Raw genomic sequence first — 57,671 nt, forward strand, 5'->3', positions numbered from 1 at the left:
GTGGTGGTCAATTTACTCCGAAACTGGTGGTCAATTTACACTGGAATGGGGTGGTCAATTTGACCGGTTTTTCCACTTTAATCAAAACTAGTAAAAACGCTTTAATGAGTGCCGTCGAGCATAACGAAAAAAACATAGTAGATGTTTGCATAGAGGTTAAGAATGTTTTAGACCTAACAGCAAAACTTCTACCCATTTCCGAAATGGAATTTTTAGACAAATTAACCAATCGATATTATTAAAATGTATCTTTGCCTTATAAAACTTCTCACGTTATTTTAAATAAGCACAAAGCCGAAACCTCAACATTAAAGTTGGGGTTTTTTTATGCCTTATTCCCAAAGTTAGGCAAAGGACAAAAAAGTACCTAAAAAACGGTTTTTTGAAATTTTAGGGAAACATTAGGGGAATGAAGTAAAAAAATAAGGCTTAAAACATTGAATTTCAATGCGTTAAGCCTTAGTGATTGTGCGGATAATAGGACTCGAACCTACACGCCTTGCGGCACCAGATCCTAAGTCTGGCATGTCTACCAATTTCACCATATCCGCGTAATTGTGGGTGCAAAGATAATCATAACTTCCAATTTTCAAAACATTTTTTTAAAAAATATTCATACTATTTTTTGTATTTTTGATTCTTAAAAAAAAATTTGATTCCATGGAAGATATAAAGTTATACGTTTCAGAACACAAAGACCGCTTTATCAACGAGTTAATTGACATTTTAAAAATTCCATCTGTAAGTGCAGACACTGCCTATTCTCAAGATGTTCTTGACACAGCCGAGGCCGTTAAGACAAGTTTAGCGAAAGCAGGATGCGATTTTGTCGAAATTTGTGAAACTGCAGGCTACCCAATTGTATATGGAGAGAAAACAATCGACCCAAAATTACCTACTATTCTGGTTTATGGACATTATGATGTACAACCAGCAGATCCATTAGAATTATGGACTTCTCCCCCTTTTGAACCTGTTATTAAGAAAACCGAAATTCATCCCGAAGGTGCCATTTTTGCACGTGGATCTTGTGATGACAAAGGCCAAATGTACATGCATGTAAAAGCTTTCGAGTATATGATACAAAGCAACACTTTGCCTTGCAACGTCAAGTTCATGATTGAAGGAGAGGAAGAAGTTGGCAGCGTCAACCTTAAAACCTTTGTGGAGAACAATACCGAGAAACTAAAAAACGATGTGATTTTGATTTCGGATACAGGAATGATCTCCAATCAACAACCCTCTATCACTACCGGACTTCGCGGACTAAGTTATGTAGAAGTTGAAGTTACAGGACCTAATCGTGATTTGCATTCAGGACTATATGGTGGAGCAGTTGCCAATCCTATTAATGTTTTATCCAAAATGATTGCCTCATTGCACGACGAGAACAATCATATCACCATTCCTGGTTTTTATGACAATGTCGAAGAATTGTCTCTAGAGGAAAGAGCCGAAATGGCCAAAGCTCCTTTTAATCTTGATAATTACAAGAAAGCCTTAGACCTAAATGACATTTATGGCGAAAAAGGATATGTGACTAATGAACGAAACTCGATTCGTCCTACGCTTGACGTCAATGGAATTTGGGGAGGCTATACAGGAGAAGGCGCGAAAACAGTTATTGCAAGCAAGGCTTTCGCTAAAATCTCAATGCGTTTAGTTCCGAACCAAGATTGGGAAGTCATCACCGAGTTGTTCACCAAACATTTCACCAGCATCGCTCCGGCTGGAGTTACCGTAAAAGTAACCCCTCATCACGGCGGTCAAGGTTATGTGACTCCAATAGACAGCATTGGTTACAAAGCGGCCAATATGGCGTACACCGAAACCTTTGGCGTTCCTGCAATTCCTGTGCGTTCCGGAGGAAGCATTCCTATTGTTGCTTTGTTCGAAAAAGAACTAAAAAGCAAAACAATCTTAATGGGCTTCGGTCTTGACAGTGATGCTATCCACTCGCCAAACGAACATTTCGGTATTTTTAATTACCTAAAAGGAATTGAAACTATCCCGTTATTTTATAAATATTTTGTGGAATTGAGTAAATAAGATTCCTTCAAAAAACAACTGAATCCGTTCCATGTGAGCGGATTTTTTTATGCCTATTTCTAAAACAACTTTCTTTTTAATTAGGAGCTATTTCCTGCTATCCGTTACAATCTTATGTGCCGAACACCGGCTCATAAGGATTTCCACTACTATCAGGGCTAGGGCATTTGGTTTTCATAAGATATTGAATTTTATAACTATTTTAAATCTGCGTAAATCCGCAAAATCTGCGTGTCATTTTTTTACGCAGATTTCAAAATGCAACTATTGAATTGCAACTTTTTTATAGATTATGAAACAATTCATTCTAAAAACCAATACTTTGAATAGAATAAAGATTTGCAAAAAAAAACACATAAATACCTAACAAGTCTTGAAGACCTGTTAGGATAAAAAAACAATCGAAAATTTGGCTGTATTAATTTTTATTCTACATTTGTAGAATAACTTCTATTCTTGTAGAGTAAAGCCATTTTATGAAATCACCATGACCGCTTTTGTAGTAAATACCAATGAAGATCTGGCGATACCATATTCCAACAAAAACAATATTATCTCCGTATGAAACACCTTCTTATTTCTATAATTATTTATGTTAGTCCTTATTGGATGCAAATCAACACCCATCAATCAAAAGATAAACAAGAAAAGAGAAGGACTTTGGGTAGAGCAATATGAAATTGACAGCTCCAAATACAAATCAATAGGAAAGTATAAAAATGGAGATCCCGTAAAAAAGTGGAGATATTACCTAAATGGAAAAATCATCATGAGAGAAAAGTACAAAGATGATTATTGCATCAGAACCAAGTACCATCAAAATGGCAAAGTCGAATCTAAAGGAAAAACAAGATTAGACAACAATGAAAAACATCCGCATTGGTTCTATACTGGAGATTGGAAATTCTTTGACGAAGAAGGAAAACCAATTCAAATTAAAAAATACGACGATGGGAAACTGATTTCCGAAGTAAAACTGAAATAATAAAACTATTCAAAACAATCAGAATAACGAATCAAAAAACATAACGAAATGCAACTATCCAACTCCGAAGAACAATTAATGGAACATCTTTGGCAACTCGAGAAAGCCTTTATGAAAGACTTACTTGATGCCTATCCAAAACCAAAACCAGCCACTACAACGATTGCCACTTTGTTAAAAAGGATGATTGACAAGAAATTCGTTGCTTATACCGAATTTGGAAACTCACGGGAATATTACCCCTTAGTCAAAAAAACAGAATATTTCTCGAAACACGTAAACGGATTGATTAGCAATTTCTTTAACAATTCGGCTTCGCAATTTGCTTCTTTCTTTACCACCGAAACCAACCTCTCGGCTTCGGAATTGGAAGAACTCAAAAAAATAATAGATGGTGAACTTCAAAAAAAGAAAAAATGACCGACTTTCTAATCAAATCGACACTCCCTTTATTCGTACTGCTGGCCGTTTATCATTTGTCATTGGAAAAAGAAAAAATGCACCAGTTCAACAGGTTCTACTTGTTGTTTAGCCTTGTGTTTTCTTTTGCCATTCCATTCATAACCATTGAAGTTGTTGACGAATCTGCAAACGCTTTAATGCAAACAAATACAGTTATAGCCGGTAACGCTACCATGGCAATTGTAGAGGAAACCATCGACTACACCCCGATAATCCTTTGGGGTGCATATGGCTTGATCGCGGCGCTATTGCTATTTCGCTTTGCGAGAAACATTCTGAAAATAAGTTCGAGAATAAAATCGAATACCGTTGTCGATTATAAAAAGGCAAAGTTGGTTTTATTGAAAGAAAAAACGTTACCGCATACTTTCTGGAACACCATTTTCATCAACGAAACCGATTATCACAATCGAAAAATTGAAGAAGAGTTGTTTTCGCACGAACTCACACATGCTTCCCAAAAACACACAATAGACATTCTATTTATAGAAATTATAAAAACCATTTTTTGGTTTAACCCGATATTTATTTTTTACAAAAAAGCCATACAACTCAATCACGAATTTCTTGCAGATGAGAAGGTCGTGACTTCTTACAACAATGTTTCGTTTTACCAAAATTTATTATTATCGAAGGCAAACGAGGACCTAACCTATCACCTAGCCAGCAATCTAAACTATTCTCTAACCAAAAAACGACTCTTTATGATGACAAAAACCACATCACGATCAATTGCAACATTGAAAAAAATGACCCTACTCCCTTTATTTTTGGGACTTGTTTTCTTTTTATGCATTGAAAGCGTAGCGCAAGACAAACTAATACCAAACGAAAATATAATATAGACCAATTTTGATAATTGGTTTTTTTATGTTATATTTGGACCATATTATAATGGTAATTATGGCACATGCAAAAATTTTGGTAATTAAGGAAACCGAAAAAGAAATAAAAAATCTGCTCAAACAATCTATTCCGTTTATTGGTCAACGCTTGAGAGTTCTGCTGATTTTAAAGCAAAACGAAAAAGTAGGGATTTCTAAACGTGAGGTTGCTAAATTAGCGGGGGTTGACCCTAATAGCGTTCAGAGTTGGAGAACATTATATCTTAATGCTGGAATTGAGGGTTTGATGAAACATCAAAAAACAGGTTTTAAGCCGTCGGCTTTTAATGCTATTGAACACAATATGTTGGAAACAAAACTCAACGACCCTCAAAATGGACTTCAAGGTTATGTTGAGCTTAAAGATTGGATTGAAAAAGAATCAGGAAAGACTTTCAATTACAACACGTTGCTTTATTACTGCATCAGAAATTTTAAATCAAGTGTAAAAGTAGCCCGCAAAAGTCATGTCAAAAAAGACGAAGATCAGGGAATCTCTTTTAAAAAGACTTCGGACGAATCTGTCAAGAAATAGCACTAAATACGGTGGGTGATTTTAACTCTGTAAACTTATATTTTCAAGATGAATCGCGTTTTGGTTTGTTCACTCGAAATGGAAAATCAGTTACTGCTATTAGTGTTAAACCGATTTGTACTTTTCAACAAGTTTTTAAATCAACTTGGCTTTCTAGAGCATTTTCGCCCATAATTGGAGATCATTTTCAATTAATACTCCCGCATTACAACGCTGATAATTTTCAAGTTTTTTTTAACAATTTCTCAAAAGAAAATTCGAAAGAACTCAAAATAATGGTGCTGGATAATGGAAGGTTTCATAAGGCTAAAAAATTAATCATTCCTGAAAATATTGTTTTGGTTTTTCTACCACCATATAGCCCAGAACTTAATCCCGCAGAAAAAATGTGGGCAAAATACAAACGAGAGTTTTCTAATAAATTTTATAATTCATTGGAAGATGTAGAAGATTTCATTACTAATGTCGTAAAAGCTACAGGCAAAAAAGAGGTAATGAGTATCTGTGGATATAGCTATGTGCTTTTAGATAAGATTTGGACTATATCATACATGCGTTTGGTATAATTTCAACACCTAAAAGCACTGTTCAACTTGGTGTCTCCAAAGACAAAAGAAGGGATTCGTATTATGCTGGGGTTCGAGTGATTGTTAAAGACAATAAAAAAAATATTAAAGTTGACAAAATCTATGAAGAATTAACATTAGCCGAAAAAACGAGGTACTTATACTATGTCCCTTCTCCACATCTTAAAAAAAAACCCACGGAAAAAGAATTCAAAAGTTGGAAAAACGAGAAGGATTTTGCAATCTGGCTTGACGGAAAAAATATTCCAAACTTAGAATTAAACTGATATACTACAAAAGACATCGCTTACTTTTCGGGAAGTTTTGTTCATAAAAATGCGCAAACAAAAAAACACCCTCAACTATATCAGTTCAGTTTATACACTCATAATTACTTTGACAAAAATTTAAAGAATTCCCACCTAAAATTCTCGGGGAAAACAATTAGAATTACTACAAACGGAATACCAAATAAAAACACAAAAAAAACAATACATAAAGTCAAAACCACAAATCCTGTTTATGACAAAAAACAACAGAACCCAATATAAACGGGAAAGTATACATCACCTTTGTAGTGGAAAAAGACGGTAGCCTTTCTGAATTCAAGATTCTAAGAGACGTTGGATACGGAACTGGAGACGAAGCCATACGGGTTATGAAATTATGCCCGAAATGGATTCCTGGGAAAATCGACGGCAAACCGGTGAGGGTATTGTATAGTTTACCAATTACGATACAACAGGAGAAATAAAAAACAAATCCGCCTCTTTCGAAGCGGATTTGTTGTTTAAACAGAAACGTATTCTAATCTCTTAAACCAACGATTGACAACAAAAAGATAAAACGATGTTCATTAACGATGTCATTCTAACTAAAACTAAAACAACTATTTCTTTTTCTCTATAGCAATTGATGCACCTGCTCTACTAGTTTCTTAACCGAAAATGGCTTTAAGACATACAGGTCTGCCCCTAAAGCAAGACCTTTCTCGATGTCTTTTTCTTTGTTTTTGGCTGTTAAAAAAATCACTTTACAATCCCTTAATCGTTCGTCATTCTTTATTTGTGTTAAAGTTGCATACCCATCAACCAATGGCATCATAACATCTAAAATAATTAAATCCGGAAGCTGGTTTTTTAAAATAACGAATGCCTCTTGACCGTCACGAGCTATGAAAACTTCAAAATTGTTTTTTTTAAAAGTGTATTCTAGTGCCATTACAATATTGGGCTCATCATCTACAATTAAAATTTTTTTCATCTAATCAATTATTTTCTATGGTGTTATAATTGGGAAGCGTAAAAATAAAGACAACCCCATTCTCACTTTTGTTTTCTACCCAAATCTCCCCTTTATGATGTTCTATAATCTGTTTACAAATCGCTAATCCCAAACCGCTCCCTATTGGTTTTTTTACGTTTTGATTTCTAGATTGGTAAAATTTATCAAAAATGGCTTCAAAATCTTCCTCTTTTATTAGATTGCCATTGTTGTGTATTTGCACCTCAATTGCCTCTTTTTTTTCTAGTATTGCAATTTCGATTTCTCCATTAGTTGCTGAACAAAATTTTATTGCATTCGACAATAAATTATGAACTACTTGAACAATTCGCTCTTCGTCATAGAACACTTTTATTTCATTGGAATTTATATCAAATCTTACGGTACTGTTCTTATTTTCAATTAATTGTTTAAGCGAATCTAATGATTTCTCTATAGTTTTTACAATATTATTTTTCGAAAGATAAATTTTCTGTTTACCTGTTTCAAATTTTTCTAAATCTAATATTTTATCAATCAACCGATTTAAACGATCCGATTCGGAAATAATATTCTGTAAAAACTGTTTCTGTAACTCTTTTGGAATATCGTCGTCCTCATAAAGAATTTCGCTTGCCGCTCGAATAGCCGTTATTGGTGTTCTTAATTCATGGGTAACAGTATCGAGAAACTCATCTTTTTGAATGTCTTTATTTACCAATTCTTGGTTTGCGGCTTTCAATTGAGACGATATTTTTTTTAACTCATTAGAAGTTTCGATTAATTTCTTATTAACGATAATGTTTTCTTTAGATTCTTCAAGGATTCTCAATACTTCGGTCAGGGTAATTACATCTTCTTTGATCACACTCGAGATTAATATTTTGGCGGAAGCCGTACCAATGTGGCCTGTCAATAAATTCTCGGCAAATTTTATAAAACGCGCATCGGCAGTAGTCACATTCTTATCAATATTATATTTTAAATTAAAAATAGACAGCCCTCGTTTTGTTCTTTCTACGCCAAGGAAACGTTCCAATACTTTTTGGATGTCCGAAATATAGGCTGTTCCTTTCCATATAAAAGCATCCTCGTGATTACTGACATACTGATCAATATCGATAAACATTTCGGCATAATTACGTTCTCGATAGTTCCCTTTGAAGCTAACCGAAATGGACAAATAACTGATTAAATTAACAAATAAACTCCAAAACACTGCGTGCGGAATTGGATCTAGATAATCTAATCCGAAAAGTTGTAATGGTTTTAGCAAGGCAATTCCCCACGGTCCTTCCTGAATAAAAGAACTACTGGAGTTGAAAATGCCAATAGCGTAAGGCACTAACAAAGTGTACAAGCAAATAAGAAAACCAAGTATAATGCCTGTTACAGCTCCATTTTTGGAACCTCTTCTCCAGAATAAAGCTCCAAAAAACGAAGGTGCCAACTGTGCAATAATAACAAAAGAAACCAATCCGATGGAAACCAAAGAGTAATCTAATATAAAGACTCGATAGATTACATAGGACAATATAATGAGCGAAAAAATTCCGATTTTACGACTGTTTACAATTCGTCTACTATTTTTCTCTGGGGATACATTTTGCAAAGAACCTATAAAACCATACGGAATTAACAGATTATTGCTTAACATCGTAGACAACGAAATGGAAGACACAATAATCATAGAGATTGCCGCCGAAAATCCGCCAAGAAAAACCAGAACAGTCAATACATTATTATTGAAAAATTGTGGGATCAATAAGGGATAGGTGTCGGAATTGAGTCCTTTACCTTCAAAAAGAATATTTCCTCCCCATGCTATGGGAAAAACAAAAATATTAAAAAGCAGTAAATAAAGCGGCAATAACCACATCGCTGTTTTAATATGGCGCTCTTTATTGTTTTCTACAATGGCAGTATGAAATTGTCTGGGTAATAAAAAAATGGCAAACATAGAAAGCACACAAAGAAAAAACCAATTAATTCCATCTGTGACACTTCCGATAGTATTCTTCTTGTCGAAATCTTCGAGTACCGATGCTTTAGTATAAATGTCATCAAAGCCATCATAGACAAAATAGGTAACATAAACACCTATGATTAAAAAAAACACCAACTTTAAAATTGATTCTATGGCAACAGCGGTAACAATCCCTCTTCTTTTTTCGGAGGCATCGACATAGCGCGTGCCGTAATACGAAGCAAATAATGCTAAGGCAATGCAAACATAAGTTGTGGTGTCTAAAAACACATTAAAATCAGAATGCGTTTTTGTAACAATATGAAAAGTTTCTGAAATGGATTTTAACTGTAACGAAATATAGGGCAAAACGCCAGCGACACAAATTAAAGTGACCAACGCTCCAAGAAACCTACTATTCCCGTATCGTAAAGATATAAAATCGGCAATGCTTGATATTTTATTCACTCTAGAAATCCGAATTATTTTCTTTAGAATAATCATCCAAGCAGGAATGATAATCATTGGTCCTAAATAAATTGGCATATACCCCAAACCTGAATTCGCTGCCACTCCGATACTGCCATAATAAGTCCAAGCGGTACAATAAACAGCTAGTGAAAAAGAATAAATATAAGCATTATTCGTCCATTTAGAATGGCTTTTTTTTTCGGCCCAGTAAGCTACATAAAAAAGTATAGACACATAAAGCGCCAAAATAAATAAGAGTCCAATACTATTCATAATACCTTTTTAAGATTATGAAAGTTACAATAATTGAAAACAACCAAGCCGAAAAAATATAGAGGTAAAGTATTGGGAAGCCAAAAAGAGATTTAGAACTATCAAAAAACAGCAAAAATGGAACATTTAATGCAAATAGCATTAGAATTGAAAGTATTACCAATTTTTGTTCGTGTCTTTTTTTCATTTTTAGATACTATTGTTTTTTTAATGAATCCCGATAGCTATCCTATCGTGTAGACATAAATGATTGGATAAAATTTTATTTCTGTTCGATGATTTTCAATTGTGGCTTAGTAATCATGGCGATGTCATAAATATAAAAATAGACAATCTTTACAAATAAATGCAAAGATTGTCTACTAAAAATCTAATGTTTGTCCTTACCCCAACCCTCGCCAAAGGAGAGGGAGATAAAATTGGATTGTTTTTATATTTCTAAATGGAATAACAATTTCGGTTATTACTATTTATCATCATAATCCCCCATTAAGGCATAGTACCCAAAAGTACCCAATCCGGCAACGATCAAAGGAGTAAGCACAAAAAGAATGATAATCCCAAAAACTAAATCTTCTTGTTTACCAGAAGCTAATTTTGGTAAACCGAATATAAATATACAAAAATAGGCGGCAGCAATTGCTAAGGCTATCCAAACAAATCCGAAAACTCTTTTTATCTGATTCATAGCTGTGTGTTTAAACGTGAGTATTTTTTTTATCTTTATTTTTAATATACATCATTCCAATTACAAAAGATGCCCCTGCAATGATGATTGGATACCAAAGTCCTTCGAGGAAAAAATTGAGATCGCCGGCCTCTTTGGCATTTATCACTAAGTAAGTAGAAATAGCCGGAAGCAATCCTCCAAAAATTCCATTTCCTACGTGGTACGGCAATGACATCGAAGTGTATCTGATTTTTACAGGAAACATTTCTACCAAGAAAGCAGCAATAGGACCATACACCATAGTCACGAATAGCACTTGAATAAATATTAATAAGACCAATGACCATTTATCACTGTCGTTAATATTTACCGTTGTTTTGGTTTCTACCTTGGGCTTCCCATCCACAATCATTGCCTTTCCGTTTTCTAAAGATACCGTTTTGATTTCAAGAAAAGTCGTTCCGTCTGTGTATGCTTTATTGGTGGTATAAATAGAATCCATTGCAAGCTTCTTGTTTTCTTTGAGCTCAGCCACAATTGTGGTTTTATCAACAATTTCTATTTTGTTTTTTACGTCGGTTGTATCATACATCTTTTGATAAATAGGTCTATAGGATAAAATTGCTATCAACATTCCTCCCATCATAATGTATTTTCGACCTACCTTATCACTCAACCAACCAAAAACAATAAAGAATGGAGTACCCAGTAACAATGCTATTCCTAATAGTGTGTCTACCTGAGAGGATTCTATAGACATAACCGTTTTCATGAAACTCATTGCATAAAATTGTCCGGTGTACCAAATAACACCTTGCCCCATTGTAGCACCAAACAAGGCCAACAAAACAAATTTCAAATTGTACCTGTTCCCGAAACTTTCTGCCAAAGGATTCTTACTCGTTTTACCTTCTTCTTTTGCTTTAGCAAAAACAGGAGATTCATCCATATTTTTACGAATCATATACGAAACACCAACCATAATAATAGAGACCCAAAATGGCACTCTCCACCCCCAGAGATCAAATTCTTCAGGCGTAAGCAAATTTCTGGTTCCCAAAATCACCATTAATGAAATAAATAGTCCAACTGTTGCAGTGGTTTGAATCCAAGAAGTCCAATAACCTCGCTCTCCTACAGGAGCGTGTTCGGCCACATAGGTTGCCGCTCCTCCATATTCGCCACCAAGAGCAAGTCCTTGAAGCATTCTTAATATCAATACTAATACCGGGGCCATAAATCCAATGGTTTCATAACTGGGTATGCAACCTATTAAAAAAGTAGCTCCCCCCATTAGCAATAGGGTAACCATAAACGTATATTTTCTTCCGATAATATCACCCAATCTTCCGAAAAATAAGGCTCCAAACGGTCGAACTACAAAACCTACCGCAAAGGTGGCCAATGTTGCTAAAAATGCTGCTGTAGGATTATCGGCAGGGAAGAATTTTGTTGAAATCACAACGGCTAAACTTCCAAAAATATAGAAATCGTACCATTCAATCATAGTTCCCATAGAAGAAGCGGAAATAACTTTCCAAATTCTTTTTGTTGATTTTTCTTTCATATGTATTTTATTTTTTGTTTTTTTTATAGGTCATATGTAATTCGCACATCATCATTGGTGTTTACGACCAATTTTCGGTCATGCTCATTTCATAAAGTTTTTATTATTAATTGATTAAAAAGAGTAAGCACAAGATAATAGCGCCCTTAAATTGGCAACATCAGTTTTATTTAAACCTGCCTTTCCGCTTGCATTCACATTCAAATCTCCCCATGTAGCTGCAGTATATTCTAATTCGGGAGTAACTTTAAATTTATTGTGTTTAAACTCTACCCGTCCAGAAGCGCGCCAAACATTATCTACAACTCTAGAGCCAGAAACTCCTCGCATATAATATTTTACGGTTTCTCCTGTTACCAGGCCATTTCTTCCGTTCCCTTCATTATTGGTATATCCAACGAACAATCCTGGAGCTATTTTTTTACCGTTACTAGCTAAATCTATCCAAAAAGAGGACGTTTTAGTCGCTTCGTATTTCTCGGGTTGCAAAGGATTTGTATATCCTACAAAACCACCTAACATAACCAGATTAGTCATATTACCTCCTGTAATTCCGTAAGCTTTGATCGAGAATTTATCGTTTGAATATTTTAAAAATCCAACAATTGATGTGCTGTTTACTTTTTCAGAAGTTTTCGCTTTTGTGGTGGATGTTGGAGCATATTCTGTAAGAGGCTGAAGTGATTTGTACTCTACTCCTAAACCTGCGAGCCAATTTGTATTTTTGAATTGAAATTGCCCGTGAAAAGTTGGCAATGGCGAATTAATGGAAGCTGAATTCTGTGTTCCTCCAACTGCTGTTGCCGTTGTAAATTCACGTTCTTTGTAAATCGTTACCGCAAACGACAATTCTTTTGTGAAGTTTTGTTTTACTTTAATTTGTGATGCCCAACCAAAAGGATTAAACATAATTCCAGTATTGAAATTTGCCACAGCTGGAAAAATTTCTGGAATAAACGTTGGGTACCACGTTTGCCCCACTAACAAGGACGTTTTTGACCATTCCATATTTACATGGGCTTGTCTCAATCTTACTAATCCTATTGAAGCTTCTGTATTACCAAAGAAATCCCCTTCAAGAGTTCCAGTCATTTTTGCTCCCCAAACGTCTGGTCCCTTTACTTTTACACCTACTCTAGAAACGACAGACAGAATATTTGAAGATCCTGCATCGTTTAAATCCTCACCATTTACATCTAAAACTTTGTCTAATGGATAAAGATTCAAATTATCCTCACGTACTTGGGCCGATTTTCTGGTATCAAAAATATAATCGGTTCTGATAAAACCATAAAAATTAAAATCCCATTCTTTTGCTGGAAGCGTAGGAACAACGGGAATGGTTTCGGGTTTTGGCGCTTGCGCAAATCCTTCCAGGGAAATTATTCCCAGTAAAAGGAACAAATATTTTTTTCTCATAATTTTAATTAGCGGGTTGGTTAGTTTCAAGACCGCCAAATTGAAATTATTTATCAGTAAAAAAAAATTTAATATATATTTATGTAAACTAATATAGTTATTCTTTGAAACGCTCCCATTTTATAAGCATAAATTTATCTCCAAGCTCCGTTATTATCATTCCTGCACCAGACAATAATTCCTTATTTGACAAATAGTCAACTAATTCTATATGATTAAAAATCTTGTATGTAGGATGATAATCTGCTTGGGAAGGTTTTTTTACATTAAAAGCCCTTATCCAATTACTAACTGTTACATGGGAAACTCCTAAAATACGTTCAATTTCTCGATAACTTAAGCCTTCAAGATACAATTGTAAAGCCTTGGTAACGTAGTAATTATCTATTTTTTTACCTATTTTATTGACCGTAAAAAAGTAGTTGCATTTTTTGCACAAATACCTTTGCTTATTATTGATCACACCACTCTTAATAATAGTACTGCTTTGGCACTTGGGACAGGCTAAAATTTCCATATATATAAATTTTGCATAAATATAGTAAATTAGCAACAATACAAATAGCGACATTGCGCAAAAACTGTTAAAAAAGCAGCTACCTATCCGTTTTACTGTTAAAAAACGAATTAAATCTACTTTTGCATCTGTGATTAAAATTCACGCCTATGATTCGTTAAAACAAATTGGAATAAATACAATTGTACCGAAAACAACAAATCCGCCTCTTTCGAAGCGGATTCTGTCGAAAAAAAAAATCTAAAAAAAACTAAAAAAATACTACCTGAAGACTTTATCGGGGTTATACCCAATATAAGGCATTGCTTGTTCATTAAAAACAACTCCATACTCTTCTAACTCTTTCAAAATTGGAAGGTACACTTCTTTGCGTATTGGAAGCTGTACTCCAGGAGTTGTGATTTTACCATTCAAAATTAGTAAAGTAGCCATTGCAACTGGCAATCCCACAGTTTTTGCCATAGCGGTATAGGTTTGGTCATCCCCAATACATACCATTTTTGAGTCTATTTGTCTTTCTTCATTATTGAGTTTGTATCCAAATTTGTGATACATCACAATCATATCTTTATCATCAGGCTGTAAAGCCCAGCTTTCGCCAAGTATTTTTTCTAGTATTTGTGCCGGAGTTGCGTCTTTCAACCCTACTTTTTTGTTACGATTGAACAAATCCAATTCCAAAAGTTTGTCCCACATGATATCATCTTGGTCAATTTTTAGAATCAGACGCATTTTAATTTCTACAGAATCGGTTGGATGATACGGCAGGAATGAATTCACAAATTGTCTGTAACTCATATTTTCAGAGTTTTCCATGACATAGCTATCATCCGTCATGCCCAATTGCACAAACATATTCCATGCTTTTGAGAAACCCACTCTTCGAATGGTTCCTCTATATAAGGTAAGCACATCGTCAAGACCATAAACACTTCTGTATTTTAGAGAATCTCTGTTAGAATACGCTTCAAATTTACCGTAATCTTCTACCTCCAAAAATTCGGTTCTACGAAACAAGTTCACATATGGAATGTATTTATAGGCGCCTTCTTGTATGAACTTCGCAGCACCACCTTGTCCGGCAAGAACCACATTCCTTGGTGCCCAAGTAAATTTATAATTCCACAAATTATTGTCTGATTCTGGAGCAACAAGACCTCCACAAAAAGATTCAAACAAAAGCATTTTTCCTCCTTTTTCCCGAATTTCATCGATCACTTTCATGGCACTCATGTGATCAATTCCAGGATCAAGTCCTATTTCATTCATGAAAATAAGATTGTTTTCTTTGCAAGCTTCGTCCAATTCTTGCATTGCATCACTTATATAAGATGCCGTTACGAGATGCTTTTTATAAACAACACAATCCCTTGCAACCTCTATATGAAGATGAGCAGGCAACATTGAAATAACAATATCTGCTTTTTCGATTGCATTTTTTCTTTGATTTTCATCAAATATATCTAAAGCAATAGGAGTGGCATTAGGATGATTGTTGGTCTTTTTCTCAGCTAGAGCCAAAGACAAATCACCTATAATAAGATGTAGACCTTCTGATACTGATTTATTCAAAAGATATTGTATCAAAGAAGAAGCAGATCTTCCTGCTCCAATAATTAGAATTGTTCTCATAACTTTATAAATATAACACAAACATACAATATTGTTGTATTTATAACAAACGGTTTGTGATAATAAATTAGGTAATCGTAAAATACATTTTAATATGTAGCAAAATTAACCCTAATAATTACATTCTGATTCTCCAGTATGTTATAAAATACGCAACCATTCAGCACTCTAATCTAGAACCTAAGTTACTAAGATTCTAATTTAAAGAAAAAATAGTTTTATTCCCTTTTTGCAAACGCTAGTATAGTAATTCTTGATTTTCGAGATAATCATTTTTATCTTTTTCAAAGTTGCCTACTTAAATATCAACAACTTAGCCGCTTATAGTCTTAGCATCTAACTGAATAGCTACTAAAATACTTTAAGATTAAAAATAAAGAAATACTTTTGCCTAAAATTGATACTATAGACACAATGGAGAAAAAAATAATTTCAACTGGGGCCCTATTGGGTATGATTGCAATAATTCTTGGAGCTTTTGGTGCACATGCTCTAAAAAATGTACTCTCCTCAGGACAACTTTCCACTTTTGAGACAGGAGTGCGGTATCAAATGTATCATGCATTGTTTTTATTATTTATTGGAACAACGCATTTGATCAATCAGAAATCAAAAAAAATCATTTATAATTTGACCGTTATTGGAACTATTTTCTTTTCGGGCTCCATTTATTTATTGGCAACGAACAATATTACACCAATAGATTTCAAAATATTTGGCTTTGTAACCCCTATTGGAGGTCTATTTCTTATTTTAGCTTGGATTAAGTTATTCATTGACATTTTAATGCCAATGAAAAAGAAAATTAAAATATAAAATAGGATTCTAAAAAAAATTATACTTTTGCAGTAAATAAACAACACTCACAAAAATTAATTTTTTATGGACAACTATGCCTTATTTGCGAAATCGATTTCGTTAAATGAACTGGGAATTGAGAATGCCAAAATTCAGTATCAATTAACACCGAACGAGTTACATGATATTACGATCCAATCTGGGCAGGGAGTAGAAAATTCAACTGGGGCATTAGCTATAAATACAGGCGAGTTTACCGGGCGATCTCCTCAAGATAGATTTATTGTCAAGGATAGTATTACCGAAGACAAAGTATGGTGGGGGAAAGTGAATATTCCATTTGAACCTTCAGCCTTTGATGCACTTTATAAAAAAGTAACGGCTTATTTATCAAACAAAGAAGTTTTTGTTAGAGACTCTTATGTATGTGCCGATCCAAACTACAGATTGAATGTACGTGTGGTTACCGAAACGGCTTGGGCAAACTTGTTTTGTTACAATATGTTTTTGAGACCCGAAAAAGAAGAATTAAACGGTTTCACACCTGAATGGACCGTAATTTGCGCTCCGGGTTTTCACGCAGATCCAGCAATAGACGGTACTCGTCAAAGCAATTTTGCTATTTTAGATTTTACAAAAAAAATCGCCTTAATTGGTGGCACTGGTTATACAGGAGAAATGAAAAAAGGGATTTTCTCTGCTTTGAATTTTGTTTTACCTGTTTTCAAAAACACCTTACCAATGCACTGTAGTGCGAATGTTGGAGAAGACGGAGATACTGCGATTTTCTTTGGTCTATCTGGAACAGGAAAAACGACTTTGTCTGCCGATCCAGAAAGAAAACTAATCGGGGATGATGAACATGGATGGACTAACGAGAATACTGTTTTCAATTTTGAAGGTGGTTGTTATGCCAAAGTAATTAACCTTACTGAGGAGAATGAACCAGACATTTTTAGAGCTATCAAAAAAGGAGCTATTCTAGAAAACGTAGTTTTCAAAACAGGTACTAATGAAGTAGATTTTCAAGATGTTTCAATTACTCAAAACACAAGGGTAAGTTATCCTATTGACCATATTGATAATATTCAACCTGGATCTATTGGTAAAAATCCTAAAAATATATTTTTCTTAACAGCCGATGCGTATGGTATTTTGCCTCCTATTTCAAAATTGACACCAGGTCAGGCAGCATACCACTTTATTTCTGGTTATACCGCTAAAGTTGCAGGAACAGAAGCTGGGGTTACAGAACCTCAACCTAATTTTTCAGCTTGTTTTGGGGCTCCATTTATGCCATTACACCCTACTAAATATGCTGAAATGTTAAGCAAAAAAATGAAGGATGCTAATGTAAAAGTTTGGTTAATCAATACTGGATGGACAGGAGGTCCTTACGGAACTGGAAGCCGAATGAAATTAAAATTCACTCGTGCTATGATTACTGCCGCATTAAACGGAGAATTAGACAATGTAGAATATGTAGATCATAAATCATTTGGTATTGCAATTCCACAATCGTGTCCAAATGTTCCTAGCGAAATCTTAAATCCAAGAAATACTTGGGAAGACCCAAATTTATATGACACAAAAGCAGTAGAACTGGCTCATAAATTCAAAGCTAATTTTGCAAAATTTGAAGAGTTTGCCAATGCCGAAATAATGGCTGGCGCACCGATTGCTTAAGTTACTATTAATTCAAAACCAAAAGAGCTGTTCCTAATCGAACAGCTCTTTTTTGTTTACAAGATACAACCCCAAACCCTTCTCCAAAACACCTAACCAAAAACAAATCAACATTTTATACCAATATTAATTTTTTGGCGTTAAATTTGCAGCATCCCCCGATAATTATCGGGACAAAAATCAATCAATCAAAAATCAAATCAAATCAATCATGTTAAAACAATTTTTTATCCTCTGCTCAGGTGCAGACAAAAACCTTCTTGAAGGTTGCTCCGATGGCGAACAAACCAAATTTGTTGGTATTGGCGCCACTGTTTTTTTTACGGCTGTTATGGCTTTTATAGCCAGTGCCTATGCTCTTTTTACTGTTTTTGACAGTGTTTATCCCGCTATGCTTTTTGGACTCGTTTGGAGTTTACTTATTTTTAATCTCGACCGTTTTATCGTTTCAACTATTAGAAAGAGGGACAGCTTTAGCAGTGAAATAATGCAGGCAACCCCTAGAATTATATTGGCGATCATCATTGCTATCGTGATTTCAAAACCCTTGGAAATTAAAATTTTCGAAAAAGAAATCAATACCGTTTTGTTGAAAGAAAAAAATGCCATGGCCTTAAACAACAAAAAAGAAGTGGCTAATTATTTCAAATCGGATTTGGACAAAAACAAAACCGAAATCGCAAGTCTAAAAGCTGAAATCACCAATAAGGAAAAAGAAGTAAACACGCTTTATGAAACCTATATCAAAGAAGCCGAAGGAACAGCCGGAACAAAAAAATTAGGTAAAGGACCCGTTTTTAAAGAGAAAATAGCCAAACACAATTTATCATCGAAAGAATTGGATACGATTCGAAAAAACAATTTAGCCAAAATTGCTGTTTTGGAGAAAACATCCAAAACTTTGAAAAATGATTTAGACAAAAAAGTGAACGAAACACAACCTATCATAGATGGTTTTGATGGTTTAATGGCAAGAATCAATGCTTTGAATAAATTGCCTTGGCTTCCTTCTTTTTTTATAATGCTACTTTTCTTAGCTATTGAAACTTCGCCAATTATTGCCAAATTATTATCGCCAAAAGGAGAATATGATTTTAAGTTGGAAGATATAGAAACAGCCTTGAAAGCGACGATTGAACAAGATAAATACCAACGCACTCTATTAATCAAAACTAGCGCAATGATGCATGATAAAGTCTATGCAGATATAGCCGAAGACAAACAACTATATGATTTACAAAGAAAAAATACCGTCGAACTATTAGAACAACAATCCAATAATTTTGTGGAAAAGCAATTGAAAACATTATAAAAAAAAGAGGCAATAACGCCTCTTTTTTTATTCCCCTATTTTAACCAACGGTCTAACGTTTTCATTATTTTTTCCTGATCTTCTTTTGGGAAATTTTTCACTCTCGTAGCGTGACTGCCTCCCGGAAGAACCATCTTCAAAGCATCCAAGTTAGGATTTGGAGTTGGAGCACAGGATCCCCAAGTGTCAAAACCTCCATAAATATAAAGAATTTTATCTCCCTTCGTTTCTGCATATTTACGGACCTTCTTTATGTATTTAGGATCATAAGTAATAACAACTTCTTTGGGAGTAAATCGGGCATTCGAAGTGCTTTTTACCGTTTTCAATAAATCTTGAACAGGTTCGAAATCAAAACCATAATATCCTAATTCTGCCATGTGCTGATAATAAGAGGGTAATAACTCAAAATATCTTTGGTCATCGTAAGTGCTAATCCCAACTATCTTATTCAAATAATCAAATAATGCTGCAGAACTTGCTCCCTCAACAGGAATGTCTTCACATTTCCCCCCCCATTGCCAAAAAGAAAATGGAAATTCTAAGGCACCATATTCTAAAGCTTCTTCGATCGATACTTCAGAAAAAATCATCTTTTCTTTATCGGCGTATTCTTTGATTTCTTTCAAAAGTGCGTCTCTATTTTGCAATAAAGCTCTCTGAAAATGAGTGACTTTTGCTCTGCATTCGGGTGTACCTACAATTTTCACATGCTCCAAAGTCCTTGGATCCTCTTGGGTATTAATCAACGGGGCTACATAAGGCATGACCACATCTACATCATTTGGATATTTTGATTTATAAATTAAAGCTGTTTCTCCACCTTTACTAATTCCTGTAGATACCCACTTTCCTTTGTATAGCTCTTTTAATTTTGTTGTGATGTTGTGATAGTCTTCAATAGCTTGATCATTGGTCAAATACTGCCAAGGCATAGGATTTGGTCTTGATTTTCCATAAAATCTGTACTCTACTGCCACTTGATTCGCTTTTAGCAATTTACTCACTTCGCTTTTAATATTCCCTGCATTATAACCGTGCGTTTCAATTACCATTGGACTATTAAAGTCAACATGCGAAAGATAAATGTAATGTTTGAAAGTGCCTTTTTCAGGATTCTTGTGATCCAAAGGTTCATCTAAAATCAACTGATACGACTCCGTATAACCTTCTAAATTTTTTATTTCAGAAATTTCAGAATTAGGAAAAAATTCAATTAGTTTTTTCTTTAAATCCGTTTGAACAGCAGTCTCCGTTTGGGCGAAACTAGAATAGGAACTGAAAACGAATAGTAGTAATAGTACAATATTTTTAATCTTCTTCATTGTATAGTGGTTTAAATTATTTTTTAAAATTACAATCACAGTCTGGCTTAAAACAATACTATATTAACCCAATATTGTTGTATTTTATCAACTTTACAGCAAAAATACGAATGGAAAAAAAAATAGTATATTTTTATAAAAATCTATTCCTAAAATGAACACTATTCAACTCATTTCCGATTCTTTTATAGAAAATAAATGCAATTTTAAACAACTTATTGAACGTCTAAAAGAGGGTTTCGCATCAACAACCATACAAGTCCCAATGCGTCACCATCATGACTATCCAAATCCACCGGAAGACAAAGACTCTACTTTATTGCTAATGCCTGCCTTTAATCCCGGCGTAGATGCGGGTGTAAAAATTGTGACGGTAAGTCCCAATAACGGCAAATATAATCTTCCGGCCATACAAGGAACCTATATTTATTTGGATGCTCATAAGGGCAATATTAAAGCCATTTTGGATGCAAAATCATTAACCACAAAACGTACCGCATCAACCTCCGCATTGGCCAGCAGTTTTCTCTCCAGAGAAGATTCATCCTCTTTATTAATGATTGGAACTGGAGCTTTGGCAAAAAATTTAATCCAAGCCCATGCCAGTGTAAGACCTATCACAAAAGTATATGTATGGGGAAGAACATTAGAAAAAGCACAAGCCATTTGTGATGCGCTTTCTAATGCAACTTACTCTTGCACTGCTATTACCAACATTGAAGATAAAATATCGGAAGTAGACATTATTTCTTGCGCAACACTTTCTCCTACTCCTTTGGTTTTTGGAAAATGGCTAAAAGAAGGGCAACATCTAGACTTAGTAGGTGCTTATAAAAAAGATACTCGTGAAGCAGATGATGAAGCGGTTCTAAGATCATCTGTGTTTTTGGACACTTACCAAGGCGGACTAAAAGAAAGCGGTGATATTTTAATCCCATTAAATACTGGAATCATAACAAAAGAAGATATCAAAGCTGATTTATTCGAACTCTGTAATGGCAGTAAGAAAGGAAGGACTTCTGAAACAGAAATCACCTATTTTAAATCAGTAGGTCATGCCTTAGAAGACTTAGTGGCTGCATCCTATTTTTACAATGAATTTATTTCCAACAAATAATAAAAATCATGTCAAGTACTTTTCAAAATATAATTTCAAAAATAGATTTTAGCGTACCTAAAGATTGGGTGCAAATCAAGACCATTGATATGCATACTGGTGGTGAACCTTTACGCGTTATCGTTTCTGGTTTTCCTGAATTAAAGGGAAACACAGTTTTAGAATACCGTAGAGACATTAAAGAGAATTACGACTATTTACGTACTGCTTTAATGTTTGAACCTCGCGGTCATGCTGATATGTATGGTTGTGTTTTGCTTCCGCCAAATGATGAAACTGCTGATTTTGGCATTTTATTTATGCATAATGAAGGATATAGTACCATGTGTGGACATGCAATTGTTGCAATAAGTACATTGGCAGCAAACATGAACTGGATTGCTATTGAAGAAGGGGAAAACAAACTAGAAATTGATGCTCCTTGCGGAAGAATCACTTCATTTGTCCATATACAATCTGGCGAAGTAACTGGCGTTCGTTTTCATTGTGTACCCAGTTTCGTAGTTGGTCTGGACAGAATCGTAGAAGTTCCCGGAATAGGGAAAGTTATATATGATTTAGCTTACGGAGGTGCTTTCTATGCTTATGTTGATTTAAGAAAAAACGCTTTATTAGAATTTGGTTTAACCGATTCTGATTATCGTACTATTATTCAAAGTGGAATGGAAATAAAACACGCCGTTATGCAACAAGATAAAGCCATTCTTCACCCTTTTGAAAACGATTTGAGTTTTCTATATGGTACCATATTTATTGATGATGCTCAAATAGAAGAAAACCACAGCCGAAATGTATGTGTTTTTGCCGAAGGAGAGGTAGATCGTTCTCCTACTGGATCTGGAGTTTCTGGAAGAATTGCTATAGAAAAAGCAAGAAACGCTATTGATTACAACAGCAAATTGGCCGTTGAAAGTATTACAGGAAGTGTGTTTAATTGTTCCCTTGTTTCCGAAAAAGATTTCGGTCCATTTCAGGCCGTTATTCCTCAAGTAGAAGGAACGGCTCATATTACAGGAATAAATACTTTTATTATTGACCCAAATGACCCTATGAAAAACGGTTTTATACTTAGATAAACTTCTAAAAATAACAATTAAAAATACCACACTATTAGAGAATAAAAAACGTATTCTAATTTTTGAGTCTCTAATATAACATTGCCAAATTATGAAACAGATTACCAAAATTTTATTGACAGCCTTGCTTTGTTGTAACGCTACATTCGGCCAAAAATCATATCCTAATTTAGAGGCCAGTAAAAACAGTTTGAATTACAAAGGAAATCCAACAAACGCAATAGATCGAAAATCTTTGTCTTTTTCAGATAAAGGAGCTTGGTTTGGATTTGGGTTTTTGGAAGCATCCCAAGCACAAGGTGGTTTTTCAGGCCCTTATTTATTAACGGAACAAAATGGAGTCTGGATAAGTCCTTCTTTTGTTTCTCTTCATCTTTTAGATAACAATAAACAAGAACTGATTAATTGGAAAACATCTTTAGTTCATCAAAATAGTTACAATAGCCATTTAGAACAGCAATTTCAAAATGAAAAACTAGTTGTACAACAACAATTAGTATTTTCTTCTGGACATTCGGCTTTGCAAAAAACGAGTATTACCAATCGATCTTCCGAAACTATAACGCTTTTCCCATCTTTTGAATCTAAATTATTTTTGGATGATTTACAGTTGTCCAATGAAAACAAAATCTTGAAAATCGTTTCCACAAAAAGCAAAGCCATTGGTTACATCCAATTTTCGAATACCAATACTATAGAAATCTTAAAAGAGGGCTACAAAACACAACTTGAACAAATTATACTGAAACCAAATGAAACTGCAATAATTCTAGTTTCTCAAACTTATATTTTTCCACAATACTCATGGGAAAATGAAAAGAAATCTTTGGCAGCAACAAAATTTAATTCCATACTTACTGCAACTCAAAAAGAAAAAGAAAATCAATTAGCTCAATTAATAGCCAAAAAGAAGACTGTATATAAAGAGGTAACCTATTCCAATTTACTAGCAAAATCATTACTCACGTTACAAAATAATTCCAAAATTGCAGTAGAAGGATTGAAACATGATGGCGTTTTTCCAAGTTACCATTATGAATGGTTTAATGGTTTCTGGGCTTGGGACAGTTGGAAGCATGCAGCAGCTCTGGCAGAATTTAATCCCAACTTAGCCAAGAGCCAAATGAGAGCGATGTTTGACTTTCAAAAAAAGGATGGTTTCATTCCTGATTGTATTTATAGAGATACTTTAATTGAAGCAAATAATTATAGAAACACAAAAGCTCCGCTTGCCGCTTGGGCGATTTGGAAAATATACGAAAGAACAAAGGATATCAATTATTTGAAAGAATTTTACCCAAAACTCACATTGTACCACAACTGGTGGTACAAAGACAGAGACCATGATCAAGATGGTTTGTGTGAATTTGGGTCAACAGACGGCACTTTAATTGCAGCTAAATGGGAAAGCGGCATGGACAATGCCGTTCGATTTGACAACAGTACCATTTTAAAAAATAGTGACACTGCCTATTCATTAGATCAAGAAAGCGTGGATTTAAACGCCTATTTATATGCCGAAAAAATATATTTGAATAACATGGCTCAAGTATTGAAACTTACTGAAGATTCAAAAAAATGGGAATCCGAAAGTGCTTCTTTAAAAACAAAAATTCAAAACCAATTTTGGGACGCCAATTCTGGTTGGTTTTATGACACTAGTATCGATGGAAAATCGTTTGTGAAAGACATGGGATGTGAAGGTTACATTCCTCTTTGGGCTGAAGTAGCCTCTCTTGAGCAAGCAAAAGCAATAACAGGAAATATGACGAATCCCGCTATATTTAATACTTTTATCCCTTTGCCAACATTAGCTGCCAACCATCCAAAATTCAAACCTGAAGGAGGTTATTGGAGAGGTCCTATTTGGCTGGATCAAAGTCAGTTTGCTATAAATGGATTGGAAAAATACAATTATACTAAAGAAGCAAATCAATTATCTCAAAAGCTTATTTATAATGCAGAGGGAGTTATGGTGAAAGGTGAAGCTATTAGAGAAAACTACCAACCTATTACAGGAAAAGGGTTAGAATCTTTTAATTTTAGTTGGTCAGCAGCACATTATATGATGCTACTTTTAAAAGAATAAAAACATTAAATTTAATCAACGTATTTATAAAAATCATGATCAAACAAAACACATTCATTGCGAAACTGTTATTTTCTATTATACTTCTAATCAATTGTAATTTAAATACATCTTTCGCTCAAGAAAAAAAAGCAGGCGTACTAGAAACAAAAAATCCACAACGTTTCTTTCCAAAAGCCGATTTAATGCAAATAGGAGTTTACTATTATCCAGAACAATGGCCCAGAGAACAATGGGAACGAGATCTTAATAACATTAAAAAACTAGGGTTTGAATTTACGCATTTTGCAGAATTTGCATGGACCTACATGGAGCCAGAAGAAGGGAAATACGATTTTAAATGGCTTGATGATGCTTTGGCAATAGCTGAAAAATCGGGATTAAAAATGATTCTTTGCACCCCTACACCTACCCCTCCAGCATGGATGGGAGAAAAATATCCTGAAATTTATTTAGTAGATGCTAATGGACGCCGAAGAGAACATGGTAATAGAGCAAATGTATCTGTAACCAATGCAAAATACCAGGAATATATAGACCAGATAGTAACCGAATTAGGGAAGAGATACGGTAAAAATAAAAATATCATGGGATGGCAAATTGACAATGAACCTTTAGCTACTGCCGATTTTAGCCCCTCTGCTCGCAAAGCATTTCAAATTTGGTTGAAAGCCAAATACGGAACCATAGAAAAGCTAAACACAGAATGGGTTGGTAATTTTTGGAGTACTCGCTACAATAACTTTGAACAAATTGTTTTACCCAATGCAGAAATCTACACTGAAGACAAATTAAGTCCGCATGCTGTTTTGGATTTTAAGAGATTCACTTCCGATGCGCAAGCAGCATACTTAAATAAACAGGCAGAAATTCTTAAAAAATATATAGATCCAAAACAGTGGGTAACTACCAATTTTACCAATGTTATTTACGATGCCGACCCTAGAAGTGCAAACAAAATGGATTTTATTACCTACACTATGTATCCTGTAAGTGGGAGAAATCCATTAGGAGGGAATAGTTTTAGAATGGGGTCTCCAACAAAAATCTCAGAAGCAAATGATTATTATCGTTCTATAAATGGGGTCACTGGAGTAATGGAAATGCAACTAGGACAAGTAAACTGGGCATCGATTAATCCTCAATTACTACCTGGCACAGTACATATGTGGTTAACTCAAGCTTTTGCTGGCGGATGCTCTTTTTCCTGCACGTATCGTTACAGACATCCACTTGGAAGTAGTGAAATGTATCATGATGGAATTGTTGGAACAGATGGAGTAACGCTATCTACTGGAGGAAAAGAGTTTGTTCAATCCATTCAAGACATGAAATTGTTACGCAAAGAATACAATCCAAAAGCAGTAATTCCTAAAGAAATTGAACAAAGAAAAACAGCTTTTTTGTGGAGTCATGAAAATCTTTGGGATCTTGAAAACCAAAAACAAACGGAGTTTTGGAATACTTGGAAGCATAGAAATACCTATACTACGGCTGTAAAATCTACAGGAGCGCCAATGGATTTTATTACTGAAGAAGATGATTTTTCGGCTTATCCTTTTATAGTAGCACCCGCTTATCAACTTATTGATCAAAAACTGGTAGACAAATGGACTAAGTATGTTGAAAATGGCGGAAATTTAATCCTTAGTTGTCGAACAGGACAAAAGGACAAAAACGGACATTTTTTCGAAGCCAATTGGAATGCTCCAATTGTACCTTTAATAGGTGCTGATGTCGAATTTTTTGACATGTTGGCTGCCGATGTGACTGGAACTATCAAATCAGGAACCAACTCTTATGAATGGAATAGTTGGGCAGATGTTTTAAAACCAAAACCAGGAACAGAAGTTTTGGCTACTTACAATGATCAGTTTTACAAAGATAAAGCTGCTGCAGTTACAAGAAAATTAGGAAAAGGAACCATTACTTATATTGGAGTGGAAAGCAAGGATGGAAAATTAGAAAGACAAATTGTTCGTACTATTTATGAAAGAGCCAAAATAGGTATTGAAGATTTACCAAAAGGAGTATTTATAGATTGGAGAGATGGGTTTTATGTGGGAGTTAATTATACTAATGACCCAATAACCTTACCAATTCCTCAAGGTAGTAAAATACTGGTAGGAGAAAATCCGTTACAACCAGCACAAGCGATTATTTGGAAATAAAATTAAATTAGAAATTCAAGTCATCAATAATGACATTAATACATAATACAACAGAAACGATGAAATGTACTGAAGCTCATATAGAACAATTATCAAAAGAACATTACGGATTATCCGTTACAGCAAAAATGTTAAATGGTTATGATGAATTAAATTATCTTTTAACCGATACAAATAACAAAAGATTTATATTAAAAGTATCTGATGAAAATCAATCCTACCCTTTTTTAGACGCGCAAGTAAAAATAGTTAAACATTTAGCGAATAGCCCAATATCAACCAAGTTTCAACAATTTTGTATCAATACTCAAGGAGAAGAACTAACTCCTATTATAGAAGATGGAAAAAAGTATTACTTGCGTATTCTTAGTTTTCTAGAAGGTAATTTTTGGATTGATAAATCAAACAAATCTACTGACTTATATTCAGAATTGGGACGTTTTATGGGGACTATGGATAAATCGCTACACCATTTTTCACATACTGCCATGCATCGTCATTACACTTGGGATATCAGCACTGCTAGTGATGCTAATGAAAAATTGAAGTATATAAAAAATCACGAAAGAAGAAGAATTGCCAGTTATTTTCTATTGCAATTTGATATGGAGGTACTTCCGCAACTACATTCTTTGCGTCATGCTTATATTCACAACGATGCCAATGATTACAATGTAATGGTAGATGAAACAACCGTTACTGGATTAATTGATTTCGGCGATATGGTATATACTGCTTTAATTAATAATGTTGCCGTAGCCTGTACTTATGCTATGCTTGCAAATGAAGATCCACTTACTGCTGCATCATTAGTTGTCAAAGGATATCATGAATCGTACCCCCTTACTATTCAAGAATTGGATGTATTGTATTATTTAATTGCAGGAAGACTTTGTATTAGTGTAACTCAATCTGCTTTCAATGGTTCATTAGACACCAATAATGAGCATCATTTTATCACTGAAAAACCAGCTTGGGATTTATTATATCAACTCATTAAGATTAATCCAATCAAAGCGCAAGATACTTTTAGAAAAGCTTGTGGTTTTGAAGGAGTAATAAACGAAGGAGATTATTCTGACTTATTAAAGAAGCGTCAAAAGAATGTTGGTAGAAACCTCAGTATTGGATACAAAGACAACTTAAAAATTGTAAAAGGAGCACTTCAATATTTATATGATGACAAAGGAAGAACTTTTGTAGATTGCGTCAATAATCCATCACATGTAGGACATTGCCATCCAGTGGTAGTTCGTAGTATGCAAAAACAAATTGCAACTCTTAATACCAATACGAGATACTTAAATGACACCATTTTAAAATACGCTGAAAAACTAACAGCTACTTTACCATCCGAATTAAGCGTTTGTTATTTTGTGAATTCTGGTAGCGAAGCGAATGATTTGGCAATACGAATGAGTCGTCATTTTACGAAACAAAAAGACATTATTGTACTTGACCATGCTTATCATGGAACATCTACTGTTGCTATGGAAATGAGCCCCTACAAATTTGACAGCAAAGGTGGTTCTGGAAAAATGCCTTGGATACACAAAGCAATCAACCCTGATTTATATAGAGGTCCATTTAAATACGGAGATGAAAATGCTGGCGAAAAATATGCAGCAGATGTGCAACGCATTATAGAAGATTTAGATAAAGAAGGAAAAGCTCCAGCCGTTTTTATTTGCGAAACATTATTGGGCGTTGGAGGTCAAATTCCATTACCGAAAGATTATTTAAAGACCGTTTATAATCATGTACGAAAAGCAGGAGGTGTTTGTATTGCCGATGAAGTACAGGTAGGCTTTGGTAGAGTTGGTGATGCTTTTTGGGGATTTGAACTTCAAGATGCCGTACCCGATATTATTGTATTAGGAAAACCAATTGGTAACGGACATCCTTTAGCAGCTGTAATTGTTACTAATGAAATTGCGGATTCATTTAATAATGGATTGGAATATTTTAACACTTTTGGAGGTAATCCTGTATCCATGGCGGCTGGTTTAGCGGTTTTGGAGGTAATCCAAGAGGAAGAAATGCAAGAACATGCTAAAGTAGTGGGGAATTACTTAATGAATGGATTAAGAGGATTGATGCAAAAATACCCAATCATAAGTGATGTTCGAGGACATGGTTTATTTATTGGTGCCGAAATGGTAAAAGACAGAACGACGATGGAACCTGCAATTCCTGAAATTGACATTGTAGTAGAAAAAATGAAAGAGTATGGTTATTTATTAAGTACAGATGGTCCTTTACATAATGTGTTAAAAATAAAACCACCTATGCCTTTCAATAAACATAATGCAGATGAAATGGTTGCTTTTTTAGATGTCATTTTAAACGAGCTAAAAATTATAAACTAATATTAAATTATATACAAACCGATATGAAAAATGGAATTGGCGGGTCAACTGCTCAAATTGAATTAGATAAAATAGACAACAGAACCCAAGGTGTACAACCCATTCAACTTCAAGAATACCAAGATCGATTAAAAAAAGCGGCTCAATTAATGCAAAGCCAAGATATTAAAGCCGTATATCTTAATGCAGGAACCAACTTGTATTATTTTACAGGAACCAAATGGAATGCTTCTGAAAGAATGGTGGGCGCCTTATTATTTGCAGATGGAAGTTTAGAATACATCGTGCCTAAATTTGAAGACGGTACTTTCAAAAAATATCAAAAAATAGAAGCTACTATAAATTGCTGGGAGGAACATGAGTCTCCTTATACTTTAATGGGAAATTTATTGAAAAATAAAAACATTACAGAAGGAACTATCGCAATTGATGAATCGGCAGCGTACTTTTTGGTAGATGGTGTTATTAAGGCAAACCCTGATTACACGTTTATTAATGCACAACCGATAACAACAGGATGTAGAATTCAAAAATCGGCCAATGAAATTGCAATAATTCAAAGAGCAAAAGATATTACGATGGAAGTACACCGTGCCGTTGCACGTATTTTACGTCCAGGAATTAGTGTAAAAGAAGTAACCGAATTTATAAATGATGCACACATCAAAGCGGGAGCCGCAGCGGGTTCATATTTTTGTATCGTTTTATTTTCTGATGATTCTCAATATCCTCATGGGGTAACTGTAGCCCAAGATTTAAAAGAAAATGATATTGTTTTGGTGGATACGGGTTGTCAACTAGAGGGATATTTATCGGATATTACCAGAACGTATGTTTATGGCACTCCAACTGCAAGACATCGTGAGATTTGGAATCTAGAAAAACAAACACAACAAGCCGCTTTTGATGCAGCACAGATTGGAGCTACTTGTGGATCTGTAGATGATGCTGCTCGTAAAGTACTTGCTGCAGCAGGATTGAGTGGAGATTACCAACTTCCAGGTCTTCCACATCGTGTAGGGCACGGAACAGGATTAGATATACATGAACATCCTTATCTAGTAAGAGGAAATACAAGAACTCTTCAAGAAGGAATGGTGGTTAGTAATGAACCTATGATTTGCATTCCTGGAGAATTTGGCATTCGTCATGAAGATCATTTTTATATGACTCCAAATGGTCCAAAATGGTTTACTACACCAATGCACAGTATTGACAATCCTTTTGGATACGATCAAAATTAAGTTTCAAATATTAAACTAAAAAAGAGGATAGCTTTGCAGCTATCCTCTTTTTTTATGTAGATATAAAAATACTATTTCGCTCCCGCAGGGCTATATTCTTGAATAAATTTCATGAAGGTATCCGTCAAATGTTTTTTGGTTCCTTCACCTTCATTAATGCTGTGCGATCGGTTCGGGTAAATCATCAAATTAAACATTTTGTCGTATTTAATCAATTTATCAATAAGTACTTCGGCATTTTTATAATGCACATTGTCATCGCCTGTACCATGTATATAAAGTAGATTTCCTTTTAGGTTTTGGGCATATGTAATAGGAGATGCTTGTTTGTAAGCGGCTTCACTTTCATCTGGCAATCCCATATAACGTTCCGTATAAATGTTATCATAAAAATGTTGGTCAGTAACCGCCGACACCGCTACTCCTGTTTTATAAACATCAGGATATTGAAATAATAAATTCAAAGTTACAGCTCCACCACCACTCCAGCCATGCACCGCCACTCTATCGGTATCGATAAAATTCCATTTCAAAATTTCTTTTGCTGCCATTGCTTGGTCACGAGTATTGATAATACCTATATTTTTATAAATACATTTTCTCCATTCCGTTCCTTTCATAACTGGTGTTCCTCTATTATCAAGCGCAATTCCAATATATCCTTTTGGAACTAAAGCAGCAATAAAATCGTTAAAATAAGGCTCATCATTTGCAACAGCTTGCATCGGTTCTCCATAAACATAGAAAAAAACTGGATACTTTTTATTGGCATCAAAGTCTAATGGTTTTGCCATTATACCGTCCAATTCCACATTGTCTACCGTTTTTACTTTAAACTTTTCTAATGAATAATCTCTTTCTGGTTTAGCAAAAACGTCTTTATCTAAGGGGTATGCTTTTTCATGGTTTTTTAAAGCAATCAAGCGAACGTTCCAATAACGGTTAATATTTGAATTGGTATGTTTTGCAAATGTTGCATCTGGAGAAAATGTATATTCATTTGTCCCGTCAAATTCGGCAGGAGTAGTACGTTTTGTCTTTTTGGTATCTAAATTCGTTTCATACAAATATTTTTGAGTAGCATCTGTAGGACTCGAAGCAGAATAAACAGTACGGGTTTCTTTATTATAGGCTAAAAAATAAGAATCGAAATTTTCTTTGGTAATTAGCTCCTTTTTCTTACCGTCCATGCTTATTTTATAAGTATGCATCCAACCATCAGCGTCCGAACTCCAAAGAAAAGATTTCCCGTTATCTACAAGAGTACAAGAAAACCCATCATAAACTCCAGATGAAGTGTCAAAAACATCAATCCAAGCATTTGATTTTTCTTGGTAAATTAAAGACGCTTTACCCGAATTGGAGTCGCAATTGTAAATAGTAGCTTCATTTTGATGTCTGTTTAACTGCACCACCATTAATTCATTTTTTCCAATCCATTCCATTCTTGGTATATAATTATTATCTGCATCCCCAGGAACAGCCAACCAATTGGTTTTTTCTGTAGCTATATTGATTACTCCAATTTTTACTGAAGATGGTTTTTCTCCTGCTTTGGGATACTCTACAGGCACAACATAAGAATACAATGAATCCGTATTATTAATCATCAAATGAAATTTGGTATCCGTTGCATCTACTCTCCAATAAGCGATACTAGTTCCATCAGGACTCCATCTAAAACCGTCTCTACAATTAAGTTCCTCTTCATAAACCCAATCAAAAGTTCCATTAATTATTTTGGCAGTACCATCCTTTGTTAATTGTTTTATTTTATGGGATTCTAAATTTTCTAAATAAATATTGTGTTTAGATACATAGGCAACATTCGTATTATCATTAGAAAACTTAGCAAACATCAACGATGAAGCTTCTAACTCTTTACCCAATTGATACCCTTTACCGGTTGCAAGATCAAAATACCAATAGTTCCCTTTGGTATTCCCACGCCAAACTTTTTTAGAATTGGTATAAATCAAAACTTTAGTCTTTGCAGTATCCCAAACTAGCTTTTCAATTTTACCTTGAAAACCGGAAGCTTTCATTTGCTCTTTAGATAAAACTATTTTATTTTCGGTTAGTTTTTTAGCATCATAAACGGCGATATTATCTTGTTCATTCACCCAAAAAGAGTGAGATTCAGGCAACCAATTGAGTCTATCAATATTGATGGTACTTTGCGCAAAAATTGTTTGGAAAAAAATGTAAAAAATAAGAAAAGCTTTTTTCATCGTGTTTATGTGGTCTTGGTTAATAAAGAATGATTGGACTAATTTACTCAGTTCTCAATTATATATTTTAATTTGTCTCGTTTATTTATAAAATATGACTGTCCAAAACTTATATTCAAAATAAATAGAAGTTCTATTGAAAAAATTGAACCTTTTTTTTAACTATATAAGGAATACCAGTTCATTTAAGTTCGCTTATCTGAACTTATATTCCTTATATGGTTCCTTTTTTTTAGGATATAAAGTCAAATTTATTGTTTCATTAAATCTTCAATCTCGTCCATTTCAATGGGCATTGCTTCGGATAAATTAATGTTACCGTCTTCAATCAACAGATAATCATTTTCCAAACGACAACCTATTCCTTCCTCTCGAATATAAATTCCAGGCTCGCAAGTGAGCACCATTCCTTTTTCGAATGGGCGGGAATACAAACCAACATCATGGACATCCAGTCCCAAATGATGGGCCGTTCCGTGCATGAAATATTTTTTGTAGGCTGGAACTTCCGGGCTTTGACTCTCGATATCTTCGGCGGTAATTAATCCCAGTTTTAGCAACTCTTTTTCGATTAATTGAGCCATTCCTTTTTCATAATCCCTGGACAAAATACCCGGTTTTAATAACTTGGAACCTTCTTTTAAACAGTTCAAAATCGACTGATACACTTCCCGTTGACGAGGCGAAAAAGTCCCATTCACCGGAACGCATCTTGTGGTATCCGAATTATAATTGGCATAACAAACCCCAAAATCCACCAAAACCATATCCCCTTCTTTACAAATACCATCATTAGAATTATAATGCAAAGCGCAGGCATTTTTTCCAGAAGCCACTATCGGTTTAAAAGCATGACGCTTTCCGCCGTTTTTAATCGATTCGTAGATAAGTTCCGCTTCCAATTCGTATTCTTTACAATTGGGTTTGACAGCTTTCAAAAGATTTTTAAATCCTTTGACGCTTATGGCAATCGCTTTCTTGATGAGTATTATCTCCTCCTCAGATTTTATGGGTCTCAATTCGCGTGTTATCTTAGCCACTCGATCGTACTGATGCAACGGATATTTTTCTTTACACCATTGTATCATCCGATCTTGTCTGGTGGTCATTTCAGACGTGGTTCTTTTTATATGTTCATTGTGTCCTAAATAAAAAGTATCTGCTTCGAAAGCAAAAAGCTGTATTGTTTTCTCAAATTCATGAATCCACTTTACATTTCTGATTCCTGAAATCTCGGTTACTGCTGCTTTCGATAAAAAATCACCTTCCCACAGTTTGGAATGCGCACTTACTTCTTTTACAAATAATATGGCTTTGTTCTCCTCTTTATAAGCATCCGGATACACTACCAAAATGGTTTCGTCCTGATCGATTCCCGTGAGATAAAACAAGTCATTGTTTTGGGCAAAACCCATCACATCATCGGCATTGGTTGGCATCACATCATTGGAAGTGAGAATGGCAATGCTGTTATTTTTTAATTTTTCTGAAAAACGTTGTCTGTTTTCTATAAAAAGGGATGAATCTATTTTGTCGTATCTCATCGCTTACAATTGAAACATTTGAGTATTAACCGAAGTGGCTTTATTGGAAATAATTTCCGTAACAATTTTACCTGTTGCTGGCGCCAAACTTAATCCCATCATGGCATGTCCAGTGGCCAATACTAGATTCGATATTTTTTTGTCTCTTGCAATAATTGGCAATCCCGAAGGAGTACAGGGTCTGAAACCAAACCATATGTCTTTTTCTTCTGGCCTGTCAATTTTTAAATCGGGATAAAAATCATTGATACTGTTTACAATTCCCTGAAGCCTATTTTGATTTATTTTCAAATCATTGGTATGGGTAATTTCCATAGTTCCTCCAAAACGAATATCCGTACTCATAGGTGTAACTGCCACTTTTCCTTCGCATAAAATGGAAGGAATTGAAGGTTTGTCTGTTCTGTTATTCAAAGTAAAACTATATCCTTTTCCAGGCAATATAGAAATATTAATATCTAATTTCTTGGCGATCTCCGGACTCCAGGATCCAGAAGCCAGCACCACTTCGTCTGTTGCAAATTCTCCCTTGTCTGTAATAATTCCAGAAATTGTATTGTTTTGCATTCTAAAATCTTTCACCAAAGTATTACTATGCACGGCAACATTCATGCGCTTGAGTTCTTCCTTGATGAATTGCATGAATTTTTGTGGATACAAATGAGCATCACTTTTATAATGAACTCCGCCTATGACATCGGTTCTGGTTCCTGTTTCTAATTTTGAAACTCCTTCCTTGGAAAGAAAATCTACCTCCAGTCCCAAACGTTGCGCTTCTTTACCTTCATGCTGTATTTCTTCGGCTACTTTATCCGTTTTATAAAGCATTAACAATCCTTTTTCTTCATAGAAAAAAGAATGATTTTCACGGTCTAAATCCTGAAATAATTCTTTACTCAACAAAGCCAAATCTCTAAGCGCCGGCATTGATTTCTCTACGTGTTGCGGCGTGGCGTGTTTGTAAAACTGCAAACCCCATTTTATCAAATCGTAACTCAATCTTGGTTTTACATAAAACGGACTCTGACTATCAAACATCCATTTCATTCCTTGCGCAATCATTCCTGGCTGAGCCATCGGAATGATATGAGAAGGGACAATCATCCCTGCATTTCCATAAGAACAACCATCGGTCATGTCCGATTTGTCAAAAACAACTACCTGATATCCTTCTTTGGCTAGATAATAAGCCGAGCACAGCCCGATTATTCCTCCACCCACAATACTTACTTTTTTCATTATCTCTATAAATTTGAAAAAATCATTGGCATGAAGAATAGCCAACACAGCAATGATTTTTTTTTAGAATATCATTTTTTGGAGTTCTACCACTAGTTTTGTGGATATTCTTTTTTTGCCGCGAATTATTCACGAATTATTTCATTATAATCTTAAAGAAATTAGTGCCAATTTGTGTAATTCGTGGCTAACTTTTTTTAAATTACCTGAAATCCAAACGCATACGGATCGTCATCTTCGTCAATAACAATATTATTATAGCCATATACTTTTGCCCAACCTTGAATACTTGGCACTATGGCTTTGATGTCTCCAATGGTGGTTTCTTCTACTACTCTGCCAATAAACTTGCTGCCTATATAGCTTTCATGAATGTAATCTTCTCCTTTTTTCAATTTTCCTTTCGCATGAAGTTGCGCTAATCTTGCGGATGTTCCTGTCCCACAAGGAGAACGATCGATAGCTTTATCTCCATAAAAAACCGCATTTCTACCCGAAGATGTTGGATCTAATGGTTCGCCCGTCCATAACATATGACTCACATCACGAATGGTATCATTCTCAGGATGGATAAATAGATTCGGATATTTTTCGTTGATTCGTTTACGAACTTCTTGGCTGTATTGCACAATTTTGCCAGCAGTAAAATCCTGTACTCCCGAAAAGTTTTTTTGCGGATCCACTATGGCATAATAATTTCCGCCGTAAGCGACGTCAAAAGTAATCGCGCCCAATTCAGGGCAATCAACCGTTAATCCTTCGGCAGCCAAATACGATTTGACATTCGTCAAACGTACCCAATCCACTTTTTTACCGGTTTGTTGGTATTCTATATTAACCAAACCAGCAGGAGCTTCCATTTTAATTTTTCCAGGGATTTTTGGAGTTACCAATCCTTCTTCTATAGCAATAGTAATGGTTCCAATAGTTCCGTGTCCACACATGGGCAAACAACCGGAGGTTTCTATAAAAAGAATACCAAAATCATTGTCCGGATTGCTTGGCGGATACAGAATACTTCCACTCATCATGTCATGACCACGTGGCTCGAACATCAATCCCTTACGAATCCAGTCATATTCTTTTAGAAAATGTTGTCGTTTCTCGCTCATATTAGCCCCAATAAGATTAGGACCTCCACCAGCAACTACTCTCACAGGGTTTCCACAGGTATGTGCATCAACACAAAAAAAAGTTTTTCTTGGCATTATACTATCGGTAAAGAGGTTTGTTTATTATTAACAGATCTAAAGATTCCTAATGGATTTTCATTTTGCAATTCCGTAGGCAGTAAATCATTCGGCCAGTTTTGAAAACTAAAAGGTCTTACCCAACGTTTCACCGCGTGGATTCCAACAGCGGTAAACCTAGAATCAGATGAAGCAGGATAAGGGCCACCGTGAATCATTGAAGGACAAACTTCAACTCCGGTAGGCACACCATTCATAATTAGTCGTCCTACTCTATTTTGCAAAGAGGCTATAACACTTACGTAATTTTTAATTTCAGATCCTTCGGAAAGGATTGTAGCGGTTAATTGCCCGTCTAGTTGGTTAATTATTGAAACCAATTGCACTTCATCATCACATTGCACGATAATAGAAAACGGACCAAAAACTTCATGGCTTAAGGTTTCATTTTCTAAAAATGTTTTCCCATCTACTGTAAGCAACGTTTGAGAAGCATAATTTGGGGCTATTTCTCCTTTATATTCCGCAACGGTAAGTACACCATTTTGAGATTTCAACAATTCTTTTCCTTGATTAAAGTCGGCTTTAATGGAAGGATGTAACATACAAGATGGAGCAATTTTTTCAATTTCGGCAGACAACTCAGAAATAAAACGAGTTAAAGATTCTCCTTTTATACCCAATAATAAACCTGGATTGGTGCAAAACTGCCCCGTTCCCATCGTGATGGAACCTGCATAAGTTGAAGCCCATTTTTGACTTTCATTTTCTAAAGCTTTTGGCAAAATAACCACTGGGTTTATACTCCCCATTTCGGCAAAAACAGGAATGGGTTCCGGACGTTGTGCCGCCAAATCATATAACGCTCTACCGCCTTTGATACTTCCGGTAAATCCAACCCCTTTTACGAGAGGATGACTCACTAAAGCACCTCCTACAACAACTCCACTACCTATAAGATTTGAAAAAACACCTTCTGGCATGTTTGTCTTTTGCGCTGCTTTGATAACTGCCGAAGCCACCATTTCGCCAGTACCAATATGCATCGAATGGCTCTTTACAATTACAGGACATCCAGCTGCCAAAGCCGAAGCGGTATCGCCTCCAGCTGTTGAAAAAGCAAACGGAAAATTACTGGATCCAAATACAACAATTGGTCCTATAGGAACCAACATTTTACGCAAATCTTCTTTTGGGAGCGGTTGTCTACCTGGAACTGCAGTATCCAATGTGGCCTCTACCCAACTTCCCTCCATAAGCATATCGGCAAAAGAAAGCAGTTGAAAAATGGTTCTACCCCTTTCCCCTTCGGCACGTCCTCTGGGCAAACCTGATTCTGTACAATAGATCTCCAATAACGGATCTCCAATCGCTAAAATCTCGTCTGCAATAGCATTCAAAAAAGCTGCTTTTTCTTTGCCTGAACAATTTTTATAAACCTTAAAAGCCTGATCCGCCAAAGCAACTGTTTTTTCAATCTCCGCTTGGGTGGCTTCTGTAAATGTCCAATCATTTTCAATATTAAGCTGTGGATTTATCGTTTTAAACGTTTTGGTTCCACTGGCCACAAGCTGACTTCCTATATAATTTTTCCCTGTAATCATTGTCTGAATTTAATATCATTAACATTAATTTATAAGCTAACATTTGGTAAAAAACAAGGCTTAAAATCCCATAACGACAAAATGTCGAATCAAGAGATAGTCTTAAGTAAGACTATCCCTGAACCAACTTTAAGTAACCAAACTTAACTAAATAACCTAACTAAAAGAACTGGCATTATTATAAATTAGGAAGAGTGGGTCTTGTTCTCAATCCTTCATTAATTATAGCCAGAACTCTTTCTCTTTCTGCTCCTTGAAGCGTCAATCTAGGCGCACGAACATATTCTGTCCCTAAACCTGTAGCTACCTCAGCCAATTTGATGTTCTGAACCAAAAAGGCATTAATATCCAATTCCAACAAAGGCAAAAACCATCTGTAGATAGCTAAAGCTTCATCAATTCGTCCAGCTTTTGCCAATTTGAAAATAGTAACCGTTTCTTTTGGAAAAGCATCCACCAAACCAGAGACCCATCCATGAGACCCCATCAAAATACTTTCTAAAGCCAATGTATCCACACCAGAAAGAATCTTCAAACGGTCGCCAAAACGATTAATGATTCTAGTCACATTCGAAATATCCCTAGTAGATTCTTTTACGGCCTGAATGTTATCGAATTTTAATATTTCTTCAAACATATCCAATGTAACCTCGGTTTTATAATCAACCGGATTATTGTATACCATAATAGGCAATGAAGTGTTTTTTGCAACTTCAGAAAAATAAACAACAGTTTCATGTTCTGATGCAGCATAACGCATTGGTGGCAACATCATTAGTCCTTTTGCTCCATCTTTTTCAGCTTGGTTTGCTGCCGCAATAGCCCCACGAGTCGTTTGCTCTGCTATGTTCATAATAATAGGAACTTGCCCGCCAACAATTCCAACAGTACCTCTAACTAATTCTCTTTTTTCTTCTTCTAATAAGGTACTGGCTTCTCCAAGAGTTCCCCCTAAAATTATCCCACTAACTCCTGCTTCAAGCTGTGCTTTTACATTCACTTCAAACATGTTGAAGTCTAATTTGTCATCCGCTGTAAACTTGGTAGTAACTGCCGGCATTACGCCTTTCCATTGAATACTCATAATCACTAATGTTTTTTTTTCAAAATTAAATATTTGACACAGATAAAACCTTTAATAAATTATCCACAACAAATACTATATTACCCTGTACTAAAAAATATTAATAAATATTGAGTAATATATGCAAATATCTTTTATATTTGAATCAATTAAACCACTAAAAATGAAAGTATTCCCCTTTAAAATACCAAAACCGAAAGAAGAGGCGCTGATTTATCAAGAAGATAAAGAAGTTGTTTTTTATGGTAAATTACACCAACATGAAGAAATCCAAATTAGCTACATTGCCAATGGTGAAGGGAATATTCTTGTTGGAGATACAATTACTGGCTATCAAAAAGGAAATCTTGTTGTATTAGGAAGTAATCTACCCCATGTATTTAGAAGCGAAATCAATGCTGATGAAACATCTATTATGATGACCTTATTTTTCACAGTAAATTCTTTCGGCAACAATTTCTTTGATCTCCCTGAATTTAAAATACTCGAATCCTTTTTTACTTCCATAAAAAATGGTTTCAAAATAGATAGCATTTCACAAAAAACTGTAAATCAATTCAAGAAATTAAAAAAAGCCAATGAGTTTGATCGCTTTATACTGTTTTTTAAAATAATAAAAAGCATTTGTCTCCATGAGAAAAAAGCACTTTCCAATTTCATCTATGACAAACCTTTTACGGATAGAGAAGGTAAAAGAATGCAGTTGGTTTTTGACTATGTGATGACCAATTACCAAAGGGACATTTCTTTAGAGGAAATTGCGTCCTTGTCTAATATGACTAAAAATGCCTTTTGCCGTTATTTTAAATTAAGAACCAATAAAACATTTTTTCAGTTCTTGATTGATATTCGTATCGAACGGGCAAGTAAATTATTATTGAAGAATCGTGAACTTTCTGTTATAGAAATTGCCGAATTATGTGGTTTTAACAACATTTCCAATTTCAACAGAAAATTCAAAGAATTGAAACATAGCTCTCCATTACAATATAGGAAATCAAATACCTAAGGAATCCGTATCATTTATTGGAAAGCAAATAAAAAACAAAACCCGACAAAAATTAATTTGTCGGGTTTCGTTTTTTAAATACAGTTGCAGTTTAGACTACATATAACTCAAGATCTCTTTTTTGAGAGCATCATACTCCCCTTGCAGAATCAAACCGTTATCGAGTAGCTTTTTATAATTTTGAAGTTTCGCAAAAAGTTCGTCTTGTGTCAATTCGCTTGCCTTTTTTTCAGCTGAAGTCGTTGTGCTTTCTACAATAGGTTCTGCATAATTAGAAACTACTGGCATTATTTCGGCAAAATCAGTTACTTCTTCTGTTTCCATTTCTTCAATCAATTCTGACTCATGGATTAATGACGGAGCAATTTCTTCAGTTATTACAGAGGTTACAGCCCCATTTTTCAAAATATCCAATTGTTCTTTGGCATAGGTAAATATTTTACGAGCTTGAATCTTCGGAATATAATCAATCGAAACCTGCATATCTGTTTTGGTGGAAAAAGAGAATTCAGATCCCAATATGTTTTCCTTTACAAAAGTCCCCTCGATGTCATCCCAAGTATAATCAATAAAATTCATGGATAGACCCAGATTTTTGGGTTGGCAAATAATAATCCTTTTATTGGTCATCACAATACTATCCGGAAGTACGGTCAATGCCGGTTTTTTTTGCACAGCAATATACCCGATTACTTCGTTTTTCATCAAAATATCATTCAATTTTGAAGTGACTTTCTCGATAGCTTTTGGGTCTTGTTCTTCGTTTAAAAACTTTTTAAATTGTTCTTTCATTTTTTTATAAAGTTGCTGAGTTACTAAGTAACTGAGTTGCTATGTTTTTTTAATTGTTATACAAAAGTAATGCCTAATTTTCTAATTCAATAATTTCACTTTGGATTTTCTTAGTCAAACTTTTAAAAACCAACTCATAAGAATGATCAATCAATTCTTTGATCAGAGAATCCGAGGCATCCTTATTTACTCCAATCGTGTTCCAATGAATTTTACTCATGTGATAGCCCGGTTTAATATCGCCATATTGTGCACGTAATTCTTGAGCACGATCTGGATCGCATTTCAAATTGACCGATGGCTCCCCTTTTTCCCATTGACTTAAAGATGACAAAGCAAACATTTTTCCGCCTACTTTGAAGACCAACGTATCTTCATCGAAAGGAAAATGTTCCGTAACTCCTTTTTTGGAAAGGCAATATTCGTAATAGATTTCTAGATTCATATTTTTATTTTTTCCATCATTCTTTCTGGGTATGCCAAGGCGCTGAAACCAAATTTCTCATACAAAAAATGAGCGTCTTTGGTCGCCAATCTCCATATTTTAACCTCTTTCAAAACGGGTTCCTCCATCATCGCTGAAATTAAGATTGAAGAATATCCTTTTCCTCTATGTTCTTCGGTTATAAAAACATCCATCATATAGGCAAAAACCACATAATCGGTAATCACTCTGGCAAAGCCAATTTGGACATCATCGAGATAAATTCCAAAACAAACCGAACTATCAATGGTTCTTTGCACTTCATCGATGGTTCTTCCAGCAGCCCAATAAATATCTTTCAAAAAATCTTGAATGAAAGGAATATTCAGCTTTTTTTTATCTGTTGAAACGGCAATCATACCTATTTATTTTAAATTTCTATTTGCCCATTAATTGTCAAAGGCTGATATAATATGGGTTTACTCGGACTGGCATCATTTTCGAAAGAAGCGATTTGTAAATTCAACAAATAACTGCCGTCTTCCACTTCTTCTGGAACATAAATCATTTCAGTAATCGTGCAATCCAATCGCGCACTAGCATTTAAATTGTTTACATCTTTTACATTCCAAAATGCTTTGTGCGCCAATAATTTTCCTTCATCGTGTTCTTTGTCTACACTTGGCAAATCTATCAATAAATGTTTGATGCCGTTTTCACGAATGAAAAGTGCCGCATCCTCTGCCAGATAAGGCGGATTGGTATTCGAATAATTAAGGGATTTTTTTATTTTAAAATTGGGTAAGGTTCGAATAACTATAGCTTCCGGTGTTTTCAAACCCAATGCTATTTTAACTTGATTTCTAGAAATCACCAAATCTTCTCCTTTCATTTCAGGGACAATAGAAATCAGTTCTGCCAAAAAGAAAAATTGTTTCAGCGATTGATTAATACTGTGAAATTCTCTGGTAATGTGTCCCAAACATTCCGTATGTGTTCCGTGTCCGTGTGGGTTGAAGGAGATGTTATTGAAATTTGTAGAAGCGCCATCTTTTATACTCCCAATCCATTCTCCAAAAACTACGGGTTCTATTACAGGTTTTTCGATATACCATGCGATAGGATTCTCCTCAGTATTGGTTATGGGAATAGAAATATCAATTGGTTTTGATAGGTCGACTTTAAATTCGTTGTTGATGTTTGCTATCATAATTTAACGCGGATTTTACAGATATACTAACGCGGAATCAACGGATTTTACATCAGCGTTGTTTACATCCGTTTTATTTGAGTTCTATTTTATTCCAAATTTATAAAAAACAAATCACTTGCAATTCCATCGGTTAAAAACTTTCCTTTTGGAGTTGGTTTCAAAATGTTATTGTCAATAGAAAGTAAATCATCGTCAAGGTATTTCTGGGCTTGTTTTTGCAAATACTCAAGGTATTCGCTTCCAAATTCTGTTTCAATTCGATCCAAAGAAACTCCCCAAATCGTTCGCAAACCGGTCATAACATATTCGTTGTAACGGTCGGCTGTAGATAAAACTTCTATTTCATTTGGCAATATGTCTTCCTGAATCGATTTTAAATAAAGAGAATTATTCGAAATATTCCAGCTTCGGAAAATCCCATCATAACTATGAGCCGAGGGACCAATTCCCAAATATTTCTTCCCCAACCAATAGGCCGAATTGTTCTTTGAAAAATAATTAGCTTTCCCAAAATTGGACAATTCATAGTGAATAAAATCATTGGCTTCCAGCGTTTCCACCAAAATCGAAAAGTGTTCCTGAGCAGATTCATCATTGGGTTTGGCTATCTTTCCGGTTTGAATGAGTTTATTCAAAGCCGTTTTGGGCTCGACTGTCAAAGCATAACTCGAAATATGCGGTATCCCAAAAGACAAGGCCGTTTCTATGTTTTGCTTCCATTTCTCGTTACTCATTCCTGGAATTCCATAAATCAGATCGAGAGAAATATTATCAAAATATTTTGTCGCTTCTGCCAAACATTTTTGAGCTTCCGCCGAATTATGCGCACGATTCATCATAACCAAATCATCTTCGAAGAAGGATTGAATTCCGATGCTGAGTCGGTTGATACGGCTTTTAGACAATTCGACAATTCGTTCGCTTGACAAATCATCAGGATTAGCTTCGAGGGTAATTTCTGGGTTTTCTACAACCCTATAATGGTTGTAAACCTCGGCAATCAAAAATTCAATTTCTTCTGTCGTCAATACCGATGGCGTTCCTCCTCCGAAATAAATGGTTTCAACTCCCGAGAATTCGGGATCATTCTGAAACTCCTTTTTACGCATTTGCAATTCTTTGGCAATAGCCAAAACCATTTCGTCTTTCTTCTTCATTGAAGTCGAAAAATGAAAATCGCAGTAATGGCAAGCCTGCTTGCAGAAGGGTATGTGTATGTAGATGCCGCTCATTTAGTAGTCTTCATTACTTTTTAACTCGATCTTCATTATTCTTTACAAATGCATCCCAACCCGTGTAACTCTTTTCTCCAATCACTTTCCCCGAATTAAAAAAGTGACAAACAGCTGCCGCTAAACCATCCGTTGAGTCAAGGTTTTTGGGCAATTCTTTCAATCCCAATAATTGTTGGAGCATTTTGGCCACTTGTTCTTTACTGGCATTTCCGTTTCCGGTGATCGCCATTTTTATTTTTTTAGGCTCGTATTCGGTAATGGGAATGTCTCTGGAAAGTCCAGCAGCCATAGCCACCCCTTGCGCGCGACCCAGCTTCAGCATCGATTGTACGTTCTTGCCAAAGAAAGGAGCTTCAATCGCAATTTCATCAGGATGATGTGTTTCTATTAACTCGATGGTGCGTTCAAAAATGATTTTTAGTTTCTGGTAATGATTGTCGTATTTGGACAATTGCAATTCGTTGAGTTGCAAAAATTCCATTTTTTTATTGACAATTTTTATCAATCCAAAACCCATAATGGTGGTTCCGGGGTCTATTCCTAATATGATGCGTTCTTTTGACAAGGTTTATTTATAAGTTGTTACACAAAGATACTCGAAGTTAACACAGAGATTCGCAAAATTTAATTTAGCTAAAAAACCTTTGCGTTCCTTTGCGAATTCTTTGTGAATCTTTGCGAAATAGCATTTTCACGACGATTTTCCTTTACTTTGCGGTATGATTTCAATTTCACACAAAACTAAGCATTTCCTCGTACTTCTAGTCAAACTTTTGATTGTAGGCGGTGCCTTTTATTTTATATACAATCAACTGGCCAACAACGACAAACTAGATTGGCAGAAATTCTTGGTGTTGTTTCATAAAAACCAATCGGTTTTAGGAATCGTTTTTATCTTGTCATTAAGTGTCTTCAATCGATTTTTTGAAATATTGAAATGGCAAAATTTAGTGGGGTTCATTCATGAAATTTCACTGGGCGAAGCGACTAAACAAGTTTTGGCCGCACTGACCGCTGGGCTTTTTACCCCCAATGGTGTGGGGGAATATGCCGGAAAAGCATTATACTTTGATAAAAAAGACACCAAAAAAGTCGTGTTTCTAAACCTCGTTTGCAACGGAATTCAAATGATCTTGACCGTAGTTTTTGGCATTTTTGGATTGTTGTATTTCAATGCTCAATACAACGTGATTACTACCAAAACGGTAGCGGTGCTTTTTGGGATTTTGGTAATCCTATTTGCTGTTTTATTTTCAGCCAAAAAAATCACAATCAAGGGCTATTCTATAGAGAGACTAATTCATAAAATTAACGAAATTCCAAAATCAATTCATCAAAAAAACGCCATCTTGGCTATTTTTAGATATTTGGTTTTCTCGCATCAATATTATTTTTTGTTTTTGGCGTTTGATGTCGATTTACCCTATTTCATTTTAATTTCAGCCGTATCCAGCGTTTATTTTTTAGCTTCTTCTTTGCCTACTTTTCAATTCTTGGACTTTGCCGTAAAAGGGAGTGTGGCGGTTTATTTCTTCGGAATACTGGGCGTAAACGAATGGGTGGTGGTTTTTGTCACTACCTTAATGTGGTTTTTGAATGTGGTTTTGCCGGTTATTATTGGAAGTTATTATGTATTGAATTTTAAGGCATCCCAAGCCCATAAAGAGAAAATCATAAAAACAAATTAATCTCATTAAAGTATGATTGCAATTATTCTCAGTGTGATTTTGCTTATTTACCTAATTACCATGGGTTGGCTTATTTTTGGGTTTACCAAAATAAATTCTTTTGAATATCTTGGTTTGACACCAAAAACCAGCTTTACCATTATTGTTCCTTTTCGGAATGAAGCCGAAAATTTGCCGCTTTTATTAGAAAGCTTTTCAAAGCTGAATTACCAGACAGATTTGTTTGAAGTGATTTTGGTTGATGATGAATCGGAGAAAGAGTTTCAAGTTTCAAGTTTCAAGTTTCAAGTTTCGGTTATAAAGAATATTCGGGGTTCAAATTCGCCCAAGAAAGACGCTATTACAACGGCTATGCGAATCGTAAAAACCGACTGGGTCATCACCACCGACGCCGATTGTGTGGTGCATAAAAACTGGCTGTTAAGCTTAGATAATTTCATTCAGTTGCATCACGTTTCGATGATTGCAGGAGCCGTTACTTATGATTGCCAGAATTCGTTTTTACATCATTTTCAGCAATTGGATTTGGCCAGTTTACAGGGTGCAACCATAGGGAGTTTTGGAATCAAAAAAGGATTTATGTGCAATGGCGCCAATTTCGCCTATACCCAATCGTTTTTTCAAAAACTTAAAGGTTTCGAGGGAAATGCTGCAATTGTCAGTGGCGATGATGTTTTTTTGTTGCAAAAAGCGATAGCCCGATACCCCGAAAAAGTGGCTTATTTAAAATCGAAGAATACCATTGTAACGACAAAACCCGTGAATGATTGGAAATCGTTGTTTTATCAGCGCGTTCGCTGGGCCTCCAAAACCACTTCCTATCAAAGTGCTTTCGGAAAAAGGTTGGGACTACTTGTTTTTATGGTAAATTTCGGTTTGGTTTGTTGCTTTGGACTTACCGTTTTTGGTTTGCTTTCTTTTCCTATTCTTGGATTGTACTTCCTGATTAAATTTGGAATCGACGCTGTATTGATAGAACAAACCAATCGTTTCTTGACTAAACATAAAACCCGCTATTTGCTTTTAAGCAGTTTGTGGTATCCGTTTTTCAGTACTGCCGTGGTTTTGTATTGCTTGTTTGGGAAATACGAATGGAAAGGGAGGCGGTTTTAGTCCCGAAAGCTTTCGGGAGCAGAATTTAGATTAACGATTTTTGATGTGATACACTAGGAGATAACCTCCTTATTCTAACTGTTTCCCTGGGTTTTGCTTTGTACTAAATATCCGAGCGATGAATACAGTTCCTTCTTTTTCTTCTTTGTAGAGTAACTTATAGTCTCTTACAATGATTCTTCTGTATTCAGGTTCTATTTCGTCTCGTTGGTATTGTTCTACAAAATGAAGTCCCCTAGTTGCTTTCAAAATATCGTTTTTTACATTTTGAGCTCCTTGAAGTGATTTGACTTTATAGTATTCAAAAATAGCTTTAAGTTGGTCTTTGGCAGTATTCGTCCAAATTATTTTTAATGGAGCCATTACCAGTTTTGTGATTCTTTTTCTAAATCTTCTTGAGCAGTATACTCTCCTCTTTTGATTTCAGCTTCGGCTTCGGTTAAAGATGTTTTATATTCTTCTCTATTTATTGGTCTTTTGTCTATATCAAAAGCAACTATTTCTTCTTCCTGATAGGTTTCTATAAATGCCTTGACCACTTTCAATAGTCTGTCATCAGCATCATTGATGTATTTTAAAACGCTATCTCTTAACTCTAAAGCTCCCATTTTGTTCTCTTTTAAGTATATCAAAGGTAATTATTTTGTCTTTATTTTTTTAAATGAAGACCGTTAATTTTATTTCAAAAAAAATCTTGTTATAAAAACGTATGCCCTAGCCCAGATGGAAACGGCATCCTGTTGTCCCGGGGTTCGGGACAACAGATATAGTGTACAGCTGGAAATAGCTCCTTGAAAAACTACTCCACTTTTAGAATTACGGGAAGTATAAACTGGGTTTTTACGGGTAATCCTCGTTTGATGGCTGGATTTATTTTTGGAAAATCCACCAAACGGGCTTTTAAGATACTGTCAATTTTTATGGTATCATAAGCCACCGAATCTTTGGGAAATTGCGGCTCGAATTGCATGGTTGCATTGGGAAAAATAGTCACTTTTACTTCTATGGTGTCCAACTCCGGATAAAGCATCGCCAAAGTGTCGTTGCTCAATTTCTCTTGTATCAATTGAGTCAAAACCTCAAAAAAGCATTGCTCACGCTGCTTTTTGTCTTCAATTTTATCGCAATCGACAACCGACGGGTATTCATCGACTTCTTTCCAATTGATGGCTTTCAATTCCTTTTGCAACAATTCCTTTTCGGAAGGCACTTGCTTGTCAAAATATTGACAGGAATTAAAAAGTATAAAGACTAGAAAAAGGGAATACTGCTTCAATGTTTGTTTTTTGAATGGGACTAAGATGCTATAAAAATACAATTATTTTTCTCATATTCGTAAAGGAAATTGATGTTGCATTTTCGGCATCAAAATTACTAAAAATATTTTTATGGATATTCTACTTTTACTATTGGGTTTTATATGTGTTGTTGTGGGGTTTTTTGGTAGTTTCTTACCTGTTTTACCAGGACCAAGCATCAGTTGGGTTGGAATTGTATTGCTTTACTTTACTACTGCTGTTCCTGCCAATTATTGGATTCTGGGTATTTCGGCATTGATCACTATTGCGCTAACTGTTTTGGATTACACTATTCCTGCGAAGGGAACCAAGAAATTTGGCGGGAGTCCGTATGGCATTTGGGGAACCAATATCGGTTTGATTGTTGGCATCTTTGCCCCAATTCCTTTGGGTTTTATTATTGGCCCATTTGTGGGTGCTTTTGTTGGCGAACTCATTTACGATTACAAAGACCATCAACGTGCTTTGAAAGCGGCAACAGGATCTCTACTGGGCTTTCTGGCTTCCTCCTTTATGAAGTTTGTGGTGTGCATGATGTATCTGGGATTGTTCCTTTGGATTGTATGGCAAAATAAAGCGACTTTATTTTAAAAACATAAATTCTACTCCATAAAAAAAGCCTTTCCGTGAAGAAAGGCTTTAAACAATATTTGCGGTCTGGACGGGACTCGAACCCGCGACCCCATGCGTGACAGGCATGTATTCTAACCAACTGAACTACCAAACCTCTGCTTTATTGCGGTGGCAAAGATACAATAGATTTTCGTTTACGCAACAATTTTATAACACAAGTATATAAAAAAAATTCAAACCCCTTAAAATCAAAGCAAACCGATGTGGATTTTATAAAAATTCGGATGTAATCGCCTGTTTATTCCTCGATTTAGGGTTAATCAAGGCAATTCAAATAGAATTTAATGCTGCAAAAAAGATGAATTTCTTCTTATTCCGATTATCCAAACTTTGATTCTTGGTCGATTTGAACGGATTACAAACTTGCTTAAATCAAAAAAGCTATCCACAAAGTGGAAAGCTTTTCATTGGTCTAACTACAAACCGGTCTCGCCTTTTGACGAGAAAACAACACAACTAGCTTTAGATACTGCATATTGGCAAAAAAGCCTTTCTGTTACGAAAGGCTTCCCCAATATTAGCGGTCTGGACGGGACTCGAACCCGCGACCCCATGCGTGACAGGCATGTATTCTAACCAACTGAACTACCAAACCTCTGCTTTATTGCGGTGGCAAAGATACAATAGATTTTCGTTTACGCAAGTCTTTTGTTAAAGAATTTCGAATGTTTTTTTACAATTTTACCCAAAGTTTTGTTTTTCAACTAAGTAGGCCAACAGGATTTTCTCAAAACTTTCGCCAACCCCCACAGGAATGTACTTTATTTTGTTCTGAGCACAGGTTAAAGCTAGCTTTTTGAAGTAGTTTCCAACCTGTTTCTCGTATTCTTCCTTTACATTATCCGCAAAAACCACTACCTCATCTCCTGTTTCTACATCGATAAACTTCCTTGGCGCATTGTCAAAATCAAATTTTAGCTCCGTTTCATTGTCTACCACATGAAACAAAACCACTTTATGCTTGTCATGTTTCAAATGTTGTAAAGCATTAAAAAGTGCTTCTTCTCCCGACCCTTCGGGATTGGACTGAAACATATCCGTAAACAAAATAATCATCGAACGCCTATGAATTTTCTCGGCAATCTGATGCAAATAGGTAATCGTGTCGGTTTGTTTTTTCTCTTTTGTGTCTTCCAAAAGGCCTTCCAGTTTGTTCAATATCATTCTATGATGCCGATCACTCCCTTTCTCCGGCGCGTAATACTCATAACTATCCGAAAACACACTTAATCCAACTGCGTCCCGTTGTTTCTTCAACAGGTTCATTAAAACCGCCGATGCCAATACCGAAAAACCAATTTTACTTTCATAGAAAGACTGATTCTCCTTCAACTTAGGATAATGCATCGAAGAGGAATTGTCTATAATAATATGACACCTCAAGTTGGTCTCTTCCTCATAACACTTGGTGTACAGCCGATCCGTTTTGGCAAACAATTTCCAATCAATATGTTTGGTACTCTCTCCAGTATTATACACTTTATGCTCGGCAAATTCTGCCGAAAATCCATGAAATGGACTTTTATGCATGCCCGAAATAAAACCTTCCACCACTTGATTGGCTAACAATTCCAAATGCTGAAAACTGGATATTTTTTCTATTTGCGATTCGATTTTCATTCTGTATCTCTTTTTATTTTTTGAGCACGGTACAAGCCGTCTGTAGCCTGCAGCAATTTTCTTTTCAGAACAGGGCTGAAATCTGGATTTTCTTTAAAAAAAACAGCTACAACATTATAGGCAAAATTAGATGAATATCTTCCAATACTCGCTGTCAACCATCTTTTAGGAAAAAAAAGATCTCCTGTTCGTTGAATTTCTTCAACTAGATCCAGACAGAAACGGAGGTGTTTCTGACTACTTCCTTGGCGCAACGGATGATTTAAATATCCTAAAGCCGATATTACCCATGGTGCCTTAACTCTATTTTTCTCCTCTTTCAAAGACAACATGAACGCATCTCGAACTTCTTGGTCATCTGATAGTGACGGTAATAAAAAATCCAGTCGCTTTTGTTTATCTGGATTCGTAGTTGACAACCTTGTCTTCTCCATAATTTCTACAGCTTTCGGATGTTGAAAAACCGCTAAATCCATTGCTATATTCGCATAATCGTCTTCGTTAAGTTTTAGATTATTGAAAACATCTTCTTTATTCCAAATTCGAAACAATCGCTCCTTTCCTGTTTCTGAATACGCAATAGAATTAAATAACCCGAAAAATATTTTTTTAATATTTGGAGGCAAGTCTTTCTTCAATGATTCGTAAGCAAGATTTTCCAGTCCTTTTTGATTGGCCTGCTGTTGTTTTTCTGTAAAATACATCCAATAAATATCTCTCAATTGACCTGACAACAATCGTACAATTAATTCGTTTTTCTCCATTTCAATTCCTTTCAAAAAACAACCAAAAGCCATTATAGGAGTTATTTTCCCTGTCAATACATTTTCATACAGATTGATATAGCTATAGGCTCGGGCCACTTCATTCGGAATAACGGCTATTTGACTCAAATTGAACGCATCCACAGGAAACACACCATAGCCATAACCGTTGTAATTGTAAATAATCACATTAGGCTTTGTCAAACCAATAGCTTCTTTCAATTTAGTAACTCTTCCTTCTAGCCTTACTTTTATTACCTTAACACTATCAGGATATACTAATCCTATTTCAAAAATTTGCGGCCATACATTAGAGGAACCGTCTTCAGCTTTTTGATGGATTTCAAAACTTTTGATTTTATTTTTAGCATCATATACTACGACGTCATTCAGCAAAGGTCTACTAGATTGATTTACCCAAACTTTACTCCATTTTTTTATATTCAATGGTGTTTCTTGATCTAAAATTACGACTAAATCATTCCAATCCGCATTGTCATTAGCGAATCTCTGCATATATTTCTGAATTCCTTTTTGAAAACGATCAGCCCCCATTGCTGTTTCCAACTGACGCATCATTATGGGCGCTTTGTCATAAATAATGCTTCCATAAAGCGACCCTGCATTTTTAAGATTGGGCAGCGTTTGTTTAATAGGATGTGTTCCTGCCGAACGATCCTCACCATAAGCCGCTGGGTAATGAGCCAACACAAATTGCAAGTCGTGATTAATTTCCGGAAAAGTAGGATTCATGATTTTGTCGGCCATAAAATTAGCAAACACTTCTTTCATCCAAACATCGTCAAACCATTTCATGGTGACCAAATTACCAAACCAAGTATGAGCAGTTTCGTGGGCAATTAGTTTCCCTCTATCTAATTTTTCGGTGTTAGTAGCGCTATTATCCAAGAACAAAGTAGATTCTTTGTACTGTATTGCCCCTACATGTTCCATTCCGCCAAACGGATGAGCGGGAATCGTTGCAAAGTCAAATTTTTGAAAAGGAAATGGCCGTTGCGTGTATTTTTCCAAAAAAGACAAAGACTTTTCGTGTAAATCAAAAATCACATTGGAACTGGCTTTTATTTTAGCGGTATCACTTTCGCGATACAACATTGTCATGTTAAAATGCCCTGGATTCATTGTGACTTTAGCAAATTTCCCAGCTACAAACGAGAACAAATACGTACTCATCTTGTCTGACTTTTTAAAATGATACGTTACAAAATCATCTTGACTTGTTTGTTCAGCCACCACAGCTCCAGTCAAAACTTCCCATTCTTTAGGCGCCGTAATTACCATAGTGTAAGTAGCTTTGATATCGGGCTGGTCAAAACATGGAAACAGAGTCCTTGCTCTGTCAGGAACCAGTAAGGTATAGAGGTAATCACTATTTCTATTCAATGACAAATTCCCGGCCGCAAATTCAATTTCAATAATATTTTGTCCTAATTTCAACCATTTTTTTGGAATAATAAGGTGTTCTTTTTCATGAAATACCGTTATTGATTGCCCGTTTATCATCATCGATTGTAAACTTTCCTTCTTTTCGTTAAAATCAAAATACAAAGGCTGATTTACGTCAGATATTTTCAGCTGTACTACGAGTTTCGATTGAATCGATTGTTCTTTATCCTTAGGTATAGCAAAAGATAAATTATAAGACACCTCCGAAAGTTGTTTTTTACGAAAACTCGCCAATTCTTTAGAAACCCCTTCTTGTACTAACGCATCCGAAGGCTGAATCTCTTGAGCTGAAACAGCCATCCATAAGAAACAAAGCAAAATACTGGAAATTCTCATTGTATTAGAAATTTTAAATTTGGTTAAAAATAAAAAAAAGGCTTGACTTTCGCCAAACCTTTTTATATAAACTATAATCTTACGATTACAACAATGCGTCTAAGCTATCTGCATACGTTTGTTTTGGAGCCACTCCTACTTGTTTTCCTACTACTTCTCCGTTATGGAAAACCAATACTGTCGGAATGTTTCTAACACCGTATTTCGCGGCAAATTCTTGGTTTGCATCTACATCCACTTTCCCTACAACCACTTTTCCTTCGTACTCGTTGCTTAGTTCGTCAATGATTGGCCCAACCATTCTACAAGGCCCACACCATGCTGCCCAAAAATCTACCATTACTGGTTGCGTTGCTTTCAAAACTACTTCTTCAAAAGTAGCGTCTGTTATTGCTAATGCCATATTATTTTTTTTTATGTTTAAATACTTATTTTTAACTAGAGAACAAATTTAGAAATTAAAAACCAACCAAACGCCATTCCCAAATTAGTTTTCATTATAAATGTATTGTTAATAGCTATTTTCAAATGATTAGGAGCTGTTTCCTGCTATCCGTTGCAATCTTTTTTTCACCCTGTCAGGGTTTTGAACCCTGACAGGGTGAAAAAAAAAGGATTTCCACTACTATCAGGGCTAAGGCATTCCGTATTTCAAGAGTATTTAAAGCGAAAAAAAAAGACCCTCTTTTCAGAAGGTCTTTAGCATATTTTCAATTGTATTTGATTATAGACTGTATTTCAATCCAAGAGTCAAACCTAAACCAGAAATTCCAACATAAGAACTTAATTCGTCCATTGGCTTAGAAGAATCAACCCCATTAGGATTCGTTAATATATTGTTAGAATTAACATCTAAACGATCTACATAATTCGTATTAATTTGAGCATTAGTTCTCGTTGCCAAAGCATCTTGACCATTTCTAGTAAATTCCGTAGTCTCTTTCGTTTGACCATGTACAGTAAAATTACGGTATTCCAATTCTGCAAAAGCAGAAATGTTTTTAGCTAATTTATATGATGTCCCTAAAGCTGCTGTAAATCCTAATGTTGGATTTGGTTTTACTTTATCAACACTATGTACTGCTACAGTTGCAGGATTAGCAACTCCGGTTGGAGCAATTGCGTCAGTTGTGATCTCTAAATCTCCGTGAATTGGAATCAAAACCCCAACTTTTGTATAAGGCTCAAAACCATATTTTTCACCCAAAAACAAAACCAAAGCTGGTGCTAAATCAAAAGCGGTAATTTGTCCTACTGATTTAAAGTTGTAAACTGGTTTTCCTCCAGACACAAAAATTGCATCGGTAGTAGTTTGCGCCATTTTTTTATCAATACTAGAATAATAGTTAACTCCCATTTCAACTCCTAAACGAGTATTAAATCTATATCCTGCTGTTAATCCTGTTCTGAAACCTTCTCCAAAAGATCCTGTGATGCTTTCTTCAGAAACTAGCTTTCCTCCAACATAAGTTCTATCTAAAGGCAAGTTACCTCCAACAGTTGGAAATTCTGTAGCAGCAGTTTGCATAAAATAAGAACCACCTAATTTAAAATACCAAGTTTCTGGTTTACTGTCTGCAGTATTTGTAGTTTGCCCTACCATAGTCATAGTAGAAACCAATAATCCTAATAAAAATAATTTTGCTTTCATTTTTGAAATTTTAATTTGCGCAAAAATAAAGTAATTTTAAGTATTTTATTTAGACACATTAGACCTCTCAATGCCCAATCAGCGCCATTTTCAACACTTAAGCTATTTTTTTACTATGCACGCATAATTTTAACAAAAAAGGCTGTAAAACTATTTTAAATTTAACTTTTAAAAAATCAATTCAGCTTAAAGTTAATCTGCATTTTCTCTAATTCGAACAACAATTCATTCGAAATTTGAATTTTTAGCCTTCTGCTCGCCATCGACAATTTGGTCACCACTTTTATTTCTTCGACTTCAGTGACTGTTTTTGTTTCCGTCGCTTCAACCGCTTCTTCATTTTCATCCACAAAAGATTCCTCTTCGTTTTCAGCAAACTCAGTTGCCGTTTCAACAATTCGCTTTATCTTTTCCAACTCCATGATTTCAAAAGTCACGGTGTTGTCTCCTTTGTTTTCCTGAAAAAGACGATTCAGTTTATGAATAAATTCAGCTTCCAAGTCATTTACATTCAATAAAAGAATCAGTTTTTTAGCAAAAGTACTCAACACATCCTGCAAGTATTGCACCAGTACAAACTGCATTCTGGGATCGGTTTTTTTACCTGTATCTTGATTCACCCAACCTTCTTTTATCATCACTTTCATGAAAGTAAAATTGTTCTGAATAAAGAAATGCCTAAACTTTAAATACTCTTCGCCAAAAATTTTAAATTCATAACTTTCGTCATATCCTTCTAACATAAAAGTTCCCCATCCTTTACCATTCTTCGCCACACGGTGTTGCACATTGGTAATAATTCCTCCAAAAGTGAGGCTCTTACCAACGTAGAGCTCCATGTTTTTCAAAGCTTCGAGTTTGGCATTGCAAAAATATTTCATCTCAAACTTATAGTCGTCCAGCGGATGTCCCGAAATATAAATCCCAACCACTTCTTTCTCTTTGGCTAGTTTTTCCATCGTGCTCCAGTCTTCACAAGGCGGTACGATTGGTTCTGCGATTTGCACATCGCTGCTTTCGCCAAACAAGCTTACCTGCGATGAATTTTCATTTTCTTGAAATTTAGATCCATACTTAATGGATTTTTCATAGAATGTAATTCCGTCACCATCATCATGGAAATATTGCGCTCTGGTAGTTCCTTCAAACGAATCAAATCCACCAGCCAAAATTAAGTTTTCGAGTGCTTTTTTATTCGCCGCACGCAAATCAATACGCTTGGTTAAGTCAAAAATAGACTTGTATTTTCCATCTTTTCTGTTTTCCACAATAGTTGCCACCGCACCTTGCCCAACTCCTTTTATGGCTCCCATTCCAAAACGCACCGCATAATCATCATTTACGGTAAACTTGTAAAACGATTCATTAACATCGGGTCCAAGAACTTGCAATCCCATTCGCTTACATTCCTCCATAAAAAAAGAAACTTGCTTGATGTCACTCATATTATTAGACAAAACCGCCGCCATATATTCGGCTGGATAATTGGCTTTCAAATAGGCCGTTTGATAGGCAACCCAAGCATAACAAGTCGAGTGCGATTTATTAAAGGCGTATTCCGCAAAGGCCTCCCAGTCTTTCCATATTTTTTCCAGTTTGTCTGCGGCATGCCCTTTGGCAACAGCCTGATTGACAAATTTAGGTTTCATTTTGTCAAGTACATCCTTTTGTTTTTTCCCCATCGCTTTACGCAAAACGTCGGCATCCCCCTTAGAGAAATCTGCCAGTTTTTGGGACAAAAGCATTACCTGTTCTTGATAAACGGTAATTCCGTAGGTATCTTTTAGTAATTCTTCGCAGGCCTCCAAGTCATAAATAATTTCCTCTTCCCCGTTTTTTCTTTTTACGAAACTTGGAATATAGGCAATCGGTCCTGGACGATACAAGGCATTCATGGCAATCAAATCGGGAAAAACCGTAGGCTTTAATTCCTTCATGTATTTTTGCATTCCCGCACTCTCATACTGAAAAATCCCTACTGTTTCACCACGTTGAAAGAGCTCGTATGTTTTCACATCATCAATAGGAAATGTGTCTGGATCGAGATCTATGTTGCTTCTGTATTTTACTAATTTAACGGTGTCTTTGATCAGGGTAAGGGTCTTCAAACCCAAGAAGTCCATCTTCAGCAAACCAGCACTTTCTACGACCGAGTTATCAAACTGCGTGACAAACAAATCCGAATCCTTGGCGGTAGCCACGGGAACGAAATTGGTAATATCACTTGGGGTAATAATCACCCCACAGGCGTGAATTCCTGTATTTCTAAGATTCCCTTCTAAGACTTTGGCTTGTTGAATAGTCTCTCCACCTAAATCTCCTTCATTGGCAATTTCGATTAACTCCTTAATCTTATCGTATTCTTCCGGTCGAACTGCTTTCCTTATGACATCTTCTTTCTCATTCAGGAAACGAGCCAGATTCCATTTGGACGGCATCATTCCCGGAATTAACTTCGCAATTTTATCGGCTTCAAATAATGGTAAATCCAACACACGCGCCGTATCACGAATCGCCGATTTGGTCGCCATTTTACCATACGTGATAATCTGCGCCACTTGCTTCGACCCATATTTTCGAATCACATAATCCATTACGCTGCTTCGTCCTTCATCATCAAAATCGATATCAATATCGGGTAGTGACACACGATCAGGATTCAAGAAACGCTCAAAAAGCAGGTTGTACATCAAAGGGTCGATATTGGTAATTTTCAAGCAATACGCCACTACCGATCCCGCCGCAGATCCCCTTCCTGGCCCCACCGAAACGCCCATGCTTCTGGCCTCGGCAATTAAATCCTGTACAATCAGGAAATACCCCGGATAACCGGAATTCTTAATCGTCAATAATTCAAAATCCAATCGTTCTTGAATTTCTTCAGTAATTTCTGGATACCTGCGATTCGCTCCTTCAAAAGTAAGGTGTCTCAAATACGCATTTTCCCCTCGTACTCCACCATCTTTTTCATCTTCAGGGTCGTTGAACTCCACCGGAATTTCAAATTTAGGAAGCAATACTTCACGAGCTAAATCGTAAATTTCAATCTTATCCACAATCTCCGAAATATTCGAAATCGCTTCGGGCAAA

Annotated in this window: 50 protein-coding genes and 3 tRNA genes (1 of these 53 running past the window's edge); 22 read left to right on the forward strand and 31 right to left on the reverse strand. The window is 35.5% G+C overall.

Going from position 1 to position 57,671, the window contains the following annotated elements; genetic code table 11:
- Positions 1 to 242, forward strand: a 242-nt coding sequence (locus DB891_RS17505; RefSeq protein ID WP_189337066.1) for a hypothetical protein, incomplete at its 5' end; no start/stop codon positions are given.
- A 227-nt stretch (positions 243 to 469) separates the two neighbouring features.
- Here DB891_RS17505 and DB891_RS00010 read toward each other — a convergent pair.
- A tRNA-Leu gene (locus DB891_RS00010) sits at positions 470 to 551 on the reverse strand.
- A gap of 109 nt (positions 552 to 660) precedes the next feature.
- On the opposite strand from DB891_RS00010, the gene DB891_RS00015 reads away from it, so the two are divergent.
- The 7 genes from DB891_RS00015 (at position 661) to DB891_RS00050 (ending at position 6,235) form a co-directional block, all read left to right on the forward strand.
- Positions 661 to 2,049, forward strand: coding sequence for a dipeptidase (locus DB891_RS00015; RefSeq protein ID WP_116759340.1), 1,389 nt, complete (start codon positions 661 to 663; stop codon positions 2,047 to 2,049).
- Positions 2,050 to 2,641: 592 nt separating this feature from the next.
- Positions 2,642 to 3,034 carry a toxin-antitoxin system YwqK family antitoxin gene (locus DB891_RS00020; RefSeq protein WP_116759342.1) on the forward strand — a complete coding sequence of 131 codons (393 nt, stop codon included), beginning with the start codon at positions 2,642 to 2,644 and terminating at the stop codon, positions 3,032 to 3,034.
- A gap of 48 nt (positions 3,035 to 3,082) precedes the next feature.
- Positions 3,083 to 3,454 (forward strand): BlaI/MecI/CopY family transcriptional regulator, encoded by a 372-nt coding sequence (locus tag DB891_RS00025; protein ID WP_116759344.1) that lies wholly within the window; start codon positions 3,083 to 3,085, stop codon positions 3,452 to 3,454.
- Positions 3,451 to 4,341: a M56 family metallopeptidase gene (locus tag DB891_RS00030; RefSeq protein WP_116759346.1), complete on the forward strand. Its 891-nt coding sequence runs from the start codon at positions 3,451 to 3,453 to the stop codon at positions 4,339 to 4,341. Before DB891_RS00025 ends, DB891_RS00030 begins: the two co-directional genes overlap by 4 nt.
- Positions 4,342 to 4,399: 58 nt before the next feature.
- On the forward strand, positions 4,400 to 4,915 hold the full coding sequence (locus DB891_RS00035; RefSeq protein ID WP_189337067.1) for a helix-turn-helix domain-containing protein: 516 nt from the start codon (positions 4,400 to 4,402) through the stop codon (positions 4,913 to 4,915).
- A gap of 11 nt (positions 4,916 to 4,926) precedes the next feature.
- The gene (locus DB891_RS00040) at positions 4,927 to 5,481 is read left to right on the forward strand and encodes a transposase (RefSeq protein ID WP_189337068.1); all 555 of its coding nucleotides are present in this window, start codon (positions 4,927 to 4,929) and stop codon (positions 5,479 to 5,481) included.
- Positions 5,482 to 6,028: 547 nt separating this feature from the next.
- Positions 6,029 to 6,235, forward strand: a complete 207-nt coding sequence (locus DB891_RS00050) for an energy transducer TonB (RefSeq protein ID WP_116759354.1) — start codon at positions 6,029 to 6,031, stop codon at positions 6,233 to 6,235.
- Between the two features lie 149 nt (positions 6,236 to 6,384).
- On the opposite strand, the gene DB891_RS00055 is transcribed toward DB891_RS00050, so the two are convergent.
- Both DB891_RS00055 and DB891_RS00060 read right to left on the reverse strand, forming a co-directional pair.
- Entirely contained in the window at positions 6,385 to 6,744 is a 360-nt protein-coding gene (locus DB891_RS00055) for a response regulator transcription factor (protein ID WP_116759356.1), read from the reverse strand.
- Positions 6,745 to 6,748: 4 nt separating this feature from the next.
- Positions 6,749 to 9,454, reverse strand: a complete 2,706-nt coding sequence (locus DB891_RS00060; protein WP_116759357.1) for a sensor histidine kinase — start codon at positions 9,452 to 9,454, stop codon at positions 6,749 to 6,751.
- A gap of 117 nt (positions 9,455 to 9,571) precedes the next feature.
- Here DB891_RS00060 and DB891_RS17845 point away from each other — a divergent pair, with 117 nt between their 5' ends.
- A complete protein-coding gene (locus tag DB891_RS17845) occupies positions 9,572 to 9,694 on the forward strand; it encodes a hypothetical protein (RefSeq protein WP_262497821.1) in 123 nt (40 codons plus the stop codon).
- 226 nt (positions 9,695 to 9,920) lie between these two features.
- Here the strand turns inward: DB891_RS17845 and DB891_RS00070 are convergent, their stop codons facing one another.
- The 5 genes from DB891_RS00070 to DB891_RS00090 form a co-directional block, all read right to left on the reverse strand.
- Positions 9,921 to 10,142, reverse strand: a complete 222-nt coding sequence (locus tag DB891_RS00070) for a DUF6814 family protein (protein ID WP_116759361.1) — start codon at positions 10,140 to 10,142, stop codon at positions 9,921 to 9,923.
- 10 nt (positions 10,143 to 10,152) lie between these two features.
- Positions 10,153 to 11,691 (reverse strand): MFS transporter, encoded by a 1,539-nt coding sequence (locus DB891_RS00075; protein ID WP_116759363.1) that lies wholly within the window; start codon positions 11,689 to 11,691, stop codon positions 10,153 to 10,155.
- A 114-nt stretch (positions 11,692 to 11,805) separates the two neighbouring features.
- Positions 11,806 to 13,110, reverse strand: a complete 1,305-nt coding sequence (locus DB891_RS00080) for a hypothetical protein (RefSeq protein ID WP_116759365.1) — start codon at positions 13,108 to 13,110, stop codon at positions 11,806 to 11,808.
- Between the two features lie 97 nt (positions 13,111 to 13,207).
- Positions 13,208 to 13,627 carry an IS1/IS1595 family N-terminal zinc-binding domain-containing protein gene (locus DB891_RS00085; protein ID WP_189337069.1) on the reverse strand — a complete coding sequence of 140 codons (420 nt, stop codon included), beginning with the start codon at positions 13,625 to 13,627 and terminating at the stop codon, positions 13,208 to 13,210.
- A gap of 261 nt (positions 13,628 to 13,888) precedes the next feature.
- Entirely contained in the window at positions 13,889 to 15,259 is a 1,371-nt protein-coding gene (locus DB891_RS00090; protein WP_116759369.1) for a saccharopine dehydrogenase family protein, read from the reverse strand.
- A 414-nt stretch (positions 15,260 to 15,673) separates the two neighbouring features.
- Between DB891_RS00090 and DB891_RS00095 the strand changes: the two genes are divergently transcribed.
- The 3 genes from DB891_RS00095 (at position 15,674) to DB891_RS00105 (ending at position 19,055) form a co-directional block, all read left to right on the forward strand.
- A complete protein-coding gene (locus DB891_RS00095; protein WP_116759371.1) occupies positions 15,674 to 16,075 on the forward strand; it encodes a DUF423 domain-containing protein in 402 nt (133 codons plus the stop codon).
- A gap of 66 nt (positions 16,076 to 16,141) precedes the next feature.
- Entirely contained in the window at positions 16,142 to 17,743 is a 1,602-nt protein-coding gene (pckA, locus tag DB891_RS00100; RefSeq protein WP_116759373.1) for a phosphoenolpyruvate carboxykinase (ATP), read from the forward strand.
- 211 nt (positions 17,744 to 17,954) lie between these two features.
- The gene (locus DB891_RS00105) at positions 17,955 to 19,055 is read left to right on the forward strand and encodes a DUF4407 domain-containing protein (protein ID WP_116759375.1); all 1,101 of its coding nucleotides are present in this window, start codon (positions 17,955 to 17,957) and stop codon (positions 19,053 to 19,055) included.
- Between the two features lie 35 nt (positions 19,056 to 19,090).
- Here the strand turns inward: DB891_RS00105 and DB891_RS00110 are convergent, their stop codons facing one another.
- The gene (locus DB891_RS00110; protein ID WP_116759377.1) at positions 19,091 to 20,380 is read right to left on the reverse strand and encodes a S28 family serine protease; all 1,290 of its coding nucleotides are present in this window, start codon (positions 20,378 to 20,380) and stop codon (positions 19,091 to 19,093) included.
- Between the two features lie 154 nt (positions 20,381 to 20,534).
- Here DB891_RS00110 and DB891_RS00115 point away from each other — a divergent pair, with 154 nt between their 5' ends.
- From DB891_RS00115 to DB891_RS00140, 6 genes are all read left to right on the forward strand, one after another.
- The gene (locus DB891_RS00115; RefSeq protein ID WP_116759379.1) at positions 20,535 to 21,497 is read left to right on the forward strand and encodes an ornithine cyclodeaminase family protein; all 963 of its coding nucleotides are present in this window, start codon (positions 20,535 to 20,537) and stop codon (positions 21,495 to 21,497) included.
- Between the two features lie 8 nt (positions 21,498 to 21,505).
- Positions 21,506 to 22,573, forward strand: coding sequence for a proline racemase family protein (locus DB891_RS00120; RefSeq protein ID WP_116759381.1), 1,068 nt, complete (start codon positions 21,506 to 21,508; stop codon positions 22,571 to 22,573).
- Positions 22,574 to 22,664: 91 nt separating this feature from the next.
- Entirely contained in the window at positions 22,665 to 24,662 is a 1,998-nt protein-coding gene (locus DB891_RS00125; RefSeq protein ID WP_116759383.1) for an MGH1-like glycoside hydrolase domain-containing protein, read from the forward strand.
- Between the two features lie 35 nt (positions 24,663 to 24,697).
- A complete protein-coding gene (locus DB891_RS00130) occupies positions 24,698 to 26,833 on the forward strand; it encodes a beta-galactosidase (protein ID WP_116760295.1) in 2,136 nt (711 codons plus the stop codon).
- A 29-nt stretch (positions 26,834 to 26,862) separates the two neighbouring features.
- The gene (locus DB891_RS00135) at positions 26,863 to 29,202 is read left to right on the forward strand and encodes an aminotransferase class III-fold pyridoxal phosphate-dependent enzyme (RefSeq protein WP_223256014.1); all 2,340 of its coding nucleotides are present in this window, start codon (positions 26,863 to 26,865) and stop codon (positions 29,200 to 29,202) included.
- Positions 29,203 to 29,225: 23 nt separating this feature from the next.
- The gene (locus tag DB891_RS00140) at positions 29,226 to 30,446 is read left to right on the forward strand and encodes a M24 family metallopeptidase (protein WP_116759385.1); all 1,221 of its coding nucleotides are present in this window, start codon (positions 29,226 to 29,228) and stop codon (positions 30,444 to 30,446) included.
- Between the two features lie 71 nt (positions 30,447 to 30,517).
- Here the strand turns inward: DB891_RS00140 and DB891_RS00145 are convergent, their stop codons facing one another.
- The 6 genes from DB891_RS00145 to DB891_RS00170 all read right to left on the reverse strand — a co-directional run bounded on the left by DB891_RS00145 (position 30,518) and on the right by DB891_RS00170 (position 39,338).
- On the reverse strand, positions 30,518 to 32,677 hold the full coding sequence (locus DB891_RS00145) for a S9 family peptidase (RefSeq protein ID WP_116759387.1): 2,160 nt from the start codon (positions 32,675 to 32,677) through the stop codon (positions 30,518 to 30,520).
- Between the two features lie 251 nt (positions 32,678 to 32,928).
- Complete coding sequence (locus DB891_RS00150; RefSeq protein ID WP_116759389.1) at positions 32,929 to 34,221, reverse strand: aminopeptidase P family protein; 1,293 nt, start codon at positions 34,219 to 34,221, stop codon at positions 32,929 to 32,931.
- A gap of 3 nt (positions 34,222 to 34,224) precedes the next feature.
- Complete coding sequence (locus DB891_RS00155) at positions 34,225 to 35,460, reverse strand: NAD(P)/FAD-dependent oxidoreductase (RefSeq protein WP_116759391.1); 1,236 nt, start codon at positions 35,458 to 35,460, stop codon at positions 34,225 to 34,227.
- A gap of 197 nt (positions 35,461 to 35,657) precedes the next feature.
- Positions 35,658 to 36,668, reverse strand: coding sequence for a 4-hydroxyproline epimerase (locus tag DB891_RS00160; RefSeq protein ID WP_116759393.1), 1,011 nt, complete (start codon positions 36,666 to 36,668; stop codon positions 35,658 to 35,660).
- Positions 36,668 to 38,254 carry an aldehyde dehydrogenase (NADP(+)) gene (locus DB891_RS00165; RefSeq protein WP_116759395.1) on the reverse strand — a complete coding sequence of 529 codons (1,587 nt, stop codon included), beginning with the start codon at positions 38,252 to 38,254 and terminating at the stop codon, positions 36,668 to 36,670. Before DB891_RS00165 ends, DB891_RS00160 begins: the two co-directional genes overlap by 1 nt.
- Before the next feature lie 178 nt (positions 38,255 to 38,432).
- Complete coding sequence (locus DB891_RS00170) at positions 38,433 to 39,338, reverse strand: dihydrodipicolinate synthase family protein (RefSeq protein WP_116759397.1); 906 nt, start codon at positions 39,336 to 39,338, stop codon at positions 38,433 to 38,435.
- Between the two features lie 163 nt (positions 39,339 to 39,501).
- Between DB891_RS00170 and DB891_RS00175 the strand changes: the two genes are divergently transcribed.
- Complete coding sequence (locus DB891_RS00175; RefSeq protein WP_116759399.1) at positions 39,502 to 40,347, forward strand: AraC family transcriptional regulator; 846 nt, start codon at positions 39,502 to 39,504, stop codon at positions 40,345 to 40,347.
- Between the two features lie 96 nt (positions 40,348 to 40,443).
- Here the strand turns inward: DB891_RS00175 and DB891_RS00180 are convergent, their stop codons facing one another.
- The 6 genes from DB891_RS00180 to ruvC form a co-directional block, all read right to left on the reverse strand.
- The gene (locus DB891_RS00180; RefSeq protein ID WP_116759401.1) at positions 40,444 to 41,139 is read right to left on the reverse strand and encodes a PH domain-containing protein; all 696 of its coding nucleotides are present in this window, start codon (positions 41,137 to 41,139) and stop codon (positions 40,444 to 40,446) included.
- Positions 41,140 to 41,212: 73 nt separating this feature from the next.
- Positions 41,213 to 41,584: an MmcQ/YjbR family DNA-binding protein gene (locus tag DB891_RS00185; RefSeq protein WP_116759403.1), complete on the reverse strand. Its 372-nt coding sequence runs from the start codon at positions 41,582 to 41,584 to the stop codon at positions 41,213 to 41,215.
- The gene (locus DB891_RS00190) at positions 41,581 to 41,982 is read right to left on the reverse strand and encodes a GNAT family N-acetyltransferase (RefSeq protein ID WP_116759405.1); all 402 of its coding nucleotides are present in this window, start codon (positions 41,980 to 41,982) and stop codon (positions 41,581 to 41,583) included. The genes DB891_RS00185 and DB891_RS00190 overlap by 4 nt, the downstream gene beginning before the upstream one ends.
- 11 nt (positions 41,983 to 41,993) lie before the next feature.
- On the reverse strand, positions 41,994 to 42,773 hold the full coding sequence (locus DB891_RS00195) for a cyclase family protein (protein WP_116759407.1): 780 nt from the start codon (positions 42,771 to 42,773) through the stop codon (positions 41,994 to 41,996).
- Positions 42,774 to 42,862: 89 nt separating this feature from the next.
- Positions 42,863 to 44,008 carry a radical SAM family heme chaperone HemW gene (hemW, locus tag DB891_RS00200; protein WP_116759409.1) on the reverse strand — a complete coding sequence of 382 codons (1,146 nt, stop codon included), beginning with the start codon at positions 44,006 to 44,008 and terminating at the stop codon, positions 42,863 to 42,865.
- A gap of 13 nt (positions 44,009 to 44,021) precedes the next feature.
- Positions 44,022 to 44,576: a crossover junction endodeoxyribonuclease RuvC gene (gene ruvC / locus DB891_RS00205; protein ID WP_116759411.1), complete on the reverse strand. Its 555-nt coding sequence runs from the start codon at positions 44,574 to 44,576 to the stop codon at positions 44,022 to 44,024.
- 154 nt (positions 44,577 to 44,730) lie between these two features.
- Here ruvC and DB891_RS00210 point away from each other — a divergent pair, with 154 nt between their 5' ends.
- A complete protein-coding gene (locus tag DB891_RS00210; RefSeq protein ID WP_116759413.1) occupies positions 44,731 to 45,699 on the forward strand; it encodes a lysylphosphatidylglycerol synthase domain-containing protein in 969 nt (322 codons plus the stop codon).
- Between the two features lie 15 nt (positions 45,700 to 45,714).
- Positions 45,715 to 46,812 carry a glycosyltransferase family 2 protein gene (locus DB891_RS00215; protein ID WP_116760299.1) on the forward strand — a complete coding sequence of 366 codons (1,098 nt, stop codon included), beginning with the start codon at positions 45,715 to 45,717 and terminating at the stop codon, positions 46,810 to 46,812.
- A gap of 69 nt (positions 46,813 to 46,881) precedes the next feature.
- On the opposite strand, the gene DB891_RS00220 is transcribed toward DB891_RS00215, so the two are convergent.
- The 3 genes from DB891_RS00220 to DB891_RS00230 form a co-directional block, all read right to left on the reverse strand.
- Positions 46,882 to 47,175 carry a type II toxin-antitoxin system RelE/ParE family toxin gene (locus DB891_RS00220; RefSeq protein ID WP_116759415.1) on the reverse strand — a complete coding sequence of 98 codons (294 nt, stop codon included), beginning with the start codon at positions 47,173 to 47,175 and terminating at the stop codon, positions 46,882 to 46,884.
- Positions 47,175 to 47,444, reverse strand: coding sequence for a hypothetical protein (locus DB891_RS00225; RefSeq protein WP_124019474.1), 270 nt, complete (start codon positions 47,442 to 47,444; stop codon positions 47,175 to 47,177). Before DB891_RS00225 ends, DB891_RS00220 begins: the two co-directional genes overlap by 1 nt.
- A 167-nt stretch (positions 47,445 to 47,611) precedes the next feature.
- Positions 47,612 to 48,088, reverse strand: a complete 477-nt coding sequence (locus tag DB891_RS00230) for a hypothetical protein (RefSeq protein ID WP_116759419.1) — start codon at positions 48,086 to 48,088, stop codon at positions 47,612 to 47,614.
- A gap of 112 nt (positions 48,089 to 48,200) precedes the next feature.
- Between DB891_RS00230 and DB891_RS00235 the strand changes: the two genes are divergently transcribed.
- Positions 48,201 to 48,701 carry a DUF456 domain-containing protein gene (locus tag DB891_RS00235; protein WP_116759421.1) on the forward strand — a complete coding sequence of 167 codons (501 nt, stop codon included), beginning with the start codon at positions 48,201 to 48,203 and terminating at the stop codon, positions 48,699 to 48,701.
- A gap of 62 nt (positions 48,702 to 48,763) precedes the next feature.
- Here the strand turns inward: DB891_RS00235 and DB891_RS00240 are convergent.
- From DB891_RS00240 to dnaE, 7 genes are all read right to left on the reverse strand, one after another.
- Positions 48,764 to 48,837 (reverse strand) — tRNA-Asp (locus tag DB891_RS00240).
- A 427-nt stretch (positions 48,838 to 49,264) separates the two neighbouring features.
- Positions 49,265 to 49,338: transfer RNA gene (locus DB891_RS00245), tRNA-Asp, on the reverse strand.
- Between the two features lie 86 nt (positions 49,339 to 49,424).
- On the reverse strand, positions 49,425 to 50,363 hold the full coding sequence (locus tag DB891_RS00250) for a DUF58 domain-containing protein (protein WP_116759423.1): 939 nt from the start codon (positions 50,361 to 50,363) through the stop codon (positions 49,425 to 49,427).
- Complete coding sequence (locus tag DB891_RS00255; protein WP_116759425.1) at positions 50,360 to 52,930, reverse strand: M1 family metallopeptidase; 2,571 nt, start codon at positions 52,928 to 52,930, stop codon at positions 50,360 to 50,362. The genes DB891_RS00250 and DB891_RS00255 overlap by 4 nt, the downstream gene beginning before the upstream one ends.
- 85 nt (positions 52,931 to 53,015) lie before the next feature.
- A complete protein-coding gene (gene trxA, locus DB891_RS00260; protein WP_116759427.1) occupies positions 53,016 to 53,333 on the reverse strand; it encodes a thioredoxin in 318 nt (105 codons plus the stop codon).
- A gap of 321 nt (positions 53,334 to 53,654) precedes the next feature.
- The gene (locus DB891_RS00265) at positions 53,655 to 54,581 is read right to left on the reverse strand and encodes an outer membrane beta-barrel protein (RefSeq protein WP_116759429.1); all 927 of its coding nucleotides are present in this window, start codon (positions 54,579 to 54,581) and stop codon (positions 53,655 to 53,657) included.
- Between the two features lie 176 nt (positions 54,582 to 54,757).
- Positions 54,758 to 57,671, reverse strand: partial view of a DNA polymerase III subunit alpha gene (dnaE, locus tag DB891_RS00270; protein ID WP_116759431.1) — the 3' portion only. Its footprint extends 1,610 nt past the window's final position; the window shows 2,914 of its 4,524 coding nt (coding positions 1,611-4,524); its start codon lies beyond the right edge, outside the window — the gene reads right to left on this strand; it ends in the stop codon at positions 54,758 to 54,760.

It is taken from the genome of Flavobacterium laiguense, from assembly GCF_003097655.1.
Lineage (GTDB): Bacteria > Bacteroidota > Bacteroidia > Flavobacteriales > Flavobacteriaceae > Flavobacterium > Flavobacterium laiguense.

What these genes read in the sequence shown, in the direction of transcription:
- DB891_RS00015 (WP_116759340.1), top strand. Translation starts at nt 661, where the DNA reads ATGGAAGATATAAAGTTATACGTTTCAGAACACAAAGACCGCTTTATC.
- DB891_RS00020 (WP_116759342.1), top strand. Translation starts at nt 2,642, where the DNA reads ATGTTAGTCCTTATTGGATGCAAATCAACACCCATCAATCAAAAGATA.
- DB891_RS00025 (WP_116759344.1), top strand. Translation starts at nt 3,083, where the DNA reads ATGCAACTATCCAACTCCGAAGAACAATTAATGGAACATCTTTGGCAA.
- DB891_RS00030 (WP_116759346.1), top strand. Translation starts at nt 3,451, where the DNA reads ATGACCGACTTTCTAATCAAATCGACACTCCCTTTATTCGTACTGCTG.
- DB891_RS00035 (WP_189337067.1), top strand. Translation starts at nt 4,400, where the DNA reads ATGGCACATGCAAAAATTTTGGTAATTAAGGAAACCGAAAAAGAAATA.
- DB891_RS00055 (WP_116759356.1), bottom strand. Translation starts at nt 6,744, where the DNA reads ATGAAAAAAATTTTAATTGTAGATGATGAGCCCAATATTGTAATGGCA.
- DB891_RS00060 (WP_116759357.1), bottom strand. Translation starts at nt 9,454, where the DNA reads ATGAATAGTATTGGACTCTTATTTATTTTGGCGCTTTATGTGTCTATA.
- DB891_RS17845 (WP_262497821.1), top strand. Translation starts at nt 9,572, where the DNA reads ATGGAACATTTAATGCAAATAGCATTAGAATTGAAAGTATTACCAATT.
- DB891_RS00070 (WP_116759361.1), bottom strand. Translation starts at nt 10,142, where the DNA reads ATGAATCAGATAAAAAGAGTTTTCGGATTTGTTTGGATAGCCTTAGCA.
- DB891_RS00075 (WP_116759363.1), bottom strand. Translation starts at nt 11,691, where the DNA reads ATGAAAGAAAAATCAACAAAAAGAATTTGGAAAGTTATTTCCGCTTCT.
- DB891_RS00080 (WP_116759365.1), bottom strand. Translation starts at nt 13,110, where the DNA reads ATGAGAAAAAAATATTTGTTCCTTTTACTGGGAATAATTTCCCTGGAA.
- DB891_RS00085 (WP_189337069.1), bottom strand. Translation starts at nt 13,627, where the DNA reads ATGGAAATTTTAGCCTGTCCCAAGTGCCAAAGCAGTACTATTATTAAG.
- DB891_RS00090 (WP_116759369.1), bottom strand. Translation starts at nt 15,259, where the DNA reads ATGAGAACAATTCTAATTATTGGAGCAGGAAGATCTGCTTCTTCTTTG.
- DB891_RS00095 (WP_116759371.1), top strand. Translation starts at nt 15,674, where the DNA reads ATGGAGAAAAAAATAATTTCAACTGGGGCCCTATTGGGTATGATTGCA.
- pckA (WP_116759373.1), top strand. Translation starts at nt 16,142, where the DNA reads ATGGACAACTATGCCTTATTTGCGAAATCGATTTCGTTAAATGAACTG.
- DB891_RS00105 (WP_116759375.1), top strand. Translation starts at nt 17,955, where the DNA reads ATGTTAAAACAATTTTTTATCCTCTGCTCAGGTGCAGACAAAAACCTT.
- DB891_RS00110 (WP_116759377.1), bottom strand. Translation starts at nt 20,380, where the DNA reads ATGAAGAAGATTAAAAATATTGTACTATTACTACTATTCGTTTTCAGT.
- DB891_RS00115 (WP_116759379.1), top strand. Translation starts at nt 20,535, where the DNA reads ATGAACACTATTCAACTCATTTCCGATTCTTTTATAGAAAATAAATGC.
- DB891_RS00120 (WP_116759381.1), top strand. Translation starts at nt 21,506, where the DNA reads ATGTCAAGTACTTTTCAAAATATAATTTCAAAAATAGATTTTAGCGTA.
- DB891_RS00125 (WP_116759383.1), top strand. Translation starts at nt 22,665, where the DNA reads ATGAAACAGATTACCAAAATTTTATTGACAGCCTTGCTTTGTTGTAAC.
- DB891_RS00130 (WP_116760295.1), top strand. Translation starts at nt 24,698, where the DNA reads ATGATCAAACAAAACACATTCATTGCGAAACTGTTATTTTCTATTATA.
- DB891_RS00135 (WP_223256014.1), top strand. Translation starts at nt 26,863, where the DNA reads ATGACATTAATACATAATACAACAGAAACGATGAAATGTACTGAAGCT.
- DB891_RS00140 (WP_116759385.1), top strand. Translation starts at nt 29,226, where the DNA reads ATGAAAAATGGAATTGGCGGGTCAACTGCTCAAATTGAATTAGATAAA.
- DB891_RS00145 (WP_116759387.1), bottom strand. Translation starts at nt 32,677, where the DNA reads ATGAAAAAAGCTTTTCTTATTTTTTACATTTTTTTCCAAACAATTTTT.
- DB891_RS00150 (WP_116759389.1), bottom strand. Translation starts at nt 34,221, where the DNA reads ATGAGATACGACAAAATAGATTCATCCCTTTTTATAGAAAACAGACAA.
- DB891_RS00155 (WP_116759391.1), bottom strand. Translation starts at nt 35,460, where the DNA reads ATGAAAAAAGTAAGTATTGTGGGTGGAGGAATAATCGGGCTGTGCTCG.
- DB891_RS00160 (WP_116759393.1), bottom strand. Translation starts at nt 36,668, where the DNA reads ATGCCAAGAAAAACTTTTTTTTGTGTTGATGCACATACCTGTGGAAAC.
- DB891_RS00165 (WP_116759395.1), bottom strand. Translation starts at nt 38,254, where the DNA reads ATGATTACAGGGAAAAATTATATAGGAAGTCAGCTTGTGGCCAGTGGA.
- DB891_RS00170 (WP_116759397.1), bottom strand. Translation starts at nt 39,338, where the DNA reads ATGAGTATTCAATGGAAAGGCGTAATGCCGGCAGTTACTACCAAGTTT.
- DB891_RS00175 (WP_116759399.1), top strand. Translation starts at nt 39,502, where the DNA reads ATGAAAGTATTCCCCTTTAAAATACCAAAACCGAAAGAAGAGGCGCTG.
- DB891_RS00180 (WP_116759401.1), bottom strand. Translation starts at nt 41,139, where the DNA reads ATGAAAGAACAATTTAAAAAGTTTTTAAACGAAGAACAAGACCCAAAA.
- DB891_RS00185 (WP_116759403.1), bottom strand. Translation starts at nt 41,584, where the DNA reads ATGAATCTAGAAATCTATTACGAATATTGCCTTTCCAAAAAAGGAGTT.
- DB891_RS00190 (WP_116759405.1), bottom strand. Translation starts at nt 41,982, where the DNA reads ATGATTGCCGTTTCAACAGATAAAAAAAAGCTGAATATTCCTTTCATT.
- DB891_RS00195 (WP_116759407.1), bottom strand. Translation starts at nt 42,773, where the DNA reads ATGATAGCAAACATCAACAACGAATTTAAAGTCGACCTATCAAAACCA.
- hemW (WP_116759409.1), bottom strand. Translation starts at nt 44,008, where the DNA reads ATGAGCGGCATCTACATACACATACCCTTCTGCAAGCAGGCTTGCCAT.
- DB891_RS00210 (WP_116759413.1), top strand. Translation starts at nt 44,731, where the DNA reads ATGATTTCAATTTCACACAAAACTAAGCATTTCCTCGTACTTCTAGTC.
- DB891_RS00220 (WP_116759415.1), bottom strand. Translation starts at nt 47,175, where the DNA reads ATGGCTCCATTAAAAATAATTTGGACGAATACTGCCAAAGACCAACTT.
- DB891_RS00235 (WP_116759421.1), top strand. Translation starts at nt 48,201, where the DNA reads ATGGATATTCTACTTTTACTATTGGGTTTTATATGTGTTGTTGTGGGG.
- DB891_RS00250 (WP_116759423.1), bottom strand. Translation starts at nt 50,363, where the DNA reads ATGAAAATCGAATCGCAAATAGAAAAAATATCCAGTTTTCAGCATTTG.
- DB891_RS00255 (WP_116759425.1), bottom strand. Translation starts at nt 52,930, where the DNA reads ATGAGAATTTCCAGTATTTTGCTTTGTTTCTTATGGATGGCTGTTTCA.
- trxA (WP_116759427.1), bottom strand. Translation starts at nt 53,333, where the DNA reads ATGGCATTAGCAATAACAGACGCTACTTTTGAAGAAGTAGTTTTGAAA.
- DB891_RS00265 (WP_116759429.1), bottom strand. Translation starts at nt 54,581, where the DNA reads ATGAAAGCAAAATTATTTTTATTAGGATTATTGGTTTCTACTATGACT.